The 57,671-nt window shown below is 36.8% G+C and carries 50 protein-coding genes, 1 other RNA gene and 1 riboswitch (2 of these 52 cut by a window edge); of the genes, 6 read left to right on the top strand and 45 right to left on the bottom strand.

Translation table 11 applies throughout. The annotated features are described in order from the left end of the window. From ACF3N8_RS08420 to ACF3N8_RS08410, 3 genes are all read right to left on the bottom strand, one after another. Nucleotides 1–2,518, bottom strand: the 5' portion of a protein-coding gene (locus ACF3N8_RS08420; protein WP_392449824.1) for an Ig-like domain-containing protein. The gene continues 7,841 nt to the left of window position 1, outside the view; only the first 2,518 of its 10,359 coding nucleotides appear in the window; the start codon lies at nucleotides 2,516–2,518; its stop codon lies beyond the left edge, outside the window. Nucleotides 2,519–2,647: 129 nt separating this feature from the next. Further along, on the bottom strand, nucleotides 2,648–4,537 hold the full coding sequence (locus tag ACF3N8_RS08415) for a YSIRK-type signal peptide-containing protein (RefSeq protein ID WP_238101883.1): 1,890 nt from the start codon (nucleotides 4,535–4,537) through the stop codon (nucleotides 2,648–2,650). A 61-nt stretch (nucleotides 4,538–4,598) separates the two neighbouring features. Continuing rightward, nucleotides 4,599–6,536, bottom strand: a complete 1,938-nt coding sequence (locus ACF3N8_RS08410; protein WP_238101882.1) for a YSIRK-type signal peptide-containing protein — start codon at nucleotides 6,534–6,536, stop codon at nucleotides 4,599–4,601. 200 nt (nucleotides 6,537–6,736) lie between these two features. On the opposite strand from ACF3N8_RS08410, the gene ACF3N8_RS08405 reads away from it, so the two are divergent. Continuing rightward, nucleotides 6,737–7,126 carry a ribonuclease HI family protein gene (locus tag ACF3N8_RS08405; RefSeq protein ID WP_009383788.1) on the top strand — a complete coding sequence of 130 codons (390 nt, stop codon included), beginning with the start codon at nucleotides 6,737–6,739 and terminating at the stop codon, nucleotides 7,124–7,126. Nucleotides 7,127–7,205: 79 nt separating this feature from the next. Here the strand turns inward: ACF3N8_RS08405 and ACF3N8_RS08400 are convergent, their stop codons facing one another. The 8 genes from ACF3N8_RS08400 to ACF3N8_RS08365 all read right to left on the bottom strand — a co-directional run bounded on the left by ACF3N8_RS08400 (nucleotide 7,206) and on the right by ACF3N8_RS08365 (nucleotide 15,666). Continuing rightward, on the bottom strand, nucleotides 7,206–8,087 hold the full coding sequence (locus ACF3N8_RS08400) for a 5'-3' exonuclease (RefSeq protein ID WP_009383787.1): 882 nt from the start codon (nucleotides 8,085–8,087) through the stop codon (nucleotides 7,206–7,208). A 13-nt stretch (nucleotides 8,088–8,100) separates the two neighbouring features. Beyond that, on the bottom strand, nucleotides 8,101–11,550 hold the full coding sequence (locus ACF3N8_RS08395; protein ID WP_392449823.1) for a dynamin family protein: 3,450 nt from the start codon (nucleotides 11,548–11,550) through the stop codon (nucleotides 8,101–8,103). 196 nt (nucleotides 11,551–11,746) lie between these two features. Continuing rightward, the gene (rarD, locus tag ACF3N8_RS08390; RefSeq protein ID WP_392449822.1) at nucleotides 11,747–12,646 is read right to left on the bottom strand and encodes an EamA family transporter RarD; all 900 of its coding nucleotides are present in this window, start codon (nucleotides 12,644–12,646) and stop codon (nucleotides 11,747–11,749) included. A gap of 23 nt (nucleotides 12,647–12,669) precedes the next feature. Then, nucleotides 12,670–13,791 carry a class I SAM-dependent RNA methyltransferase gene (locus tag ACF3N8_RS08385; protein WP_009383784.1) on the bottom strand — a complete coding sequence of 374 codons (1,122 nt, stop codon included), beginning with the start codon at nucleotides 13,789–13,791 and terminating at the stop codon, nucleotides 12,670–12,672. Nucleotides 13,792–13,962: 171 nt separating this feature from the next. Next, an RNA gene (gene rnpB, locus ACF3N8_RS08380) (RNase P RNA component class B) lies at nucleotides 13,963–14,343 on the bottom strand. A gap of 82 nt (nucleotides 14,344–14,425) precedes the next feature. Further along, nucleotides 14,426–14,752 (bottom strand): cell division regulator GpsB, encoded by a 327-nt coding sequence (gpsB, locus tag ACF3N8_RS08375; protein ID WP_009383783.1) that lies wholly within the window; start codon nucleotides 14,750–14,752, stop codon nucleotides 14,426–14,428. Nucleotides 14,753–14,774: 22 nt separating this feature from the next. Beyond that, nucleotides 14,775–15,332 carry a DUF1273 domain-containing protein gene (locus ACF3N8_RS08370; protein WP_009383782.1) on the bottom strand — a complete coding sequence of 186 codons (558 nt, stop codon included), beginning with the start codon at nucleotides 15,330–15,332 and terminating at the stop codon, nucleotides 14,775–14,777. Continuing rightward, on the bottom strand, nucleotides 15,325–15,666 hold the full coding sequence (locus ACF3N8_RS08365) for a DUF1798 family protein (protein ID WP_009383781.1): 342 nt from the start codon (nucleotides 15,664–15,666) through the stop codon (nucleotides 15,325–15,327). The genes ACF3N8_RS08370 and ACF3N8_RS08365 overlap by 8 nt, the downstream gene beginning before the upstream one ends. A 258-nt stretch (nucleotides 15,667–15,924) precedes the next feature. On the opposite strand from ACF3N8_RS08365, the gene recU reads away from it, so the two are divergent. Both recU and ACF3N8_RS08355 read left to right on the top strand, forming a co-directional pair. Beyond that, nucleotides 15,925–16,551 carry a Holliday junction resolvase RecU gene (gene recU / locus ACF3N8_RS08360; protein WP_392449821.1) on the top strand — a complete coding sequence of 209 codons (627 nt, stop codon included), beginning with the start codon at nucleotides 15,925–15,927 and terminating at the stop codon, nucleotides 16,549–16,551. Then, on the top strand, nucleotides 16,548–18,971 hold the full coding sequence (locus ACF3N8_RS08355; protein WP_238101879.1) for a transglycosylase domain-containing protein: 2,424 nt from the start codon (nucleotides 16,548–16,550) through the stop codon (nucleotides 18,969–18,971). Before recU ends, ACF3N8_RS08355 begins: the two co-directional genes overlap by 4 nt. Nucleotides 18,972–19,032: 61 nt before the next feature. On the opposite strand, the gene ACF3N8_RS08350 is transcribed toward ACF3N8_RS08355, so the two are convergent. The 25 genes from ACF3N8_RS08350 to cmk form a co-directional block, all read right to left on the bottom strand. Beyond that, a complete protein-coding gene (locus tag ACF3N8_RS08350; RefSeq protein ID WP_238101878.1) occupies nucleotides 19,033–19,356 on the bottom strand; it encodes a YpoC family protein in 324 nt (107 codons plus the stop codon). Further along, nucleotides 19,356–20,018: an endonuclease III gene (nth, locus tag ACF3N8_RS08345; protein WP_009383777.1), complete on the bottom strand. Its 663-nt coding sequence runs from the start codon at nucleotides 20,016–20,018 to the stop codon at nucleotides 19,356–19,358. The genes ACF3N8_RS08350 and nth overlap by 1 nt, the downstream gene beginning before the upstream one ends. After that, entirely contained in the window at nucleotides 20,008–20,694 is a 687-nt protein-coding gene (locus ACF3N8_RS08340; RefSeq protein WP_392449820.1) for a DnaD domain-containing protein, read from the bottom strand. The genes nth and ACF3N8_RS08340 overlap by 11 nt, the downstream gene beginning before the upstream one ends. A gap of 108 nt (nucleotides 20,695–20,802) precedes the next feature. Continuing rightward, entirely contained in the window at nucleotides 20,803–22,095 is a 1,293-nt protein-coding gene (asnS, locus tag ACF3N8_RS08335) for an asparagine--tRNA ligase (RefSeq protein ID WP_009383775.1), read from the bottom strand. A gap of 64 nt (nucleotides 22,096–22,159) precedes the next feature. Continuing rightward, a complete protein-coding gene (locus ACF3N8_RS08330) occupies nucleotides 22,160–24,862 on the bottom strand; it encodes a helicase C-terminal domain-containing protein (protein WP_392449819.1) in 2,703 nt (900 codons plus the stop codon). A gap of 15 nt (nucleotides 24,863–24,877) precedes the next feature. Beyond that, nucleotides 24,878–25,852, bottom strand: coding sequence for a biotin--[acetyl-CoA-carboxylase] ligase (locus tag ACF3N8_RS08325; RefSeq protein ID WP_009383773.1), 975 nt, complete (start codon nucleotides 25,850–25,852; stop codon nucleotides 24,878–24,880). Continuing rightward, a complete protein-coding gene (locus ACF3N8_RS08320) occupies nucleotides 25,839–27,038 on the bottom strand; it encodes a CCA tRNA nucleotidyltransferase (RefSeq protein ID WP_392450440.1) in 1,200 nt (399 codons plus the stop codon). The genes ACF3N8_RS08325 and ACF3N8_RS08320 overlap by 14 nt, the downstream gene beginning before the upstream one ends. After that, nucleotides 27,019–28,158, bottom strand: coding sequence for an N-acetyl-alpha-D-glucosaminyl L-malate synthase BshA (gene bshA, locus ACF3N8_RS08315; protein WP_238101875.1), 1,140 nt, complete (start codon nucleotides 28,156–28,158; stop codon nucleotides 27,019–27,021). Before bshA ends, ACF3N8_RS08320 begins: the two co-directional genes overlap by 20 nt. Before the next feature lie 15 nt (nucleotides 28,159–28,173). Further along, nucleotides 28,174–28,503, bottom strand: a complete 330-nt coding sequence (locus ACF3N8_RS08310) for a nucleotide pyrophosphohydrolase (protein ID WP_009383770.1) — start codon at nucleotides 28,501–28,503, stop codon at nucleotides 28,174–28,176. A 256-nt stretch (nucleotides 28,504–28,759) separates the two neighbouring features. Further along, a complete protein-coding gene (locus tag ACF3N8_RS08305; protein ID WP_009383769.1) occupies nucleotides 28,760–29,449 on the bottom strand; it encodes a zinc metallopeptidase in 690 nt (229 codons plus the stop codon). 36 nt (nucleotides 29,450–29,485) lie between these two features. Continuing rightward, complete coding sequence (locus tag ACF3N8_RS08300; RefSeq protein WP_009383768.1) at nucleotides 29,486–30,088, bottom strand: DUF1405 domain-containing protein; 603 nt, start codon at nucleotides 30,086–30,088, stop codon at nucleotides 29,486–29,488. A gap of 13 nt (nucleotides 30,089–30,101) precedes the next feature. Next, nucleotides 30,102–30,647 (bottom strand): YpiB family protein, encoded by a 546-nt coding sequence (locus ACF3N8_RS08295; RefSeq protein ID WP_238100758.1) that lies wholly within the window; start codon nucleotides 30,645–30,647, stop codon nucleotides 30,102–30,104. A gap of 8 nt (nucleotides 30,648–30,655) precedes the next feature. Next, a complete protein-coding gene (locus ACF3N8_RS08290) occupies nucleotides 30,656–31,900 on the bottom strand; it encodes a lipopolysaccharide assembly protein LapB (RefSeq protein WP_009383766.1) in 1,245 nt (414 codons plus the stop codon). Nucleotides 31,901–31,903: 3 nt separating this feature from the next. Further along, the gene (gene aroA / locus ACF3N8_RS08285) at nucleotides 31,904–33,193 is read right to left on the bottom strand and encodes a 3-phosphoshikimate 1-carboxyvinyltransferase (protein WP_238093457.1); all 1,290 of its coding nucleotides are present in this window, start codon (nucleotides 33,191–33,193) and stop codon (nucleotides 31,904–31,906) included. Between the two features lie 3 nt (nucleotides 33,194–33,196). Continuing rightward, complete coding sequence (gene aroB / locus ACF3N8_RS08280) at nucleotides 33,197–34,267, bottom strand: 3-dehydroquinate synthase (protein WP_238093456.1); 1,071 nt, start codon at nucleotides 34,265–34,267, stop codon at nucleotides 33,197–33,199. A gap of 12 nt (nucleotides 34,268–34,279) precedes the next feature. Continuing rightward, nucleotides 34,280–35,446 (bottom strand): chorismate synthase, encoded by a 1,167-nt coding sequence (gene aroC / locus ACF3N8_RS08275; RefSeq protein ID WP_238100762.1) that lies wholly within the window; start codon nucleotides 35,444–35,446, stop codon nucleotides 34,280–34,282. Nucleotides 35,447–35,920: 474 nt separating this feature from the next. Beyond that, complete coding sequence (ndk, locus tag ACF3N8_RS08270; RefSeq protein WP_009382427.1) at nucleotides 35,921–36,370, bottom strand: nucleoside-diphosphate kinase; 450 nt, start codon at nucleotides 36,368–36,370, stop codon at nucleotides 35,921–35,923. Nucleotides 36,371–36,630: 260 nt separating this feature from the next. Next, a complete protein-coding gene (locus ACF3N8_RS08265) occupies nucleotides 36,631–37,584 on the bottom strand; it encodes a polyprenyl synthetase family protein (protein ID WP_009382428.1) in 954 nt (317 codons plus the stop codon). A 1-nt stretch (nucleotide 37,585) separates the two neighbouring features. Then, on the bottom strand, nucleotides 37,586–38,311 hold the full coding sequence (locus tag ACF3N8_RS08260; protein WP_009382429.1) for a demethylmenaquinone methyltransferase: 726 nt from the start codon (nucleotides 38,309–38,311) through the stop codon (nucleotides 37,586–37,588). Then, complete coding sequence (locus ACF3N8_RS08255; RefSeq protein ID WP_392449818.1) at nucleotides 38,308–38,886, bottom strand: heptaprenyl diphosphate synthase component 1; 579 nt, start codon at nucleotides 38,884–38,886, stop codon at nucleotides 38,308–38,310. Before ACF3N8_RS08255 ends, ACF3N8_RS08260 begins: the two co-directional genes overlap by 4 nt. 390 nt (nucleotides 38,887–39,276) lie before the next feature. After that, nucleotides 39,277–39,549, bottom strand: coding sequence for an HU family DNA-binding protein (locus tag ACF3N8_RS08250; RefSeq protein WP_009382433.1), 273 nt, complete (start codon nucleotides 39,547–39,549; stop codon nucleotides 39,277–39,279). Between the two features lie 170 nt (nucleotides 39,550–39,719). Next, entirely contained in the window at nucleotides 39,720–40,718 is a 999-nt protein-coding gene (locus tag ACF3N8_RS08245) for an NAD(P)H-dependent glycerol-3-phosphate dehydrogenase (protein WP_009382437.1), read from the bottom strand. 14 nt (nucleotides 40,719–40,732) lie between these two features. After that, entirely contained in the window at nucleotides 40,733–42,043 is a 1,311-nt protein-coding gene (gene der, locus ACF3N8_RS08240; RefSeq protein WP_392449817.1) for a ribosome biogenesis GTPase Der, read from the bottom strand. A gap of 341 nt (nucleotides 42,044–42,384) precedes the next feature. Next, nucleotides 42,385–43,566 carry a 30S ribosomal protein S1 gene (rpsA, locus tag ACF3N8_RS08235; protein WP_009382440.1) on the bottom strand — a complete coding sequence of 394 codons (1,182 nt, stop codon included), beginning with the start codon at nucleotides 43,564–43,566 and terminating at the stop codon, nucleotides 42,385–42,387. 96 nt (nucleotides 43,567–43,662) lie between these two features. Next, the gene (gene cmk / locus ACF3N8_RS08230) at nucleotides 43,663–44,319 is read right to left on the bottom strand and encodes a (d)CMP kinase (protein WP_009382441.1); all 657 of its coding nucleotides are present in this window, start codon (nucleotides 44,317–44,319) and stop codon (nucleotides 43,663–43,665) included. A 75-nt stretch (nucleotides 44,320–44,394) separates the two neighbouring features. Between cmk and ACF3N8_RS08225 the strand changes: the two genes are divergently transcribed. Continuing rightward, nucleotides 44,395–45,363: an asparaginase gene (locus ACF3N8_RS08225; protein WP_392449816.1), complete on the top strand. Its 969-nt coding sequence runs from the start codon at nucleotides 44,395–44,397 to the stop codon at nucleotides 45,361–45,363. Nucleotides 45,364–45,496: 133 nt separating this feature from the next. On the opposite strand, the gene ypdA is transcribed toward ACF3N8_RS08225, so the two are convergent. After that, nucleotides 45,497–46,483 carry a bacillithiol disulfide reductase YpdA gene (gene ypdA, locus ACF3N8_RS08220; protein ID WP_238100766.1) on the bottom strand — a complete coding sequence of 329 codons (987 nt, stop codon included), beginning with the start codon at nucleotides 46,481–46,483 and terminating at the stop codon, nucleotides 45,497–45,499. Between the two features lie 236 nt (nucleotides 46,484–46,719). On the opposite strand from ypdA, the gene ACF3N8_RS08215 reads away from it, so the two are divergent. After that, entirely contained in the window at nucleotides 46,720–48,033 is a 1,314-nt protein-coding gene (locus ACF3N8_RS08215) for an ISL3 family transposase (protein WP_009385730.1), read from the top strand. Nucleotides 48,034–48,243: 210 nt separating this feature from the next. Here the strand turns inward: ACF3N8_RS08215 and ACF3N8_RS08210 are convergent, their stop codons facing one another. From ACF3N8_RS08210 to ACF3N8_RS08200, 3 genes are all read right to left on the bottom strand, one after another. Then, a complete protein-coding gene (locus tag ACF3N8_RS08210) occupies nucleotides 48,244–49,647 on the bottom strand; it encodes a LysM peptidoglycan-binding domain-containing protein (protein WP_392449815.1) in 1,404 nt (467 codons plus the stop codon). Nucleotides 49,648–49,776: 129 nt separating this feature from the next. After that, entirely contained in the window at nucleotides 49,777–51,159 is a 1,383-nt protein-coding gene (locus tag ACF3N8_RS08205) for an ATP-dependent DNA helicase RecQ (RefSeq protein ID WP_238102194.1), read from the bottom strand. Beyond that, nucleotides 51,143–52,108, bottom strand: a complete 966-nt coding sequence (locus ACF3N8_RS08200) for a helix-turn-helix domain-containing protein (RefSeq protein ID WP_238102195.1) — start codon at nucleotides 52,106–52,108, stop codon at nucleotides 51,143–51,145. The genes ACF3N8_RS08205 and ACF3N8_RS08200 overlap by 17 nt, the downstream gene beginning before the upstream one ends. Before the next feature lie 114 nt (nucleotides 52,109–52,222). On the opposite strand from ACF3N8_RS08200, the gene ACF3N8_RS08195 reads away from it, so the two are divergent. Further along, nucleotides 52,223–52,471 carry a ferredoxin gene (locus ACF3N8_RS08195; protein WP_009382450.1) on the top strand — a complete coding sequence of 83 codons (249 nt, stop codon included), beginning with the start codon at nucleotides 52,223–52,225 and terminating at the stop codon, nucleotides 52,469–52,471. Nucleotides 52,472–52,728: 257 nt separating this feature from the next. Here ACF3N8_RS08195 and ACF3N8_RS08190 read toward each other — a convergent pair whose 3' ends face one another. From ACF3N8_RS08190 to scpB, 5 genes are all read right to left on the bottom strand, one after another. After that, a complete protein-coding gene (locus ACF3N8_RS08190; RefSeq protein ID WP_009382451.1) occupies nucleotides 52,729–53,286 on the bottom strand; it encodes an ECF transporter S component in 558 nt (185 codons plus the stop codon). Between the two features lie 56 nt (nucleotides 53,287–53,342). Next, nucleotides 53,343–53,473: riboswitch (FMN riboswitch) on the bottom strand. A gap of 399 nt (nucleotides 53,474–53,872) precedes the next feature. Further along, nucleotides 53,873–55,642: an ATP-binding protein gene (locus ACF3N8_RS08185; protein WP_238102196.1), complete on the bottom strand. Its 1,770-nt coding sequence runs from the start codon at nucleotides 55,640–55,642 to the stop codon at nucleotides 53,873–53,875. Then, nucleotides 55,635–56,348, bottom strand: coding sequence for a response regulator (locus tag ACF3N8_RS08180; protein WP_238102197.1), 714 nt, complete (start codon nucleotides 56,346–56,348; stop codon nucleotides 55,635–55,637). The genes ACF3N8_RS08185 and ACF3N8_RS08180 overlap by 8 nt, the downstream gene beginning before the upstream one ends. A gap of 119 nt (nucleotides 56,349–56,467) precedes the next feature. Continuing rightward, nucleotides 56,468–57,211 carry a pseudouridine synthase gene (locus tag ACF3N8_RS08175; protein ID WP_009382455.1) on the bottom strand — a complete coding sequence of 248 codons (744 nt, stop codon included), beginning with the start codon at nucleotides 57,209–57,211 and terminating at the stop codon, nucleotides 56,468–56,470. Next, nucleotides 57,204–57,671 carry the 3' portion of an SMC-Scp complex subunit ScpB gene (gene scpB / locus ACF3N8_RS08170; protein WP_017176506.1) on the bottom strand. It continues 81 nt past the right edge of the window, so 468 of the gene's 549 nt are visible here — the last part of the coding sequence; the start codon falls outside the window, past its right edge — the gene reads right to left on this strand; its stop codon occupies nucleotides 57,204–57,206. The genes ACF3N8_RS08175 and scpB overlap by 8 nt, the downstream gene beginning before the upstream one ends.

The following is a 57,671-nucleotide window of genomic DNA, read 5'->3' as shown; positions in this document are numbered from 1 at the left end:
CTAATGGTTGATTATTGCTATCCGTGATAAAGTTTGGTCCGTTTTTTAATCGAACTGTTGAATTAGGTGTCGAAGTACCTGAAATTTCAGTTGTGTTTGTATTTATACTAGAACTAAATAATGGTGTTGCAGCATGAGGTTGCTCGCGTACTTCTAACGTAAACGATGCTAATCGTTCGTTATTAGCTTCATCAATAATTTTAAACTGAATTGGTTTTGGTGAAGTCACGGAAGTCGCCGTACCTGTAATATGTGTATTAGAAATAGAGATACCATGTGTCTCTTGATTAGGCACTAATACTACACGTAAATTTTGTTGTGAAGTAACATTATCTCTTAAGGTGATGGCTGTATTTACTCTATGGCCTCTTGTCACTGTAACTCTAATTGCTTTAGGTGTTGATGGTGGTGTTGCATCTTCAACGACGTCAACGCTTGAAGCATCAGATTCTCTAAAGTTTGTTTTTGTAGCAACAGCTATGACTTCACTACCTGCAGGTAGTTTACTTGCCAACGTGAATCTATAGCTACCATTTGCGCCAATTGTATAAGCAAGTTCTTTATTGCCACGATCTCTTAGAACTTCCGTACCATTATAAAGTTTTACTGTTGAACCTACCACACCTGTACCATGAACGATTGTAGTTTCTGAGTTAATATTTGTTGTAATAGTTGGCGCAGCTAGTTTTGGATAATCGTTAACAGTTAACGTTACAGTTCCCCATGCAAAGTTGCCGGCTTCATCTGTAACTTTCATGCGTATACGTTTTGTACCGTTCGTTAATTTTGTTACCGGACCATTAATCGTTTGACCACTAATAGTTAAACCATAAGTATCCTGACCTGCTTCAAATTCATATCTTAAGTTCTGAGGCGTTGTTACATTATCACGACCTACGATAGATATTTGAACAGGGTCATTAATTGTTTTAACGATTGGTGCAATGTAATCATAAGTAGGGAATGTCGCATCAGATACGGTTTTAACGTCCGAAATTTCAGAATCATTGTGACGCGCTTTAGTTGCTGTAACGGTAATTTGAGCGCCAGCCTGTAATCTGTTAGCTAAATTAAACACAAAGTTACCGTTGCTATCGGCTACAGTAGTAATTGGTTGTCTATTGCTGTTAACTACAGGAACATTATTATTACGTAAAGTCACTGTAGCTCCAGCGGTCGTAGCACCAGTTACCCGATTCATTTCACTAGTTAAGTCACCACTAATAGTAGGTTTTGCTACTTGAGGTTTCGCATTAACTTTTAAATTAAATGTTCGAGAGTTTTCATTTTTACCTTTATCAATTACTTTAACATGAATACTCACATTAGTTAGTAATGGATCTGAAGCGGTACCTACAATTCGGTTGCCTTCAATACGCATGCCATGCAAATTTTGACCCTCTTCAAATGCATATACTAACTCGTTTGCAGGTGTGTAGTTATCATTACCTGTAAGCGTAATATTATAAGCGTCACCTTCAAGAATCTCTTGATCAGGGATTACACTCATGTTCGGTCTTGTTTTGTCAGAAACTACAACCGGTGCTGAAGGCGGAGAACCATTATTTGGATATTGCGCTACTATAACGTCTCCAGCTTGAAACTTACGGTCTAATCGAGCTGACGCCCATCCTCCTGACATTGATGATACAAATGCGTAAGAAGGTGCTCCATTAGACTCAGTATATAATACACCATTTCGATACAAATCAATTCTACCGAATTTATTACCATGCACTCTCAAGAACTGAGTTTCAGAGTTAGCACTTGCAGGGTCTATGATAGGCGCATTAGCCTGAGGTCGAGCACTTACTAGCATTGTAAAAGTCTCAAGTCTTGTATTACCTACTTCATCCGATATTATGACTTGTATAGGTTGGTTATGCATTTGTAAATTCGCGGTACCTCTTAAACGATTATGATCGATAACTAATCCATAAGTATTAGTTCCTGGTGGAAAACTATAAGTTATACGATGTGGTTCAGTAACATCATCTACAGCTTGTAAATCAATACTAATTGGATCTTGATCTGTATACGAATTCGTCGTAGGTGTTGTTAAACGAGGTGGATTACCTCGAGAAACAGTTACTGGCGCTGAATCATTAGAATCTTGATAGCCTGCTTTTGTCGTGTATGCTCTAATAATTTGTCCAGCTGGGACACGGTTATTTAATCTAAAACTATAAAAACCTCTATCATCTGTATCAACTAATTTTGGTTGACCATTGAGCGTTAAAGGTGTGCCATTAACTTTGACACCTACTCGAGTACCTGGTATAGCTTTACCTGTAACAACCCACTCTTCGTTATTAACCGGGTTTAAAGTCGGTGCTTCTAAACGCGCTTTTTGAACAGTGATATTAAAAGTTCTCGACGTCTCATGATTCCGGTTATCGTATGCACGAACAGTTACCGTTTTAGTACCCAATTCTGTAGGGAAACCGTGAATTTCATTATTTGCTGAATCGAATAATAAACCTTGTGGTAAGTTTGTAACAGTTATTCTTGAAACCACTTTGTCGTCATGAGCTCTGACACGAATTGGTTCAATACCTGCATCTTTTAGTACTGTCTTGTTCGCTATTGGATCAATTGTAGGCGGTGTATCTTTATTTAAATTTCTAAAGTCAAAGAAGTTAGCTGATTAACTACCCTTCATGATTTTTTCAGGGCTACCACGGTCTATTACAGGCCAATGCGTCTGTAGTTTTGTGTTTGCCTGGTCTAATTCAAACCATGAATCTAAATGTAATAATTTAAAGCCTAAAGACTGTTTTAATGCTTTTTCCATAGAGTCGAAAGTCACATTGTCTTTTAAATAGTAACGTGTCGCGAACGAAACAGGAGAATTATCGTTCTTAGTTAATACTTCACGCCAATTGTTTTCAGCTGTTCTAAAGTTATCAAGAGTCTCAGCATTAGGGTTAATGATAGACCATTTCGAACCTTGGCTTGTATCAAGCAAACCATTACTATCAAGTGTAAATCTGTGAGCCTTCTTACCAGTAGCTTGTTCTTGACCTTCGATATCGTTGTTATTCGTTTGGAATAATTCTACAAGTTCAGGACGTACGAAAGGTAATAATTCTCTAGGTAATTGCTCTTTAAAATATAACAATGAATAACGTAGTTGTTCATTCGTTGTCGCATTACCCCTAGGCTGGAAGTTGTGTTTCACCATAAATGTTTTATCTTTACGGTTTACGACGATGTTACTATTCATAGGTCTAATAAAGAAGCCTGATGGATTATTCAAGCTATCAATAATTGGAAAGCCTTGTTGTTCACGACCGCCGTATTGTTTTAACGTAATTAACGTATTTTGTACCGAGTTCGCGATAATACCGTTTCTTGTATCTTCAAGAGAAGATGTCACATAAACTGGAATGTCATCCGTGAAACCAAGTGATCTTAATGTCTGACCATTTTTCAACTTGATTTTAAGTCTTACTTCTTTCGTTCTTGCATTTCTTAAAAGACTCGTAAATTGACGTACTTCAGTATCCCAGTTAGAACCATCGTAGTTACGTGTGAAACCTACTGTGTTGTTGCCATCTTCGATAACGATTGCTTCAATATTTTTGTAGAATTTCGGTTGACGGAAAGATAAATGTAGTCGTTCTTCATTAGTAGAATAGTTGTTATTACCAGGGAATGTAACATATCTCAACAAGATTTCGCTTGTGTTAGATACAAATTCCTGATGTAAACCTGCACCTTTTAAACCATAAGGGTCACCGTTTTGGTTTCTCACACGACGACGGTTTTCATTATAGTTTAACCAGTTGAAATCAAGATGCAAGTCCATACCATCTGTAAAATTTAATGGGTGGTCGTAATCATTTAACATAAGCGTTCTAGGATCGTTTGGATCCCCATAGATAAAGCTATGTCGGTTACTTCGATCTTGCGTAGGCGTTGGATCGTTAGTAGCACGCTTTGAACGCTTTCTTATAGGATTATTCTCTGGTGGTGTAGCTTCACGGAGCGAGTTAGCTTCTAATGAACGCTTGCCTCGACGACGTGGTTTACTATCTTCAGTCGCTTCACGTGATTCAGCTTTAGCCTTCTCAGTTTTAGGCGTATCTTCTTTCTGAGATTCCTCTGACTTAGAAGCTTCGTCTTCCTTATCAGATTTAGCTTCCTTCTCAGATTTTTCTTCTTGAGTCTCTTCGTCTTTTTTATCTTTTTCTTCGACTTTGTCTTTAGCGTCGTCTTCTGACGCTTCACTCTCAGTTTCAGTTTTACTCTCATAATCTAATACTTCGTCTTTTACATTTAATGTATTCGTATCATCAGATGTCTCAGATTCTAGTGGCGTAATTGCTTCCTCTGGCTTCGGTGTGTCCGCTTCTTCTTTATCTGATTCTGACTCATGAATAGTAGTAGCAATTACATTTGATTCACGATGTGTCGTTTCATCTGCAAATGCGGTTGATTGACTACCTAGAAAAAGTAAGGTACCTATTACGGTAGAAAATAAACCGACATTATATTTTCTTATACCGAATCTTTGTATCTTTTGATGTCTCATATTCAGTCCTCATTTCGTGGTGTTAGTTTCGGTTACTTCGTTCTATCTCAGTATCCTAATGTTAGTTATGCTTTCTACTGCGGTAACTTAATAAGATACTTCCTCCAACTAAAAGTGAAATCATACCAATGTTAATTAATTTTTGATGATCGAATTCACCTGTTTGTGGCAACATCTTCTGAGTTTGTTGCGCTTTAGCTGATTTGGCTTTTGAAGGCGTTGAATCCTCGCTTCCATGACTCGTATTGACCGAAGTTGGTAAAGGTGTCACGACTGTATCAGCATTGTCTTTTTTCTTAACCTCTGGCATGAATTGCAACGGATTAGCAGGATCTTTAGGATAGTGATTTGCTTTTAAGTATTGGTTGATTGATTCAGCATAGTTAGCTTCAAGCTTAAGCAATGCTTCATAGAAATCATCATTAAACACAGAACTATCCGCTTTAACCTTTTCTTGTTCGACAAGCGCTTTAAACTTTGCAAATTTTTCTTTTAGCAACGTCAATTGTTTCAATGCCTCTTCTTTATTTAAACCATCAAGGTTCATTTCTAACTCTTTTAAAAGCCCTTTCCAGTCAATTTCTTTATCTTCTACAGGTGGTTTATCACCCGCTTTTGCTTCACGTGCCTCAACCTCTGTCATTAATTTTACGAGCTGGTCGTGTAACTTAAGCAGTTTATCTATTGTTTCCTTGTTATTGACGATTGTCGTACCATTTTTTAAATCTTCTTCAGCTAACTTTTTCAATAACTCAAGTTGTTTATTAACTTCAACCAAGTACGCTTTTAACTCGTCTTTCGACATTTTAGAAAGATCCTTAGGCTCAGGTTTCGTATTTTCCTGATTAGCTTCCGACTCTTGTTTATCAACGTGCGCTTTTAACTCTAATAACTTATCTCGCAATTTAACGAGCTTCTCTATTGTTTCTTTGTTGTTCACAATAGTAGTTCCATTTTTCAAATCTTCTGCAGCCAGTGACTTAAGCAATTCAAACTGCTTATTAACTTCAACTAAGTACCCTTTCAATTCATCTTTTGTCATTTTTGAAAAGTCGATTGGTTGAGACGTCTCTTCAGCTTCTTTTTTATCGACTGCTGCTTTTAACTCTTGAGCATTTTTAAACAAGGTTTGTAGCTTTTTAAGCGTGTCATCCGAAATAGCACTACTATTTGGATTATTTTTCTCAGCTTCTACGATTGTTTTAAGCGCACTAAACTGATCGTTAATTTCCTTCAAATACGCTTTTAAACCTTCCTTATCGAGTTGATTGATTTTACGTTTAAATTCGTTATATACAACTACGATGTTAGAAGGTTCAGAATATTTATAGCCTGTTTTAGACGCTACCGCATAAAACGACGCATCTTCCATATTTGAAAAGTCATAATCTACGTTAAAAGTACCGTCAGAATTCGTTACCGTTGACAAAGGACTTTGATTGGCATCCAACAAAGGACGCGTATGCTTCGTCACTTGATTTCCCTTTTCATTATAGAAAAAGTTGACTGTTGTATCGGGTTCAGATGTGCCGCGAATGAAAGTAGATTGAGTAGTGATATCATTGGTAATTATAGGTTCAAATAATTTTAAGGCCTCGTTAACACGAACATAATATTCAAGAAATTCTTCTTGGTTATCCTTCTTAGTCGCGCGAATGGTTAAGGGTTTCAAATCAGTTGGCGTCGTTAAGGTACCCTCGATATAGGTTTTGTTAATATTTAAACCATGTGTGTCTTGTCCCTCTTTGAAAGAAAATGTGGCTTCATTGTCGCCAGCGTAGTTTGGTGCTTCGATAATAGGCTGATTAACGACTTCACCTTCATGGCCTTTTATCGTGTGAGCGTGGACATACTCATTGTTTTGATCAGGGACTGTGGAGTTGGTAGTTTCTTCAGCTTCAGCTACATAATTACCACCCAAAAGGATAGTTGTACCAAGTAAAGCTGAGTAAATACCCTTCTTATACTTTCGTATACTAAATCTTTGATGTTGACTCATTGATGATACCTCTTTTCTTGATGTGCTTTTATATTGAGAAATAATAGTTTGCTTAAATTATTTATAATATATTGAAACATATAATGTCAATATAAAAGCGGGAATCATTAAATAAATATATCAATTTAATTGGCCGCGGGTGTAAAAGAAATTCATTTTGATATAATATTAAGTAAGAAATCGAAAAGGATGAGTAATAGATGGCTAAAATTGCGTTTGATGCTGCAACGAGAGGAAATCCTGGCGAGAGTGTTTGTGGCGTAGTTATTGCTTTAGAGAACGAGCGTATTAAAGAAACCAAATATTTAGGTATTACTGATAATCATTCTGCTGAATGGGAAGCGTTATTATATGCCTTACATTTAGCAATCCAACATGGCGTCAAAAATGCTTTCATTCAAACAGATTCCAAATTAGTGGAAGATTCTATTTTAGACGACCAAGTTAAAAGCGAAAAGTTCAAGCATTACTTTCAAACTTATAAATCACTTGAACACGAGTTTGATTTAGTTTTTGTTAAATGGGTACCCCGCGACCAGAATAAAGAAGCGAACCAGCTCGCGCAACAAGCGCTTAGAAAGATGAAATAATCCTTAGTACCTCAACATAAAAATTGAGCCCCCTCAATGACTGTTACATCATTGAGAGGGCTTTTTCTAGAGTGAAAATTTAAATAAAATTTGACGTAATATAGCGTTTGGAAACGCGTAATTCGTGCTCGTCACAAACGTTCAAAATGAGCGGTAAGTTAAGACGATATCGCATGTTTTCAATTAAAGACTCATGGTCTAAAGGCACGTCTGTATGAATTTGAGCTAACGATTTAGATAACTTTAAAGCGTCAACATTCGTATTGATCTTCGTTTGTTGGCCTTTCGTTAGTTGATCGATATTGTCTAGCACACCTTCTACAGAATGATGATTTTGAATCAGTTTCACTGCCGTTTTCTCACCGATACCTTTAACGCCGGGATATCCATCTGCCGTATCACCCATAAACGCCTTTACATCTACGAGTTGATGTGGTTGTAGGTCATATTCCGTATTAAAACGTGACATATCGTAACGGTTATATATCTTAAAGCCTTTTTTAATGAGCCATATTTCAACATGTTCATCAATACATTGTAATAAATCTCGGTCGCCAGTCACGATAAACACTCGGTTCTCTTTAGCATAATGTTTCGCAATCGTTCCCATTACATCGTCCGCTTCATAATTCACAACGCCGATATTATGGAAACCTAGAGCTCCAGAGAGTTCTTTGACGTGATCAAATTGTGGTATGAGTTCTTCTGGTGGCGCCTTGCGATTTGATTTATAGGCTTCGAACATATCATTTCTAAAGGTCTTTTGACCCATATCCCAACACACCGCTACGTGAGTTGGTTTAATGTCATGCACAGCTTGTATGACATGTCGAATAAATCCTTGAGTACCGTTTGTAGGCACCCCTTCACTATTTCTCATAAACTGCTTGTGAATGCTTGTCGCATAGAAATGGCGGAATAAGAGCGCCATACCATCTATGAGTAAAATGCGTTTCTCCATAAGTGACCTTCCTTTATGCTTTCAAATCTAAACGGTCGAGTTCAGCAATCGCTTCTTGTAATTGACCAAGCAATGCCTCATCCATGCTAAAGTTTAAAATACCGTCGATTTGAGAATTTGCTTCCGTTTCAAATGCTTCGACTTGATTATCGAGTGCTTTAAGTTGTTGATTTTTAAGCGTCATGAGACTATTTCTTAATTTTGAAAAGCCATCTCCCAATAATGTGACTGAAAGATTCAATATCGTTTCTTGAATTTGTTTTTGTTTCTCATGGTTTAAAATATTTTTCTTCGTTAACTGCTTAGGTAAGCCTTCGACAAACTGATCTAAATCAATATTTAAATAGGATTCATTAATTTCATCGACATCTACTTTAAAAGTAGGATGAATTAAAACATGTCGTTGTTGTAACTCTTTAATTGTTGGTGCAATTTCATTTTCATAAGTTGAAATTATAAAGCGTTTTAATCTTTCAATCATTAAAGTTTGTTCAAGATATAAACGTTGTTGAATTTGATCTAAATACACCTTCGACGCTAAACGTTTTTCTTGATTAAAGTTAGACGTGTTTGTCATTTGACCATTAAATACCGATTTCACTTCATCTAAAAATTGAATTTTCAAGCGTTCTGATAAGTGATAAATTTGATCTTCAATTTCATTTTCAGATTTAATATTTGTCGTATCTAAGAACTTATCTTTAAAGACTTTAGGTGATTTAATTTGTTTTAAGTCTTGTTTATTTTTCTCAAGTTCGGATTTATTATTTTGATGTTCATCAATCATTGATTTAAATGAAACGTTCATTTGTGTAAGTTGTTGACACATTGCATGTTCTAAAACATGTTTAGATTCGACTTTTGCAAAATGCGTAATACTATCATGAAGTTGATTTATACCGTCATCACCTGACTGTAATGCATTACGACTTGAAACACCAAAGATTTCTGGATGCATATCAACTTGTTGCAATGCATCATCTACATATTGAATAACATCTTCTTCATCTTGCTTAGTTTCAGCTAAATCTACTGCATTTACAACCATCTTGAATGCTTGGTTCTCGATAAGTTGGTTCATATCTTTCATGTGTTTAATGAACGCTTTGTCATTATCTGTAAACGAATGATTAAAATAACTCACGTATAATATTAAATCAGAAGAAGTTAAGATTTTTTCCGTCTCATTTGTATGACGTTGGTTATTAGAGTGTAAACCAAGTGAATCAACAATAATCTTATCTTGTAACCAAGGATGTTCTAATTGAATATGTACGGTTTTAACAAACGTCGCGTATTCATCTTCAGCACTCCACTTTTTAATTTCATCTTGTGGAATTTCTTGATACGCACCCTTTTCAAGCATTGATAGGTACATATCATGATGTTGTTCAATAGCCTTTAAAAAGGCAAGCTGATTCTTCTCTATAGCTTGATAAAGTTTCTTATGGTTCTTGCTAGTAAATGACTCAACTGAATCATAAACCTCGCCCACAATTTCAGTTACATTATTAATTTCTTCAAGTAACTCATCTTGTGTCTTTAATGTAATCGCACTATTGTTACCGTAACTAATCTCAGTTGTAGCTGCAGTCGTTGGGTTTGGCGAGCTTACAAGGTAATGATCACCGAGTAAAGCATTAATTAAGCTACTTTTACCCGCACTAAATGTTCCGAAGACACCAATTTTAATAAGCTGATTATCGAGTCGATCTAACGTATTTTGAATGTCGTTCTTATTTGACTCAAATAGCGGGATATCTTTTACGACTTGTAGACCACTTTCTACCGTTTCGCGGTAACGTTTACCGTCCGTTTCGGTCTCTTTCGATTTTGTTTCGCGTGCTTCAGTTTGTTTTTCTGTCTCTTTAGGTTCATATTGAATTTCGGTACGATCAATGAGTTTATCTAAAGAATCATCCATATGAATATAATAATGTTTGTAATTTTGAGTTTCTAACGATTGTTTCAAATTTCTTAAATTCATATAAATTTGGTAATCATCATTTTCATCTTGTTGTTGATCATCAACTTCTTCAACTTCAACATTTTGAATTATGTCATTTACTAGAGGCTCTGATTGCTTTAAGATTTGTTGTTTTAGCTTTTTCATTAAATCATCGCAATACGTTAATACATAATTATTACTTATTGAAATTTGAGGTTGATATAAATCTTCTAATGTTGCAGGTTCAATCGTATAACTTTGATTTAAGATACGCTCGTTAATGTCTTTTGACGTGGTAAAGCGTGTTAAGAATGACATGTCTTCGCGCATAACTTTGGTTATCTCGTTATCTACCTTTTGTTGCAGATGTTCTACCGCAGCATCCAAGCGTTTCTGGCGTTCTTCTTCAGTCTTTTTCTTCTTATTGAAAAAGCCACCTACTTTAAAATCCTTCGTCATGCTTTCTAAATAATGCTTAATCGTTTCACGCATATCATGCGTCATAACATAAGAGTTATCAATAATGTTGCGGCGTTTATCATATAAATAGTTATATAATGCTTCAGAATCATTTAACAAACGCGACTCTTCGCTAACAGATTGATGTTGCTGATGACGGATATAAGCCTCATCAAATTCCGTTGCTGAAACTTCAAGCGCTTCAAGAATGCTCTCCATATGATTGTTAATATATGACAGTTGATGTTCCGTAATAAAATCAACCATACGATTAACATAAACATCCATCGGTTCACGGTCATGGTCTTTTTGAACGAGATATTCCGATAAATCTTGAAGTTGATTATGTGGTGTTTCAAATTTTGACACGTAAAACACATCTTCTAGTTTAATATCCCATTCTTCGACCGACTTCATCACGCGAGACTTAAATGTATCAAACGAAATTTCATCTTCGTTATGTTTATCAATTTGGTTGATAACGAATACAAGCGGAATGCCAGCTTGATTAAGTTCTTTCATGAAGCGGAAGTTCATCGCAGATTGTACGTGGTTATAATCTACTGTATAGAAGATAATATTACTTGTGTATAAGAAGCTCTCAGCACTTGAACGGTGTGTTTGAACATTAGAATCTACACCTGGTGTATCTTGAAGTGTGAAGCCATTACTAAACTTATCTGTTTCATAATTAATTTCAATCGATTCTATATCTACATTTTCACGGTTTAAAGATTTAACTTCGTCATAATTACTTAATTTGGTATAACGTTGACCTTCAATGTTCGCGATAATATTAGCCTCTTCTGAAGCTGTAACAATCGCAGTGTTACTTGTAGTAGGTACGGGAGAACTTGGCAGAATTTCTTGTTCAATAATGTTATTGATGAGTGTTGATTTTCCTGCTGAAAAGTGACCTACGAAAGTCGCTGTGTATTGCTCTAAATAAACCTTTTTAATAATTTGATTAATCGTATGAATAAACGATTGATGATCAGATTTTTCAATCTCTTTTTTCAATTTATATAAAATGTCTAATTGTTCATCTTTAGTCATTAAATTGGCTCCCCTTGTATAAATACTCTTGATACATATTGTATATCATTTATTGATGAGTCAAAAGAGAATTTAATTGATTATCGCCATAATTTTGTAACTTTTATGAATTTATGCATAGTGTGTCTATAAAGTGCTTTTAAAAAAGAAAATGATATAAAAAAGAACGAAACCGAAGTTCCGTTCTTAAATAAAATTATACTGGATTTTTAGATTTACGAATTGTTAAGTATTTTGAAATACTATATAAAATAATACCAATCCATATAAATATGAATGTTATTAATTGGTTAATGTCAAACTTTTCATGGAAGACAAATATACCAAGAATGAAGATTAATGTTGGACCAACATATTGAATGAAGCCAACTAATGATAACGGTATACGTTTAGCGCCTGCAGAGAATAGTATGAGCGGTATCGCGGTGATGGCACCTGAGAACAATAACCAGAATGTTGACATGTTCCAACCTGATGAAACTTGGCTTGTTTGGAATAAGTACCAAATGTAGATGATACCAGCAGGAGCTGTTACGATACATTCAATTGTAATACTACTTAACGCGTCAATGTTAATAGACTTCTTAATGAGGCCATAAAAACCAAAGCTAAATGCGAGTAGTAGTGAAATATATGGAAATTCACCTATTTTTAGCGTCATAAAGATAACACCTATCGTTGCTAAAGCAATGGCGATCCATTCAAGTTTGGTAAAGCGTTCCTTTAAAAAGATGAGAGCGAGCACAATACTTACTAAAGGATTGATATAATAACCTAAACTTGCTTGAAGTACGTGGCCATGATCAACGGCGTAGATGAATGTACCCCAGTTAATTGTGATAATGTAACCAGCCACGACGATTGCAACAAATTTAGTCGGAAATTGTTTTAAGTAATGTAAATCTTTCTTAAGTGCGCCCGTCTTATTAATAATTGGTAGCAAAATGACCATGAAAATGAGAGAAAGAATTATCCTAAACGCGAGTGTTTCAAACGAGCCGATACCTTTAACGAGTGACCAATATATGGGTAAGATGCCCCATAGTATGTATGCACCTAGCGATAAAAAGATGCCTCGTTTAAATTCTTGATGCATATAATTCCTCCTTTAAACCTAAATTATCGTTTACCCCAATATTGATAATAGGTACATTCAATATAACCATTGAAGAGTTTACGACGTTTAGTAGCTTTTTGATTAACTAAGAATTCGAATTCTTTATTGCTTGTAAGTATATAAGTTGATAGAGATGGGTTTTTCTTCATGAGTTTACCAATGTAGCGGTACATTTCTTCAACTTCTTCACGGTCACCGATACGTTCACCATATGGTGGGTTTCCGATTAACGACACAGGTCCGTCATGTTGAATTGACAATGTATTAACATCCTGTACTTTAAATTGAATGATGTCACCTAGACCTACTTCATCGGCGTTTTGTTTCGCATTCTCAATCATTTCAGGATCGATATCTGAAGCGATGACTTCAACTTCTTTTTCATAATCTGCACTTTCATCTGCTTTAGCACGTAAATCTTCGTAAAGATTTGCTGGCATCATATCCCACTTTTCAGAAACAAACTCACGATTAAATCCTGGTGCAATATTTTGAGCAATTAAGCATGCTTCTATCGCAATTGTACCTGAACCACAAAATGGATCGATTAAAGGCGTATTGCCATCCCAGTTCGCAAGGCGAATTAAACTTGCTGCAAGCGTTTCTTTAATCGGCGCTTCCCCTTGCGCGATACGGTAGCCACGCTTGTTAAGACCTGAACCTGCAGTATCAATCGTGAGTAAGACATTATCTTTAAGTATTGAAACCTCAACAGGATACATAGCACCTGTTTCATCTAACCAACCGCGTTCGTTATAAGCGTGCTTAAGTCTTTCGACGATCGCTTTCTTTGTAATCGCCTGACAGTCTGGCACACTGTATAATTTAGATTTTACACTACGTCCTTGGACTGGAAATTTTCCATCTTCAGATATAAACGTTTCCCATGGTAAATCTTTTGTCTTCTCAAATAATTCATCAAACGTAAACGCTTTAAATTGTCCAACGACAATTTTAATTCGATCGGCGGTACGTAACCATAAGTTGCATGTCGCGATTGCTTCCTCATCACCTTCGAAATAAATTCGGCCATTTTCTACCGTCGTTTCATAACCTAAGCTTTGGATTTCTTTTGAAACAACTGCTTCAAGACCCATTGGGCATACTGCTAGTAATTGAAACATCTTAAAACAATCCCTTTTCTAAGTATTATGTAATTCTATGTTAACAGAGTTCTTAAAACTTTTGTTATATATTAAATTCAAATAAACAAATATATATCTATAATATAAGTTGTCATACCCATTAAAAAAAGCTCTCCGTCTATTGGAGAGCATAGTGTCTAGTAGTGATATTTTTGTAAGCCATGTTCTGTACCTTTGTACTACTAACGTGCACTAGTCACACTCGTACGCCGGCAGTAATCATCTGTCTGAATTTATATATTACGAATATAAATACCTCGTCTATATGTTGACTTCCATTAGACAAGTGCTCCTACCAAATTTGGATTGCTCACTCGAGGGGTTTACCGCGTTCCACCTTTTATATTTCTATAAAAGCTACGTCACTGTGGCACTTTCAGGCTATTGTAACCATATCAAAGACTTAGGTTAGGTCACCGCCGTCAACTTAATGCCTTGACTTATTGTTTCGTCAAGCACGAACACTACAATCATCTCAGATTGTGTGAGCATGGACTTTCCTCTATATTACTATAGCGATTACTCAAAATATCACTGAAAAATTATATCATGCATATACAAAAATATAAAGACTAAAAGTCCTATGTACTGTATCGCATCTAAAGAAAGTGTATTACTTACCGAATACAGCTTTTTCTAAATTAGAAATGCGTTTTAAGAGGTCAACGTTGCCAGAGTTGTTACCTGAGAATGCTTTATTATCTTGAGGTCTGCTTGAAGCAACACGTAATCTTAAATCTTCAATCTCTTTTTTTAGTTTATTGTTTTCTTCTGATAACTTAATTACTTCGTTGTTAAGATCAGACATTTTTTGGTAATCTGCAATAATATCATCTAAAAAGGCATCAACCTCTTCTGGACGATATCCTCTTACCATTGTCTTTTCAAAATCTTTTTCATAAATATCTTTAGCAGTTAACTTTAATGAAACTTCTGACATAATTTCTCCACCTCATTCAAAACTATTGTTCATTTGACCATTGCAAATCGTTGATGAAATCAGTGATTTCATCAAATGTGACAATATCATAAGTATAATTTGTTTTTTCAACAAAATCAACTAAGAGTCTTTTGAAGTATTTAGGGCTTCCTTCCATTTCATCGTCATATATCATAATAGTTAGGTCTGTGTGATCAAGCATAAACTGATCGCAAGCTTTAAATTGGTGCGGACCTTGGTATGGTGCGTGATAAATACTGTTCACGTAATCAGCCTTTGAAGCGACTTGTTCAAACTTAAGGGTGTTCTCTTCATTCCACTTTGCCGTTACCTCTTCGAATGGTGTGATGATACCAAGTTTAATTTGCGGATATTCCTCTTTAAGTTCAATAACGGTCTGAGCGACCCACATTTCGATACCAAGCTGCCCTTGCGTTAGCACCCATTCCAGACCTTCTTCAATATAAGTGATTAATTTGTTTCTGATAAACTTTTTTAAATATTTAACTTCATCACAATTATCATTAAATATATTAAGCTCAAATGGTTTATATCCCGTAAAGTAAGCGGTCTTATACATCGATATCACCTAAATGTTGTTGAATATAGTTTAAATCATAAGTCACAGCTTTGTGCTTTTCAATAAATAGCTTTCGACTCTTATCGAAATGACATTCGACGGTCAATTCTTTAAAATGCTCGATAAAGTTATCGAATTTCATCGGATTCATGTAAGGTAATTCGACGATGTTTTGTTTTTCTTCTATTAAAAGGTCTAATTTAGCATCAACCTCTTTTGTGTAAGGTACCACTTCTTTGTAAAAGTCGTACGCGTGCCCTTCTTTTGATGAGGTGAAGCGTTGAAAGATTTCATCGAGAATGACTTGTAGTTCTTTAAGCACGTGCCTATCCATCTTTCACCCTCCTTTTAACAATAATTTATCATATATCAGTGTCTATAACCTAGTTGTATCAAATGCTTCGTTAAAAATTGTGTAAGTAGATATGTATTCTCTATTAAAAATGCTATAATAAATTTGCCGATTCGTATTATTATGTTCAAATACATATGCGTTTACATAGAAATATAAAGAACGATAAATATATAAATAAAATATGTATTTGAATATACGTGTGATCGGATGAACCATTAATAATGCGTGGTGAAACAAATGAATTATCCTAATGGGAAGCCATTTTTAAGAAATCGGACTCAGGACGTAATGAAAAAGCAGTCCCAGTCACGTAACATTAAATATGGTGGTAGAGGTATGTCTTTAGAATCGGATATCGAGAAATCGAATAAATATTACCGAGAGACTAACCGAGCAGTCATACATAAAAAACCGACTCCGGTTCAAATTGTTAATGTCGACTATCCGATGCGTAGTAAAGCTGTCATAAGAGAAGCATACTTCAGGACCCCTTCTACAACCGACTATAATGGTATTTATAATGGATATTACATTGACTTCGAAGCTAAGGAAACAAAGAACAAAACCTCCTTCCCTTTGAATAATATTCACGACCATCAAGTGTCGCATATGGAAGCGGTTTATCAGCAAAAAGCGATTGTCTTTTTAATGATACGTTTCAAAAGCTTAAATGAAGTTTATTTAATATCTTATAGGAAGTTTTTACCATTTTGGCAACGTTTTTTAAACGATGTCAAGAAGTCTATTTCGGTTGAAGAAATCAGAGAAAATGGTTACCATATTCCTTATCAGTATCAACCACGATTAAACTATCTTAATGCAGTTGATAAGTTGATATTAGATGAAAGTGAGGACCGCTTATGAGCCAAAAGAATAGGACTTCGCGTTCAAATAAGTCGAAGTCCGGTAAAAAACAGAATAAAAACATTAAGAGGACGATAATTAAGATTCTAGGATTCTTGTTCTTAGCCTTCTTAGTCTTAATGTTGTTAGGTATATTACTTTTTGCTTATTATGCTTGGAAAGCTCCAGCTTTTAGTGATTCTAAGTTACAAGATAAAATACCGGCAAAAATTTATGACAGGAACGGAGAACTGGTTAAGACCATGGACGACGGTCAGCGTCGTGCACGTGTTGATATCGATGAAGTACCACAGCAAATGAAAGATGCTGTATTAGCAACTGAGGATAATCGCTTCTATGACCATGGTGCATTAGACTATAAACGTTTATTCGGCGCAGTTCTTAAGAACGTTACAGGTGGATTCGGTTCTCAAGGTGCTTCAACGCTTACACAACAAGTTGTTAAACGTTCGTTCCTAACGAATGAAAAGTCTATCGGACGTAAAGCACAAGAAGCTTATCTATCTTACCGTTTAGAGCAAGAATATAGTAAAGATGAAGTTTTCGAAATGTACTTAAACAAGATTTACTACAACGATGGTGTACATGGTGTTAAAGCCGCTGCTAAGTACTATTTTGATAAAGATTTAAAAGACTTAAATCTTGCTGAATCTGCATACTTAGCTGGTTTACCTCAAGTACCTTCTTACAACAACGTTTATGACCATCCAGATCGTGCTGAAAAGCGTAAAGACACAGTATTACATCTGATGGAAATGCACGGACGTATTTCTAAGAAGCAAATGAAGGAAGCACAAGAAACACCTATCGACAAAAACCTTGTAGAACGTACAGCTAAAGATCGTCAAATTCAACCTGAAGATGAAGATTCTAAGCAATATGCATCATATATTAACTTTGTGAAACAAGAGTTAATGTCTAACGAAGAATACAAAGGTAAAAATCTTCAAGACGTTATGAACAGTGGTATTAAGATCTACACGAACATGGACAAAAATGTTCAAAACTCTTTACAAGACAAAGTTAATAACGGTTCTTATTATAAGAACGATGACCAAAAAGTTGGTGCCACTATTGTTGATAGTGAAACTGGTGGATTAGTCGCGATTTCAGGTGGCCGTGATTATAAAGACGTTGTAGAACGTAACATGGCTACAGATGTTCACCCTACTGGTTCTTCATTAAAACCATTCTTAGCTTATGGACCAGCCATTGAAAACATGAACTGGGCAACAAACCATAAGATCCAGGACGAAGACCAAATTAACATTAACGGAGGCATCTTCAAAAACTACGACCAAAAAGGTCACGGTGAAGTTTCTGCCTTTGACGCGTTAAGACAAAGTTTCAACGTTCCTGCACTCAAGACATGGCAAGAAGTTAAGGACCATGCAGGTAATGGCGCACCAGTTAAATTTGCTGAAAAAGTTGGACTTGAATATCAATCTAAAGATATCGGCCCTTCTGATGTACTTGGTGGTTCATCATCTGAATTCTCACCTACTGAACTTGCTTCTGCCTACGCGGCAATCGCTAACGGCGGTGAGTACAACAAAGCGCACTCAATTCAAAAAGTTGTGGACGCTGACGGTGATACAATCGAATTTGAACACTCAAGTAATAAGGCAATGAAAGATTCAACAGCCTTCATGTTAGCTGAAATGCTTAAAGGTACATTCGAACCATACGGCTCTGCGTTTGGTAAAGGCGTACCAGGCATTAACTTAGCAGCTAAGACAGGTACTGGTACTTATGCGCAACAAATTTATGACCAATATAACTTACCAGATTCTGCCGCAAAAGACGTTTGGATAAACGGTTTCACACCGAAATATTCAATGTCAGTGTGGATGGGCTTTGATAAAGTTAAACCATACGGTGAAAACTCATTTGTTGGTCATGATGAACAAGTCTTACCACAAGGATTACTTCAAGATGTTATGAGTGAAGTTAACCCTAAAGATGGTCAAGATTACAAGAAACCAGCTTCAGTTGAAGGTAGCTACCCTAACTACAATATTGCTGGTAACAAAGATAGTTCAACTACAGACAATAAAACAAAATCATCACCTAACTCAAACTTTGGTAACAGTACTAGCTCAGTTCCATCATCTGACGAATCAAGTGAAGAATCTGATTCATCTGAAAGCGACAGCAGCTCAGAGTCATCAAATAGTTCTAATGGATCAAGTGCTACTACTCAGAACCAACAGCAACAAGGTACGACTCAGTCACAACAACAAGGTCAATCTCAAAGACAATCTCAGAACCAAAAGCCAGCTGGGGCTACACAACAAGGTAACCAAAGTCAGCAACAAAATGGTAGCAACCAAGGTAATCAAAATTCTCAAAATCAACAGTCGACAACACCGCAAACATCCACCCGACCTCAAAACGGTCAGTCACAGCAAGCGGGTTAACGACATAATTAAAGACCAGGCATTGAGCCTGGTCTTTTTCATATACGCTTATTCTTCTCTATCACTGACGCTTTTTACGAATTTGATACGACGCATTCATCTTAATCAATTCCTGTTTCATCGTCTTCATTTGTTGATAACCCATAAAGTGATGCTTACGCAATTCGATATATGATAATCGTTCTTCAAAGTTCATTGGCACTACAGGCAACGCATTTATACGCGCCGCATCATAATCCTCAATTTCATTAATATCCTTAAAGTACGCCATTAATAAGTCGAAGTATTGATCGAGTAATGCTTTACCTGATTCAGTCTTCAATTGACGCAACTTACTCATTTCATCTAATTCACTTTCTAATTGACTAAACTTTTCCTTAAACATTAAGATGACTCCCTTAAACTTGCACGATAACGCTTTTGCCCTTCTCTACAATCTTGTAGCAATGGACACTCACTACATTTCGGTTTTTTAGCTAGGCAATGATACCTACCGAAGAAGATAAGCTGATGATGACTCTTCGTCCATTGTTCGCGCGGTATAATCGATGTAAGTTTACGTTCCACTTCACGCACATTATCTTTATAGCGACAAATACCTAAACGCTTTGAAACACGTTCTACATGCGTATCTACCGCTAAAGAAGGTTCTCCAAATGCGACACTCATCACAACATTTGCTGTCTTACGACCAACACCTGCTAAGCTTTCTAACTCAGCATGGGTTTCAGGAACTTTACCGTCGAACTTTTCAAGAAGTGACGCACACAACTTTCGAATATTCTTAGACTTGTTACGATAGAGGCCAATTGAACGAATGTCATCCTGCAATTCCTCAAGTTCAACCGCTAAATAATCCTCGGGTGTCTTGTACTTTTCAAAGAGCGACGCCGTTACCTTGTTCACAAGTTTGTCCGTACACTGAGCTGATAAGAGTACAGCAATCGTTAATTCGAACGGATTCTCATGCCTCAATTCACATTCAGCATCCGGAAACATGTCATCGATGACATCTAACATTTCTAACGCTTTTTTCTTACTTATCATACGGATTCTCCCCATTCAGCCAATCAAATTTCGGTATTTTCTTAACTTTATGCTGCATTTCAGGTTGATTAAACGCACGACTCACCTGCTTCGATTGCTCAATCGTCTCAACATTATTCTTCTTCCAGTTCAGCAGTATCCGATCAATATACTTCATACTCAGCTTTTGGTTAGATTCAGCTTCATTCAAAGCTTGTAGAATCAATTCATTACCATGTTGATCGACATCAATCCATTGATTCAACGTTTCAATTTCTATAGGAGATAGCGGTCTTGAAAACGATTGTTCGAATTGTTGGAAGAGTGTTTTAAAGTCGATCTCTTTCTTCTTATGGTGATCTTCAGAAATATCCTTCTTCATGATTTCCGATAGCTTCTCGTAAAAGCCCTCTAAGCTCATGTACTCAGAGAATTTACCTTCATCATCTTTATGAACACTCAGATCAAGAAGATCACGTTGGATGAGCTTTTGAATAGTAGCGGTGATTTCACGCTCTTCAAGCGTCGTACCTTGTTGAAGCGTAAGTATAGACGGCTGTTTATTCGTCACGTCGTAAGCATATATCAATTTGAGTAATATCACGAAGTCTTGTTCGTTGATGCCTAGCTCGTTGTAATGATTTAAAAGCATATGATGTATCACGAGCGGACGTTCTTTTAAAAATTTAGTATGCATAAGCTCACCTCAATATTCATTAGGATTAGGTACGTGCGCCCTATATAATAAGCCAGGGAAACGTACTAAGTCCCTGGCTCTTTAACACTATTTTTATGTCGACATTGATTATGGATATAAACGGTTTAATAAGCGTGGGAATGGTGATGTTTCACGAACGTGTTCAACGCCTGAAATCCAAGCAACTGTGCGTTCTAAACCTAAACCAAAGCCACTGTGTGGTACGCTTCCGTATTTACGTAAATCTAAATAATAGTTATAGCTTTCTTTATCTAAACCGTGTTCATCGATACGTTGATCAAGTAATTCAGCATCATTAATACGTTCTGAACCACCAATGATTTCACCATAACCTTCAGGTGCTATTAAGTCAGCACATAGTACTGTGTCTTCGTTCTCAGGGTTTGGTTGCATGTAGAATGGCTTAATCTTAGTTGGGTAGTTCACGATGAATACTGGTAAGTCATAATGGTTAGCGATAGCCGTTTCATGTGGTGCACCGAAATCTTCGCCCCATTCGATATCGTCAAAGCCTTCTTCTTTTAAGAATTCAATCGCATCATCATACGTAATGCGTGGGAATGGTGCTTTGATTTTCTCAAGTTTTGAAGTGTCACGATCTAAAATATTAAGTTCAATTTTACAATTCTTAAGTACAGATTGAACAACGTGCGCAACGTATTCTTCTTGTACTTTTAAGCTTTCATCATGGTTCGTAAACGCCATTTCAGGTTCGATCATCCAGAACTCAATTAAGTGACGTCTTGTTTTAGACTTTTCAGCACGGAACGTTGGCCCGAATGAGAATACTTTACCGAATGCCATTGCTGCAGCTTCAAGGTATAGCTGACCACTTTGTGAAAGGTATGCATCTTCATCAAAGTATTTAGTATGGAATAATTCACTTGTACCTTCTGGCGCACTTGCTGTTAAAATTGGTGGGTCAATTTTAGTGAATCCATTTTCATTAAAGAATTCGTATGTTGCACGAATGATTTCATTACGGATTGTCATAACCGCATGTTGTCTCTTAGAACGTAACCATAAGTGTCTGTGGTCCATTAAGAACTCAGTACCATGGTTTTTAGGTGTGATCGGATAATCACTTGCTTCGTGAATAATTTCAATTGATTTCACTTGCATTTCATAACCTAGATCAGAACGGTTATCTTCTGTAATCGTACCTGTGATGTACATTGAAGATTCTTGCGTGATGTCTTTCGCAGTTTGGAATACGTCCTCTGAAACTTCAGATTTCACTACAACACCTTGCATGAAACCTGTACCATCACGTAATTGTAAGAATGCAATTTTACCGCTTGAACGTTTATTTGTAAGCCAAGCACCAATTGTTACTTCTTGGTCGATATATTTTTTAGCTTCTCTAATTGTCGTTTTCATAACCAGTCTCCTATTTATAAAATACTCTTCTTTAGTTTAACAAAATCACTGCGTAACTTCTAGATTAAGAATTGTTTCTATCGTCTTGGATTAAATCTTTTAGGACTTTTCGGAAAATATTGATGTCTTTATTAATCACGTCGAATGATGCTGTCGTCGATTCGAAATATTGTTGATACTGACTATGTATCAAGCGATTATCAAACGACACGACGATGCCATTATCATCCTCATTTCGAATTAAGCGCCCTAGCCCCTGTCTAAAGCGCGTTACCGCATCAGGCAGCACATAATCTTTAAAGATGTGAATAAATTCGTCATGCATGAGCCAATATTTCGTATGTTTCTGATTCATAAATGGCAATTTCGCAATCATCACGCATTTAATGCCCTTGCTTTGGAAATCAAATCCTTCAAAGAACGTATTCGTGCCGAGCAGGATTGATTTATCAAATTTATTAAATTGATTTACGATTTTATTATTCTGACTTTGTTGTTGATGCAATATCACATAATCCGATAGTTCAGGCATTTCATTGAGATACTCATTGACCATGTACAACATTTTATAACTTGTGAAAAGCACTAAGCATTTATCCTGCGTCGTGTTCACATACTCTACGATATAGTTCACGATAGACATCACATACCCGTCGATATTTGAATAATCGTAACTTTCGATATCACTTGGTATGAAAAGTTTAGGTTCATGCTTTCGTTTCATCTTCGTATTAATAATGTATGCATTAAAGGTGTGCTCATTATGGAACCACTTTTTAAAATGCTCGAAAGATTCATTGAACGTGAGCGTACCTGAAATCAATGTTAAAGCGTTAAACTTATCGATGATGCGTTCGGATAAGATATCTTTAACTGAATGATCTTTAATCATAAGTTCAATCGTTGATTTCTGTTCTACATTTTTAATTGCGATAAACGACGTATGGTTGGCTTTGAGACTTTTTAAAACTTGTTTAAATTGATCGTTAATATAAAGCAATTGTTTACGCGTCGTTTTGATTGTTTTATGACTCATTCCGTTAAAGTATTCTAAAATGTGATTAATTTTATGAGTAATGAGTGTCAGTTTTTGAATTAATGGTGATGGATTAAATTCGAACGCATAATGAAACCTATTACTTTCATCATCATAAATATGTGATGTATGAATAATGTCTAACATATGATCGAATAAGTCTTCTGTTAATTCATGTAGTTCATTAATGTCAATTTTAAGTCCAAAGACATCAATTGGTGGAATATCAATACGTTCAAAGATACGCTTTTGTTCAAGCTCGTCTATCTTCTGAAGTAGTTTCTCATTTTCGTTTTTACCAATTAATCCGAGTTGATATTTGATGTCACTATAGGTCAGTTTCGATAAAACTTGATTAAGTGCATAGTCTGGTAAACGGTGCGCTTCATCAATGATACAGTCATCAAATAAGTGATAAATCGAATTCTCATTAGACTGATGAAGTAAGTGCGCGTGATTCGTTACACCAATTTGAATGTGCTTAGCGTTACGTTTAATGTAATTATAATAATGAATATCGCCAGGCACAGGCACGTAAGTCTCAACCTTTTGTTCGAAGTAGACTTTTTGTCCACCTTTAAGATTTAATTCGTGAATATCGCCTGTTTCGGTCTCGGTTATCCAAATTAGTAATTGGGCTTTTAATAAACTGACCTCGTAGTTATGCGTTTCATCTTTCAAAATTTGGCTGATTAAACCGAGTGAAATATAATCATTCTTACTCTTAATGAGCGCAGCATTGACGTTGATACCAAGTGCCTCGTTTAATAATGGTATATCTTTATGCAACAACTGATTTTGAAGTAGTTTCGTATTCGTCGATATCATTACATGACGATCAGTTTCATGATTATATAATAAGGCAGCTAATAAATAAGCAAGAGATTTACCGCTACCTAACTCAGCTTCGATTAAGGCCTTTTCATTATGTAAAAGTTGCTCAAAAATGGTTTCTGCTAAGTAAAGTTGTTCGCTTCGGTAATTAAGATTTAAACGTTCCACTACTAATGCATAAATATCTTTTAACGTATGAGGTAATTTAAATTTCGGTAGTTTTAAATCAACTTGCTTTTTGTAAATGAGTTGTTCGAACTGACCATAATCTTTTGAAATGTCAATCTCTTTAGAATGACGGATTAATTCAAAGAAATAATCTTTTAAATCATATTTAAGTGCTTTACTTAAATAATAAAGTTGTTTCTTAGAATCTAAAGGTAAGTTTTTGAATTTATCAAAGCTTTTCAACATGATTAAAGCGGTTGTCTTCGCATCTTCATCAGCTTGATGTGCATGATCTAACGGGATATCAAGCGCACTTGCAAGCTCACCTAACTGATAGCTTTTCGCAGTAGGGAACGCAATCTTAAAGAGTTCCATCGTATCAATGACCTTATACGGTTCAAATGACATATTACATGCTTCAAAAGAGGCCTTTAAAAACTTCAGGTCGAAATCCGCGTTATGTGCGACAAAGATACAACCTTGAAGTTGCTTTAAAATTTGCTCTTTAATTTCATGGAAATAAGGCGCGTTAGCTAAACTTTCGTTATCAATCGATGTCAGCGCTGAGATAAATGGCGGAATCGTGATATCCGTCTTAATTAAAGATTGATACGTACCTGTGATGACATCGCCTTTCACGAATGTTATACCTATTTGAATGATTTCATCGGTTTGTATTTGATTGCCCGTAGTCTCTAAATCTACAACGGCATAACACGGCTGAGCCATAATTGTTCTCCTCTCTTAAGATTCTATATCAGCACTCATTAAACGATGCATATCACCGTTTCCATCTTTAACGTGAAGGAACCCTTGATCATCGATTGAAACAGGTTCGCCTTTAAAACGCTTGCTGCCTTCAGTAAACGTAAGCGTACGGTCCCAGATATTAGAATGTTTCATATATTGATCCTTAATATCTTTAAATGGCGTACTTAAAAATTGTAGGTAGCGGTGTTCGATGTTCTTGAGTAACACGTCTAAGAAATCATATCGATCGATTAATACATCATTGTTGTGTTGACGAATGGACGTCGCTTTATCTTTAATAACTTCATCGAAATGGTCACCAAGTTGATTCATATTGATTCCAATGCCACAAATAACCGCTTCAATACCATCATGATTTGCGACCATCTCCGTTAAAAAGCCACACACCTTCTTATCACCAATATAAATGTCATTCGGCCATTTCACAAATACATCTGTTTCCACAAAGGATTGAATCGCATCACGAATTGCTAGCGACATAAATAAGTTGAATGTCGTAATCATTGAAAATTGCACATTTGGACGTAATACAAGAGACGTCCATAAACCGAGACCTCTTTCTGAAGCCCATGGTCGGTTAAAACGTCCCTTCCCTTTAACTTGTTCATCTGCGATAACCATAAATGTATCTTGATTTCCAACTAATGCTTGTTTAGCGAGTATTTGTGTTGAATCAACCGTTTCATGCGTTACGGCATAGTCGATGAGTGATGATTTTTGGATAAGTCGATCAACAAGCGTCTCATACCATTTATCTGGAAGATTTACCAAATGGTGTCCCTTGTTATGAATCGATTCAATTTCACATCCATCATTTTTCAAACGGTCAATAACCTTTTTAACTGAGGTTCTTGATATTTTAAGTTGCTCAGCAATAAATTGGCCTGAAACGAATTCAGGTTGGTGCTGATACAATACATTTAATACATCATTTTCATACTTCGACATGTTGTGTCACCCATTTCAATATTTCGTCTTTATCGTTTATTATGTCTCGTTTTAGAATGGCGTCTACTATTTGATTAAGTGTTGCTTTGATCCAAGGGCCACCTCTTTGATTCAAGTGTGTCATAAGATCATGCCCATTTACAGCTAAATCGTTAAACGATGTTATCGGTAACTGAGCGTAACGCGTTTCAACGACTTGCTTGTTAAAAATGAACGGCGAGACGTGTAAAACATCATTCTCTTTAAGTATATCAGTTTTTGAAATGATACTATAAATACATTGAATATCTATTTGAAATAGTAATTTGTCGATATCGAATTTACTTTGAATCGCGTTTATTTGAGCAATGGCTTTTTCATAAGTTTGAATCGTTTGAAGTTCTTGATTACTAATTTTAAGTGGCTTTAACTGAACTGACCCTTGTTGAAGCTTAAGTATAGCGAGTACAAAGTCCATTGATAGCGGTGTACTTAGCTTAAGTCTTTTCATATCAAAGGATTTAAACACTGGAATATCATTAAAGGCACCTAAATGGTTCATAGACTTAAGGGTCTTTTCAACGGCGACACCATGAAACAATTTCTTCAGTTCTACAACGATACGTTCAATGGATAAATACTTGATGTCATGAATTTGAGCGGCCATACCGCGAAATGTATGGGTCTCGATTTCAAAGTCAAGTTGAGACTGAAAGCGTACGCCGCGTAGAATGCGTAGTGCATCTTCAGTAAAACGTTCTGCTGGCTCACCTACCGCACGAATCTGGCGTAAGCGCATGTCCTTCTTACCTTCAAAGTAATCGACAACTTGAAAGTCCTTATCCATCGCAAGCGCATTTATTGTGAAGTCACGACGCTTCAAATCCTCTTTCAGTTCTCGCACGAACGCTACATGATCTGGCCTACGATGGTCGACATAATCGCTTTCAGTACGGTACGTCGTCACCTCGTATTGATCGTCATCATATAACACATTAATCGTGCCGTGTTCTTTACCAATCGGAATTGTACGCTCAAATATCGTTTCGATTTCATCAGGCGTCGCACTCGTCGTAATATCAACATCATTAATTGGGCGCTCGAGGATGAAATCTCGGACCGCACCACCAACAAAATATGCCTCATAGCCATGTTGTTCGATGGTATCAAGTATCGGTCTAGCGTCATTAAAGGCTTTCTTCATGATTGTCACCTAACATCTTCCTATAATAATATTCATACTCATCCGCGATCTTCCCTGAGTAGAAACGTTCCTCGATATCTTTCAACATTGTTTGTTTCATCGATTGATAACGCTCAGGATCATTTAAGATATCAAGCGCATATTCACTCGCTTTCTTACTATCGCCTACATCTACTAAGAAGCCTGTTTCGTTATGTTTGATGACTTCTTTAATACCGCCAGCGTGCGTACCAATCGGAAGCACGCCTGTCTTCATCGCTTCAAGCAATGATAAACCGAAGCTTTCTTTGTTACTGAGTAATAGCACTAAATCAGACATTTGGTAAAATTCGCTCACGTAGTCTTGTTTACCTAAGAATAAAATATCGTCAAAGCAACCCAGTTGTCTGGCATACGCTTTCATATCAATCAGTTCAGGTCCATCTCCAAGTAAAATTAACTTCGCTTTCATTTCTTTTCGAATATAATAGAACGTTTCAATAATCGTATCAATACGTTTAACACGTCTAAAGTTCGACACGTGAATGATGACCTTCTCATCATCTTCAATACCATACGTTTCCTTAAGCTTAGGATTGTAGCATGTTGGGAATTCGTTCTCCCTAACGAAATTATAAATAGGCGTAATCGTTTTATTCGGCTTAATGATATCCATCGTTTCGTCTTTTAAAGCATGACTTACACTCGTCACCATGTCACTACGTTCAATGCCGAATCGAATCGCGCCTTTTAACGCATGGTCATAACCAAGCACCGTTATATCCGTACCATGTAAAGTCGTCATAATCTTCACATCTCGACCTGCCATTTCGCGTGCTAGAATGCCACAAATTGCGTGAGGAATCGCATAGTGCATATGCAAGATGTCGAGGTCATATTCCTTAATGACATCCGCAATTTTAGTACTAAGCGTGATATCATACGGCGCATATTGAAATACCGCATATTGATTCACTTCAACTTGGTGAAATGTAATATTTGGGATAGGCTTACGCATTCTAAATGGAATATTAGACGTTATAAAATGGACATCATGTCCTTTTTCAGCCATTAAAATACCAAGTTCAGTCGCAATGATGCCAGATCCACCCATAGATGGATAACATGTAATACCAATCTTCATACAACGGCACCTCCTTTATGAGTCAGACTTTCGTTCAAAGCGATCTTTATCGCGCGTGTTGAATTTCGCCATTGTCTCATCGAAACTCTCAGTCATATCAATGTCTAAAGAATTCGCGAGACATAATAATACAAACAGATTGTCACCAAGTTCAGCTTTAATCGTGTTCTCAGCTTCACTCGCCTTCTTTTTCTTCTCTCCGTGCGTATGGTTAATTTCTCTTGCGAGTTCGCCAACTTCTTCTGTTAAGCGTGCAAGATTTGCGAGCGGCGAGAAGTAGCCCGTCTTAAATTGGCTTATGTATTGGTCAACTTCCTTCTGCATATCATTCATAGATTTCGTCATAACGTCGTCCTCCCTTATCACATATAGTATTATAGAGTACGTCGAATTTCAATTTCGTGATACACACGGCAAATTTCGAGCACATTTGTTTAAGTAATTTAGGTCAAATACGTTCCTTTCATAGACGCTTGCCCTCTTTGAAAAGCCCTCTAAGCTACTGGAAGCTGAAATGCCTATTTTCTTTTTCGTAATACGCCTCTTGTATCCATAACTAAAAAAAACTGAGACATTTAAAATGTCCCAGTTTCGATATCTATTAATCTTGTGATTGCGTAAAATGAATTAAACGAACTAATTCGGCAACTGCTACTGCTGTAGAAGCAACGTAAGTCATTGCTGCAGCTTGTAACACTTTCTGCGCATGTTTATATTCTTTTTGATTAACTAAGTTTAAAGATTGAATTTGATTCATTGCACGTTTACTTGCATCAAACTCAACAGGTAATGTGATGATTGAGAATAATACAGATAAAGCCATTAGGAAAATACCAATCCATAAAGCTGTTGAACCGAATGCGAATTGCATCATCGTACATACAAAACCAATCATAATAAAGATGTAAGATAATGAGCCACCAAGGTTCGCAAGTGGTACGAGCGCTGTTCTAAATTTTAAGAAGAAATAACCTTGATGATGTTGAATCGCGTGTCCAACTTCGTGAGCAGCGATTGCAGCACCGGCAACACTTGGACGATTGAAGTTTGCTGGTGATAATACAAGTACTCGATTTCTAGGGTCATAATGGTCCGTTAAGAAGCCATGTCCCTGTTTAACCTCTACGTCATAGATCCCATTCGCATGTAAAATTTCTAAAGCAACATCTCGACCTGTTTTCCCACTAGTTGAACGCACTTGAGAGTATTTCTCATAGTTCTTTTTAACTTTATGTTGTGCGTACATTGGGAGAATCATTACGATAAACAGAAATAATAGGTATGATAACATTCACTTCACTCCTCATATTATATTTTAATTAGTACGTTAAGATTGGTCAAACATTTTATTTTCGGTTAAGGGCTTTTTCAAAGAGATGCATAAAAAGCTGATAACGGTTAACCAAAATGCGACATAGGCAATTATTGGTTCGAAAGGATCAAGTGATCCGTATTTCGGATACTGATGAAATACATAATCAATGACATCATTATGAAATACCCAAATAAGTGCTATGATAATACTTTTAATATCAAACTTAAATAATGGCATAAACAAGAATGCTTGTATTGCCATGATACCGTGTGACATGATAAGCATCACGCCCATGGGATAAATCGTTTGATCCACATAAAACATAAAGATATTCATAAATACAGCCCAAACACCGTACTTAATTAACGTCACAAATGCGAGTGTATCGATGATTGTGCTTTTCCGATTGAAAAGTAACAAAATTAACGAAATCGTTAGAAAAAGTGTAGCAGTCGGGCTATCTGGCACGAAGATATAAAAATACCAAGGTGTTTCAGCAAGCTGCGAGCCATACCAAATATAGCCATAAATGGTTCCTAGTAAGTTACATAAAATTATAAAATATAAGAAAAACTTATTTGTAATCAGCATGCGCCAATTTTGCATCAAATTCATAAACATGTATCCTTTATTTAAAATTTCGAAACTGTATCGAATTTAAGATATGACTATACTGTTTAAAGCGGTCTTCTTGCTTAAGTTGAAGACTTAGATCGATTGAAGCTTTTAATTCATGAATTAAATGTTCTTGATCGGGCTGTGACAAATGAATATCGTATAAGTCTTGTAAATACGCTTCATACGAAGGTGAAGCCAAGAGTTGATTGAATAGTAACGTATCATATCTATCATTACGCTTACCCTTTTCAAAATGAATCTTGAGGTCAAAGGGTTCATGTGTCGTTGCGATTAACTTAAATATCATGTTGTTATTATAATAAGTTTCACCATCACGTGTTAACTTCACACCAATGTGATAAGCGTGATTAACACTTAATTCTAGCGTTTGATGCGAAGGTACAATAGTATCGACGAAGTGCATGCGTTCGAGCGTCTCTAAATCAGCTTTAATGTAGTTTAATATCCAGACACTAATGCGTGATTTAAATTCATAATGGAACAATAGATATTCTATGAAATTTTGTTTATCCCACGTAATAGACGTTGTTGACATACGATCACCTATTGTAATCTGTCTTCTTCTTCAAACCAAGTTTCGTTTGTCGCGTCAATTTCCTTAAGCTTTTGTAAGATTGGCTTTGCTTCTTCGATGTGACCGATTTCTATGAGATAGAAATAGTAATCGCTTAAGAATGGTGCTTGGTCATTGAGTGTTTGATAAGCAAGTTGATAGAAATGCATGGCTTCTTTATCACGTTCTTCTTCACCGTATGCATAGGCTAAATGCCACATAAATACAGGGTCCATGTCCTCTTCATCTACATACTTAATTAACCCAATTAATGCTTCGTGGTCATCTTGTTCTCGGTAAAATTCACTTAAGATAAGGACTGGTTCATGATAGCTTGGATCTACTTCTAAACTTTCAAGTAAATGATCGACACCATCATTTTGATCGCCGTGTTCGATTTCTAAGCTACCAGTCTGACACATTAACTCTTTATAGAATTGGTTAAGTTTAAGACCTTCATTACCAATTTCTATCGCGCTTGGATAGTCCTTTTCAAGCTCATAAAGTTGCTGTAAGTAGAAATAACCTTGAATAAAGTCTGGGTCCTTCGTCAATAGGTCTTTCATAATGCTGATGGCTTCTTTAGTACGCTCATTCTTCTCATATGAAATGGCCTTCTTAAAATAATCTTCAGACGTCATTTCAGAATCACTAATTTCATCGTAGTTTTGAATCGCGTCTGCATAGTTACCACTTTGAAGACTACAATCCGCGATACGTGAGAACAAGTTCACACCATTAATCATGTAGTCACCTGTCTCAAGAACAGTGTCGTATTCTGTAACAGCACGTAACCACTGGCCATCATAGTAGAAGAGTTCAGCTAACGCGAAATTGATAATCGGATCTTCTGGTTGAATCATTTTGGCTTGGTTGAGCTTTTCAATGGCGACCTCAAGCATATTCAGTTGTTGATATAAATCTGCTTCTAACATGAGCTTCTCAGGCGTATCTTCAACTTCAGTGAGATACTCTAAGGCTTCGTCTGTTTCACCTTCCGCAATTAATCCTTCTACAAAGTAAATTAAGAGTTCAGGTTCGTTCGGAAATTTATGGTAAAGGAATCGAAACACTTCTAAACCTTGTGGTATTAAGCCATATTGGTAGAGTGTTTCACCAAGTATGAATAACGCACCTTCATCTTGTTCTTCAGTGAGCGCATTTTCAACGCGTGAATCGATGCCCTTTAAATTTTGAAGGTTGATATCATCTATAATCTTATGGATGTCCTCCATACATTATCCCTCATTTTCTAATTGTTTTAGTTTAGATAAGAATCCTGGAAATGACACATTAACGCTATCGAATCGGTCAATATGAATCGTTGATGGTGTTAAAAGTGACGCAATGGCTAACATCATACCAATACGATGGTCGGTATGACTATCAACGTTTGCAACTTGAGTAATCGTAGACGGCATAATTATCATACCGTCGTCAGTCGACGTTAAATCAAACCCGAGTTTATTGAGTTCATTAACCGTCGTATCAATGCGATTTGTTTCTTTAACTTTCAATTCACCTGCATCCTTTATCATACTCTTTCCAGTAGCTTGGGTACAGAGTAACGCTATAATCGGAATTTCATCGATGCATCTCGGTATAATGTTGCCTTCAATCGAAACTGGTTTCAAGTTCTCTGTATATTGAACGCGAATTGAAGCGGTCGGCTCAGCACCTTCCGACACGTTAAAGATATCGATACGACCGCCCATTTGTTTCACGATATCAATAATGCCTGTTCGCGTATGGTTCATCCCAACATTGTGAAGCGTGATATCGCTACCTTGTGTAATAAGTGCAGCGACAATAAAGAACGCAGCTGATGAAATATCACCTGGCACATAGAAGTCCCTTTGCTGAATGTGATCGATTCCGCGTGAGACAGTTTGAATCTCATTGCCGTCAATATTTAATGGAATATTATAATGACGGAACATCGTCTCTGTATGATTACGCGTCAATGCTAACTCGTGAATAGTCGTCTCGTCTTCACTAAAGAGACTCGCTAAGAGAATCGCACTTTTAACTTGAGCGCTTGCGACAGGCATCCTATAATCAATACCTTTAATGTCGCTTGTGTCAATAATCAGTGGTGTATAATTATCATCTACGCCTCTAATGCGTGCGCCCATTTGTAGAAGCGGCTTCATAATACGGTCCATAGGTCTTTTGCCGATGGAAGCGTCTCCTGATAAGACAGCTTGAATGCCGAGTCCTGCGAAGAGTCCCGCAAGTAAGCGTGTTGTCGTTCCAGAGTTACCAGTATATAAAACTTGGTGCGGCGTTGTAAATGATGTATAGCCTTTCGAATCGATGAACATCTTGTCAGATTCGATCGAAATATCGACGCCAAGTAATTCAAAGATAGCTTTTGTGCGTAAACAATCTTCGCCGAGAAGCGGTTTATAAATCGTAGCTTGTCCTTTAGCAAGTGCACTTAAGATAATTGCGCGATGCGTAATCGACTTATCGCCCGGCACCTCGATGTCGCCCTTTAACGGCCCTTTAATTTGAATTGCTTCCATTTGTTACACTTCCTTTATCAGCGACTGTAGCTTAAGAAACGCAGATTTAAGCGCTAACTTTTCAACAGTCATCGTAATCGGTTCGCCATAGTCCTTAAGTAAGACCATTTGAACGCCGGCTTGCGTGTTTTTCTTATCCTTTAACATCAGTTTATAGATGGATTCAAAGTTCACTTGCTCCATTTCTTGAAAAGGCACGTCAAGCCTACGCAAGTATTGGTAGTATTTCTGAATATCAAAGTTCGCTTGTAGGTGCTCGTTAGACAGTATCATTTGGTATAGAATGCCGACTAGAATAGCCTGACCGTGCGGAATGTGGTATAAATATTCAAACGCGTGACCAAAGGTATGACCGAGATTTAAATGTTTTCGTAAACCTGATTCCTTTTCATCAGCTACCACAATCTTTAATTTCGTTACGATACCAAGCACTAAGTATTTCTCCATGTCATGAAGCGCTTTAAGTTGCGCTTGATTTGGATAAGCTTTCATTAAAGCGTTAACTTGATCAACGTTATTTAATAACGCGTGCTTAAACACTTCCCCATAGCCACTTAAAATTTCGCTATAAGGTAGTGTAGTAAGAAAGTCTAAATCGTACAACACGGCTTCCGGTCGATGAAAGGCGCCGATTAAGTTCTTCCCAGCTTTCGTATTAATGCCGACCTTGCCGCCAACGCTCGAATCGTGCGCGAGTATCGTCGTAGGTACTTGAATAAAGTCGACGCCACGTAAGAGCGTCGCCGCAACAAATCCTACAAAGTCACCTGTAGCGCCACCACCGATAGCCACTAAACAAGTGTTTCTTGTAACGCCCTCTTTTAAAAGCCCTTCCACAAAGGTTTCGTAATGTTTGAGATATTTCAACGATTCTCCACTATGCAGTACTTTTAACCGAGCACCCGTTTCTTCGGCGATAGATGTTATTTTGTCAGACCATGAGGCTTGTACAGTATCATCCACACACAAAATAACGGTATGATACGATTCTACATATGATTTAAGGTGGTTAAGCGCCCCATTTTCAACGATAATCGGATAATTATCTCTCTCATAAGTTGTATCTAAACGCATTGCGTTCACTCCCTAGAACGTTTGATTCGTCGCACGTCGATTCTCAATCTGTGCTTTTAGTTGCATCATCGTATTCGATTCAAATTCTTCAATAAGTGCCTTCGCAACTTCAAAAGCCACCACGTGTTCACATACCACACTCGCTGCAGGTACCGCACAACTGTCAGAACGTTCAATAGTTGCTTTAAACGGTTCTTTCGTTTCGATATCGATGGAATTTAACGGTTTATATAATGTAGGAATCGGTTTCATAACACCATTTACAATTAACGGCATCCCGTTCGACATACCGCCTTCAAGACCACCTAAGTGATTAGATAGACGCATATAACCTTTTGTTTCATCATATGCGATTTGATCTTGAACTTCACTGCCAGGCTTTCCTGCAACGCTAAAACCATCACCAAAGCTAACACCTTTAAACGCATTAATACTTACAACACCTTGCGCAATACGCCCATCAAGCTTTCTATCGTAATGCACATAACTACCTATTCCGACAGGCATCTTATCTACAATAACTTGAACGACGCCACCAATAGAATCGCCGTCTTTTTTCGCTTGATCGATTTTATCACGAATTGATTGCGCAATCGTGTCATCGATAACGCGAACATCATTTTGGTCACATTTAGATTTAATTAAGTCTAGGTCGAATTCACTTGTATCTTTAATACCACCAATTTCAACGACACGACTAAAGATATCGATACCAAGTTGCTTAAGTAAAATTTTAGACAACGCACCTACCGCTACACGCGCTGCAGTTTCACGTGCAGATGAACGTTCAAGTACATTACGTAAGTCGCGATGTTGATACTTCATACCGCCAACTAAATCAGCATGACCTGGTCTAGGTTTAGTGATTACGCGTTTCATGTTTGCCTGAGCTTCTTCACTAATTGGATGTACACCCATAATGTTTCGCCAATGCGTGAAATCATCATTTGTAATCACTAACGTAATTGGGCTACCTAGTGTGTAACCATTTCGTACACCTGAAACAATTTCTACCGCATCCTTCTCAATTTGCATACGGCGTCCACGTCCGTATCCACCTTGACGTTTAAACATTTCTTTATTAATATCCTCAACATTAACTTCTAAGTGTGCAGGTACACCTTCAACGATAACTGTTAATTGAGGTCCATGGGATTCACCAGATGTTAAAAAACGCATCCTCATCACTCCGTTCTATAAATATTTAATAAGATATTTCTAAATTCTACCACAGAGTTTGAATTTAATTAACTGAAAAATTAGAAAAAACATATGTAATGTGGTAACGACACGAATAATCACGAGTATTATATCATACAGGAGGAATGACACTTCAATCCAAACGTTTAAAGGTTAGGTAGAAGCTCGAGGAAAACAACGCACTTAACGTTGAACGCACCGCTAAATCTTAACCTATCACGTTTAAGCGAATTACTAAGTATAGAGCTGGGGGTTGAGCATGGTACAAAGTAGCATAGCTACTTTGTAAGTCCAACTAACAAACTGAAGTTTGAGTTGGACTATACAGGAAAGCTTGCTTTTTGATAGAATTGTTTTATTTAGCATACTAAAATGAAAACATGCTGTTAAGAAATTTTATGAATTATAAAAAAGCTAAGACTCATCGTCTTAGCTTCCAAACTTAATTGCGTATTATTCGTAAATCCATGGTTCTTGGATAGATTTGTAATCCGTTAATTCATCTTCGTTGAACCATAAGTTAATTTCACGTTCAGCTGATTCATTTGAGTCAGAACCGTGAATCACGTTACGGCCTACAGTTAAACCGTAGTCAGCACGAATTGTACCAGGTGTTGCTTCTGTTGGATTTGTACTACCGATAATTGTACGTGTTACGTTAACAACATCTTCCCCTTCAACAACCATCGCAAATACAGGTGCTGATGTAATAAATGAAATTAATCCATCATAGAATGGTTTGTCAGAAAGCTCTTTGTAGTGCTCTTCAGCTAAAGACTTAGGTACAGTCATTAATTTAGCGCCTACTAATTTTAAGCCTTTCTTTTCTAAGCGTGATACAACTTCTCCGATTAAATTACGTTGAACTGCATCTGGTTTAAGCATAAGAAACGTACGTTCCATGGATAAATCCCCCTATTTCAATTATGTATTTCTCATTAATAGTATCATTATTTAATTATTCATTCAATTCTAAATATCAAGTCATCTCAACGCTACGCTTAGAGGGCTTTTCAAGGATGAGAAGTGGAATCTTTATACCCTTCAATCTTCATTAGCAAAAGCCCTTTCAAAACACGCACGCATTTAAAGAAAAATACTCAAACAAAAACCAGCGGACGTTACGACACCTACTGGCACATCAATTTATCTTTGATCGTACATTAAGCTGTACGTTTACCCATACGGTGTATCAATTTCTCGATTAAAACTTTAGCGTGATTATCTTCAAGCTCATTCAATAATTGAATCGCTTTGTCTAAATAACGCTGACTAATGGCCTTAGACTCATCAATCGACGCTGATTGTCTAACACGCTTAATAATCGCATCGAACTCTTTAGGTTCTGATTCCGCATGAAGCGCCTCAATACGTGCTTTAAAGTTTGCATCCTTGCGCATTTCTAACAGTACTGGTAACGTGATATGACCATTCATGAGGTCGCTACCTACAGGCTTCCCTAATGCCTTCTCGGTACTTGTGAAATCGAGAATATCATCGACAATTTGGAAACTCATTCCGATATAGTGACCAATCATCTTCAAACGATATACGGTCTCATCCGTTGAATGTGATGACATAGCGCCAAGTTCTGTAGCAAGTTGAATCAGTAACGCTGTCTTACGATTTATGCGTCTGAGGTAATTCGTAATCGTTTGTTTACCATTAAATTGATCTTCAAATTGAAACAACTCACCGCGACATACTTCTACAATCGCTTTAGACAATGTCGTATGAATCGCTTGGTTATCAATCGAAGAGATGTATTCTAGAGCACGTGCGAGCAGAAAATTTCCCGTAAGTATTGCAGTTGGTTGATCCCATTTCTTAACGATCGTCGGGCGACCACGACGTTTATCGCTTTTATCAATAACGTCATCATGAACTAAAGTCGCCATATGAATCAGTTCAAGCGCGACTGCAACACGATAACTTTCGTCATTAACCTTCGTTCCAAACTGGCTACTTAGAATGACGAACAGTGGGCGTACACGTTTACCGCCAGAATCAAGTAGGTGATGACTTGTGTCATTAAGTGTGTGATCAGCACTACTCACTTCTTTTTTTAGTTGTTTCTCAATCTTCTTAATTTCACTGTTCATGTTAATCTTTGACACATTAATCACCTTTTGAAGTACTGTTTTCTTTATAACCTAAATGCATCGCAGCAACGCCACCTGTAAAGCTACGCACTTTAACATCCTTAAAGTTAACTTCTTCAAACATACGCTTTAAGGTCTTTTTGTCAGGAAAATCGAACGTTGATTGCTGCAACCATTCATACTCAGCTTGAGATTTAGCGAATATCTTACCAAATATCGGCATTACAAATTTAAAGTATAATCGATACAGTTGCTTAAATACAGGCATCGTTGGTTGACTCGTTTCAAGACATACGACCATGCCGCCTGGTTTTAAGACGCGGTACATCTCCGCTAAAGCAGCCTTATAGTCCGGCACATTACGTAATCCGAAACCAATCGTAACGTAATCAAATTCGTTATCATCAAATGGTAATGACATCGCGTCGCCTTGGATAAGCTTAATATTCGCCATATCAACCGTTTTCTCTTTGCCGACTTCAAGCATATTCTCACTAAAGTCTAGCCCAATAACCTCGCCGTCTGGACCAACGTCTTTACTTAACGCAATCGTCCAATCAGCCGTACCACAACATACATCTAATGCAGTAGAACCTGATTGAACCTTCATTTCTTTCATAATCTTTTTACGCCAGATCTTATGTTGCTCGAAGCTGATAATGTTATTTAAAGTATCGTACTTCGTTGAAATATTTTGGAATACGGTATGAACTTGTTCTTTATTCGCTTTATTTTTAGTCATGATTTATTACCCTCTACTTTTATATAATCGTTGGAAACTACGTCAATGAGTTCTTGGTAGGCTTCATCAGATAAGTGATTCAAATAATCTGGATGATAGTCTGTGAGTCGTTTATATGCAAGTTGTAAGAATACGTCTTGGCTATAGTCAACGTCGAACGTCTGGAACGCGGTTTGTGGAAAGATTGTCTCAATTTCGATAATTGTATTGATTAGTGTAGGTGTATCAAGTTTGTGATGGTGAATATATGATTTCAATTCGTTAGATTTAATGATGGCTTCGCTCATTCTCTTTTGAAAAGTCAAATCGTTAAACGTAGCTAAAATCGTATAATAATGCGCGCTCAATAAATCCCCAATTAATATCGAGTGCTTCGATGTATGATCAAATGAGATTGAATCTAACAAATTCATTGCAGTATCTATCATGAGACATGAAAGTTTAGCTTCAGTCGGAAGATGATATGTATCTAGTACCTCACTCAACGGCTCGTTTACAATAATTGGTTCATTGTAATTAATATCACTTAAAACGTCTTTAATTTGTTTGTTAAATAATGTCATTATAGAATCCATGTCCCACACCTCAAGTTATAATCACTATCCATAATAACATTATCGTTACGAAATTAAAAATCGTAATTATTCATAAAACGTTTAAATATCTGGATTAAGATGACATTCCTTATTTTAAATTAAGTTTATTAATATTTAAGATTGTTGTTTGACATAGGTAGGACATTTAGAACAATTCCTTATACAGCATGCTTTCCTGTAAAGTACAACTCGTACTTACAGTACGTTAGTTGGACTTACAAAGTAGCACAACTACTTTGTTCATTAACTGTACCGTGGGCTCCACCCCTAGGAGTCAGCTGTTAAGAAAACTAAATTAAACCTTAAACAACCGTAATTGATTTAGAACCAATAAAAAAAGCCCTTATAAAAGGGCCATTTTATGCGTTATTATTTTACAGCGTCTTTAAGAGCTTTACCTGCTTTGAAAGCTGGAACTTTGCTTGCAGGAATGTCAATTTCTTTACCAGTTTGAGGGTTACGTCCTTTACGTGCAGCACGCTCACGTACCTCAAAGTTACCGAAACCAATTAATTGTACTTTCTCACCTTTTGATAGTGATGTTTGAATTGATTCGAAAACGGCATCAACTGCTTGACCAGCTTCTTTTTTAGTTAAGTCCGCTTGATCAGCAACAGCGTTGATTAAGTCAGTTTTGTTCATGTCAATTCACCTCCCGGAAGGTTATGTAATGATATAAGGTTATATCATTATGGTATGACTTTAACACAGTGTTATCAGTATCTGCAACGATTTATGTGCTTAAAAACGTTGATTTGAACACATTTTCAAGAAATTTGTTACCAAATTCAAGAAAATTGTAATATAACACATTATTCTGACTTCTTCGTTCTACCCATGAGTGCTTTGACACTGTCTTTAACAGGTGCATCCTCGAATAAAACACGGTATAAAGCTTCCGTAATTGGCATCTCTACGTCTTCTCTTAAAGCGAGATTATAAACTGAATTCGTTGTATATACACCTTCTACAACCATGTTCATTTCATTTAAAGCTTCTTCTAACGTTAAACCTTGTCCGAGCTTATATCCCAACGTGTAGTTACGTGAGTGCGTAGAGGTACACGTCACGATTAAGTCACCTATACCACCTAGACCTAAAAATGTCATAGGGTCGGCACCGAGCTTTTCACCGAGGCGACTAATTTCAGCCAAACCACGCGTCATTAAAGCAGCTTTGGCGTTATCGCCATAACCGATTCCGCTCACGATACCACTTGCTAAAGCAATGATATTCTTTAAGGCACCGCCAAGTTCAACACCGACTAAATCGTCATTTGTATATACGCGTAAATATTCATTCATAAATAAATCTTGAATTAATTGACTAATGCGGTGTTGTTTAGATGATGCTGCAACGGTTGTAGGTTGTTTAACAACAACCTCTTCAGCGTGACTCGGTCCAGATAAGACACCAACACCTTCAAAGTATTCAGGTGAAATCGTTTCTTCGATCATTTCAGACACACGTTTAAAGGTATCGTTCTCAATACCTTTAGCAACGTGTATAAATGTCTTCTTAGAATCAAGCTTGTCGTTCACATCGGTTAATACCTGTCTAATCGCTTTTGTAGGTAGCGCGACAACGTACACATCTGCATGACGAACAGCTTCATCTAAGTTAGACGTTGCTTTAATAGATGGCTCTAAATCGATATCTTTAAGATACTTCGTGTTACGGTGCTTAGTGTTTAAATCGTTGACGCTTTGTTCAGATTTCCCCCACATTAAAACATTACTACCATTTTCGGCAAGGACATTGGCTAATGCAGTACCAAAGCTGCCCATACCGAGTACAGTAATATTTGTCATAGAATCCCCTCCAATTAGTTTCTGCGTCTAGGAATTAGATGTACAGGTGTACCTTCGAAACCAAATGCTTGTCGGATCTGATTCTCAAGGTAACGTTTATATGAAAAGTGCATTAATTCGACATCATTTACGAATATAACAAACGTTGGTGGTTCTATCGCAACTTGAGTCGCATAGAAGATGTTAAGTCTACGACCCTTATCAGTAGGTGTTGGGTTCATAGATACGGCATCTGTTACCACTTCGTTTAAAGTAGAACTTTTAACACGTTTCTTATGATTTTCGCTCGCTTCTTTAATATAAGGGAAAATTGTACGTAAACGTTGCTTTTCTTTTGCTGAAACGAAGGCGATTTGCGCATAATCTAAGAATTGAAATTCGTTACGGACCTTATCCGCGAATTTCTTCATCGTGTTGTTCTCTTTTTCTACAGTATCCCATTTATTGACAACAATCACAATTGCTTTACCTTGTTCATGGGCATAACCTGCAACACGCTTATCTTGTTCGATAATACCTTGTTCCGCATCAATCACGACAAGAACAACGTTTGAACGTTCGATGGCCTTTAAAGCACGAAGTACAGAATACTTCTCTGTAGACTCATATACTTTACCTTTCTTACGCATCCCCGCTGTATCGATTAATACGTAGTCTTGATCGTCGAACGTATATTCCGTATCAATCGCGTCACGCGTTGTTCCCGCGACATTCGATACGATAACACGTTCTTCACCGAGAATCGCATTAACTAAGCTTGATTTACCAACGTTCGGACGGCCAATGATTGATAACTTAATTGTATCTTCATCATATGGGTCCTCTTCCTCACGTTTGAAATGATTTTTAACTTCATCTAATAAGTCACCTAAACCAAGTCCATGAGAACCTGAAATTGGGAACGGTTCGCCGAATCCTAAAGCGTAGAAGTCATAAATTTCTGCACGCATTTTAGGATTATCTACTTTATTTACCGCGAGTACGACAGGTTTATTTGAACGGTAAAGCATTTGCGCGATCATTTCATCATCTTGTGTTAAACCTTCACGAATATTAACCATGAAGATAATAACGTCTGCTTCATCTATGGCGATTTCAGCTTGCGCACGAATTTGCGTTTGGAAAGGTGCGTCACTGATTTCAATACCGCCTGTATCTATAATATTAAATTCATCTGTAAGCCATTCACCGCTTGAATAAATACGGTCACGCGTCACACCAGGTGAATCCTCAACGATAGAGACACGTTCACCAACAATACGGTTGAAAATTGTGGATTTACCTACGTTAGGTCTACCAACAATTGCTACGATTGGTTTTGTCATAACCATTCTCCCTCTCTTAAAATATCTCTATTATTCTACCATACGGGATATGAATAAAAAAGAAAATATAAGGTTCAGTACATTACTCAGTTTCGTTTCTTCTTTTTGAAAAGCCCTTTAGAACAGGTACTTTCTTGAATGCAGCCCTATTCTAACGTTCGCTCACAAGTTTGACTGGTGAACTTGTCATTTTTTGAAAAAGGATAGCGTATTGAAAGGACTTTTACTAGTAGAGAAACAAAGATTGAACCAATAAAAAACGTCTATACAATACTTATTGATGACGCATAACATGTCGTAATCATCAAATTGCATAGACGTTATCATTTATTTTATGAAACTTATAAGTTTAAATCTTTAAGTTTGTCGCCGAACATATCCCCGATAGTTGGGTTATCCTCGTTTGAATCTTGGCTAGTCGTATAAGATTGAGTTGTTTCTTCATCACTTTCGTTTGATTCTTCTTTTTCTTCAGTTGCTTTGATTGAAAGTGAAATACGTTCTTCCTCTTGGTCAATACCTAAGATTTTAACGTTTACAGTATCACCTGGTTCTAAGACTTCGTTAGGTGTACCGATGTGTTTATGGCTAATTTCAGAGATGTGTACTAAACCTTGAAGGCCAGCACCAATTTCAACGAACGCACCAAAGTTAGCTAAACGCATAACTTTACCTTCAACAACATCGCCTTCGTTGAATTTCTCTTTAATTGTTTCAAAAGGACTTGGTAAAGTGTCTTTGATTGATAATGAGATGCGTTCTGAGTCTTTTTCTACTGAACGAACTTTCACGTTAACTGTTTGACCAATTTCTACAACTTCGTCTGGAGTTTTAACGTGTTCATGAGAAAGTTCTGATACGTGAACAAGACCGTCAACGCCACCTAAATCAATAAATGCACCAAAGTTAGTTAAACGTGCAACTTTACCTTCAAGCACATCCCCAGCTTGGATTGAATCAAGTAACTGTTCTTTTTTCTTCTCATTCTCGATGGCTTCAACAGCTTTACGGCTTAGGATGACACGATTATTTTCAGGATCAAGTTCCTCTACTTTAAGTTCAAGAACTTTCCCATCATAATCAGAGAAGTCTTCAATGTAATCAGTAGAGATGAGGGATGCAGGAATGAAACCTCTTTGGCCAACATCAACAACTAATCCACCTTTAACAACTTCTGTAACTTTTGCTTCGATTGTTTCGTCGTTATCTTGTTTTTCTTTAAGAAATTCATATGATTTTTCTTCTTCAAGTTGACGTTTAGAAAGTATGTAACTACCACTTTCGTTTTCCTCATCAACTTCGATTTTTGTAACATAAGCACCGATTTCGTCTCCAACTTTCACTACATCACTCGCATTTTCGATGTGGTGCGTTGATAGCTGGCTAATTGGGATAATACCATTGTATTTACCACCATTAACAGATACAACAACATGTTTGTCTTCGAGTTGTTGTACTTCACCGGTTACCTTATCTCCTTCTTTAATTTCTTTAATCATTGATTCATTGAATTCTTCAGTCATCTTGAATGCCTCCTTATACGTCTACATACTTATAACATCTTATAAAGCAGACTAATTGTCAAGAAATTAAAATCGAATTTTTATAACATTCAAATTTTACACAACATATCCTAAGATTTTTTGTGTGACTTCTTCGATACTTAAACCAGTCGTATCAATCGTTATGGCATCTTCCGCTTTTTTAAGCGGTGAAATGTCACGATTCATATCAAATTCATCACGCGCTTTAATTTCATCTTTTAAAGTTTCAATGTTAGATTCAATTCCGCGAGCTTCATTATCAATTTGACGACGTTTAGCGCGTTCTTCTACCGAAGCAATCATGTAAAATTTAAAGTCTGCATCAGGCAGTACTGTTGTACCAATGTCTCGCCCATCCATTACAATACCCTTTTCTTTAGCCATTAATTGTTGTCTTTCGACTAAGAACGTACGAACAGGCTCTTGAGACGCGACAAATGAGACATGATTTGTAACATCATTTTCACGAAGATAATCTGTCACATCTTGATCATTTAGTATAACCCTTTGCCCTTTTTCTTTATCATATTTTAAATGAATTGAAACACGATTTACTAAATCGTAAAAATTTGTTTCTGTTGAACCATTTTCTTGTAAATAATAATATGTAATCGCACGATACATTGCACCTGTATCTACATATATCATAGATAATTTTGACGCAAGTAACTTCGCAATCGTACTCTTACCTGCAGCAGCTGGTCCATCTAATGCGATATTTATTTTGCTCATTTAATAAACCTACCTTGTTGTTTTAATACGATTATTTTATCATAAAAAAGAATGCGATTAATAGGAGGAAGTTTCATGAAGAGACTATTAGTATTACATACTGGTGGCACGATTAGTATGTCTGAAGATGAATCGAAGAAAGTAGTTACAAACGAACACAACCCAATCACAACTCACAAAGTTATCATTCAATCGTATGCAGAGATTGTTGAAGAAACACCTTTCAATGTTCCTTCTCCACATATGACGACTGAACATGTCGAAATTTTACAACGCATTATTCTAACTGCTGACGAAAGCAATGACTACGATGGTTACGTGATAACGCATGGTACAGATACGCTTGAAGAAACAGCTTTCTTACTTGATTTAACTGTAGGTATTAAGCGTCCTATCGTGATAACAGGTGCAATGCGTTCATCAAATGAAATTGGTTCAGATGGTTTATACAATTTTATATCTGCTATTAGAGTAGCGACTGCTGAAGATTCATACGATAAAGGTGTAATGGTAGTCTTTAACGATGAAATTCATACAGCACGTAACGTTACTAAAACGCACACATCTAATACAAATACGTTCCAAAGTCCAAACCATGGACCACTTGGTGTAGTGACGAAAAGTGGTGTTTTATTCCACCATAGACCATATCCACATACCATTTTAGATCATATCAATTCAAATTTGAACGTACCTTTAATAAAGGCGTATATGGGCATTAATAAGGATATCTTTGATTTCTATGCAGAACAAGAAGTTGACGGTATTGTCGTTGAAGCACTAGGTCAAGGTAACCTACCACCAAGTTGTATCAAAGGTCTCGATCATTGTCGTGATAAAGGAATACCAATTGTGCTTGTTTCACGTTCATTTAATGGAATCGTAGGTGCGATATATGCGTATGATGGCGGTGGCTATCAACTTCAACAAAAAGGTGTTATCTTCTCGAACGGTTTAAACGGTGCCAAAGCACGCTTGAAACTTCTAGTAGGTTTAAGTAATGATTATACGCATGATCAACTAAACACTTACTTTGATGAGTAATTCTAAATGGGAATATCTTAAATAGATTAAAGGCTTGAGATACATCGTGATGTCACGGTGCATCCCAAGCCTTTTTGCGTGCTTGAAAATATATTGTATCGATTATGTTCGGCCAAATCGAGGTAGTTATCAATTAAGTTTCAAGTGGTGTTTGACGCTTTGTCAAAATTGACTGCGTAATGACACCACCGTGGAAGCGACCATTTTCAATAAAGATGGTATTCGCATCATTACCTGCCGCTATGACACCCGCAATATAGCAATTAGGTACGTTCGTTTCGTAAGTCTCTCGATTATAAACCGGAGCCGTACCAAATTCGTTTGTATTAATATCAATACCAATTTGTTTTAAGAAATCATAATCAGGATGATAACCAATCATCGCAAATACGGTATCATTAGGAATTGTGTGTGTCTCACCATTTTCCTCATACTCAACTGTATCTTCTGTAATTTTAGTCACAACACTATTAAACTTCATCGTAATTTTGTCGTGTTTAACGAGTGAATCAAAGTTAGGTAAAATCCAAGGTTTTACTGATTTAGAATACGTTGCACCACGATATAGTACCGTTACATGGGCACCTGCTTTTTCAAGTTCTAATGCAGCATCAACTGCAGAGTTTTTACCACCAATAATGACTACATTTTGGTCAAAGAATGGATGTGCTTCTTTAAAGTAATGATGTACTTTAGGTAAGTTCGCACCTTCTACTTCTAAAGAATTGTGTTGACCATAATAACCTGTAGCAACGATTAAGAAACGACATTGATAAACGTCTTTCGTTGTCGTTAAAGTGAATTTATCATTCATCTTCTTAACGGTTAATACCTCTTCATATGGGTTTACATCTAACTGATGATGTTTTACAACTGCACGGTAATAAACAAGTGCTTGATTACGTTTAGGTTTGCTATCTTCAACGATAAACGGTATATCACCAATGCTTAATTTTTCGCTTGATGAAAAGAAGGTTTGATGTGTCGGATAGTTATAAATTGCATCTACTACATTCCCTTTTTCGATAACTAATGTTTCGATACCCTTTTTCTTTTGCTCGATAGCTGCGCTTAAGCCACACGGACCTGCGCCAATAATAATACTTTCAACGGTTTTCATAAAATATCCTCCTTTTTACCACAACTAATATTATAACAGTACCCGTTTAAAATCAAAAAAGACTGGCTTAATTGAATATAATTTAAATTAGTATATCAAAACATTTATGGCTCTATAATAAATTCGGTTGGTGACCTCATTCGAGGTCATTAGCCGAATTATTTTTTGTACTAAAAGAGCGCATTTATCTCTATAATTGTAAGTGACCAAACTAACAAAAAGGAGATAATGCGCCTGTGAATAATTTTATAACAGAACTCTTAAGATTGAAAGAACCAAATTTAGTCATCGAGGAAAAGACTGATGAAAAAGAAATAAAAGGAAGAATCTATATAATGCTTTATGGGGTTCTCTCTTCCAAAGCTGATAAGTGTCAACACTGTGGTATCACTAATCATCAACGCACTATTATAAAGCATGGATTTCGAGTAATTAATGTTAAATTACCACGCCTAAGTGGGTTTCCATGTCTACTAGAATTAAAGAAGCAACGCTATTTGTGTCACAATTGTAATCGAACTTTTGTAGCTGAAACATCTATAGTAGATAAGTATTGTTGCTTATCTAACAACTTGAAAATGTTTATAGCTGACAAAGTTAGAGAAGTACGTTCCATTAAATCTGTTGCCGAATCTTGTTGTGTATCATCACCTACGGTGGTTCGAATCATTAAACAAACCGTTGATGAAATTAGACATAAAGTAGGTTCGCATTTGCCTGAGCACATTATGATGGATGAGTTCAAAAGCGTTAAAAATGTTGATGCTTCAATGAGTTTCATCTATTGTGACAGTACTTCTCATCAAATTATTGACATTGTCAGTGATAGAAGAAAGTTTAACCTCAAAAACTACTTCATGAAGTTTGATCTTTACGCAAGAAAGCGCGTTAAGACAGTATGTATAGATATGTATGAACCATACATGGATCTAATATCAGATGTTTTCCCTAATGCTTTAGTTATTATTGATAGATTTCATATCGTTCAGGCAATTAATCGTGAGATTAACCGTACCCGAGTTAAAGTCATGAATCAAGCTAGACGTAATAGGCGCCCACTTTACAATAAATATAAACGGTATTGGAAACTACTTTTAAAACCTAAGTTAAATCTTAACGCTATAAACTATAAATATCATCGATTATTCAAAACTTTAATTACTGAAAAAGACATCGTTTCGTACTTATTATCTAACGATAATACGCTCAATAACACTTACGAGATAGGACAAGAATTAATACTGGCATTGAAGCATAATGATATTGATTTATTTCGATCAGTACTGTATAAATCTCGTCAAAACCACATTTCAGAAGGTTTAATGAGAGTACTGCGATCATTTATGAAGTATTTACCCTTCATATGTAATACTTTAAATCACCCTATGATAACTAACGGTCCGATTGAAGGCATAAATAATAAAATAAAATTACTTAAAAGAAATGCTTATGGTTATAGAAATTACGCAAACTTTAGAGACAGAATATTACTCATGTCACGCTTATATAAACTTAGACAAAGAAAAACACCTATGCATGAAGTAGCATAGGTGTAGAATGATTGCTTGAAGACTCCCGTGGCTCTGTGAGTAAGGGAGATCCAAGCGAAGCTTTAGCTCCCAACGAGCGCCACAGGAAAGCGAAAAGCAAATCATTCGTCTACGGTTTTACCAACCGAATTTGACGTAGAGCCACATTTATTTGCGCATATAAAAAAAGAGCTAAGGCAATTGATATGCCCTAGCTCAATAAAACATTTATTATTCAGGAATAACTAAACGTTGACCGTTGCTTAAGTTATTACCTTGAATGTTGTTAGCGCGACGGATTTTGTCAACATTTTCAGGTGTACCTTCACCGTAGTAACGGATAGCGATACGATATAAGTTTTGGTTACCTGAAACTGTGTGAACACGTTGACCAGATTGACCTTGGTTACCTTGCTGACCTTGTTGGCCTTGACCAGCTTGTTGACCTTGGTTACCTTGTTGGCCTTGTTGAGCTTGGCCAGCTTGTTGACCTTGGTTACCTTGCTGACCTTGTTGGCCTTGACCAGCTTGTTGGCCTTGGTTACCTTGGCTTGCATTAGCTTGATCAGATTGACCAGCATTAGCAGCACCTGCACCTGCTGCACCAGCGCCAGCAGCTGTTCCAGCTTGTTGACCTACGTTAGATCCTTCTTCATCTGATGAATCTTCTTCAGATGATTTGTCTTTAGATGATTCTTCAGAAGACTTATCTTCGTTAGATTTTTGCTCATCTGATTTTTCTTCGTCAGATTTTTCTTCAGAAGATTTGTCTTTATCTTTTTCTTCGTCAGATTTTTTATCAGTTTGTTCAGTTTTGTTATCTTCTTTCTTCTTGTCGTCGCCATCAAATAATTGCGTAGCACCCCAAATAGCTAGTGCTGCAAGTAATAATAATGCTAATAATAAAGGTAATAATTTTTTAAGGCAACCGCCGCCTTTATCTCTATCGTCATCATCATAATCGTCATAGTCACGATCATCATGCTCATCACGGCGATCATAGTCATCGTGACGGTCATGGTCGTCATGACGGTTTTTGTTTGCTGCAAATCCAGCTCCAGCAGCGCCCGCTCCAGCGGCACCTGCACCGGCAGCAGCTTTTTTCTTATTACTATGTTTTTTATCATCGTCATGTTTGATGTCTTCATCTTTGTCAGGACGAACAGCTTTATCATTATGTTCTGTTGGATGATCGTGTTCTAAGTCATCTTTATGTTTTTTGTTCGCTGCAGCGCCTGCTCCAACAGCACCAGCTCCACCAAATAATCCTGCTTTTTTACCTTTAGATTGTTTATCATCATGATGATCTTCCACATGACGGTCATCATCGAAACGTTCATTGTCACGATTGTCGCGATCTAAGTGTTTATCTTCGACACGACGGTCATCGTGATGTTCGTTTCTGCCATCTTCGAATTCTTGTTTGTCGTTTTGATTGTTTCGTGTTGCAGTATCTCTTCTGCGTTGTCTTCTTTGTGCACCTCGTGGTGGGTAAGGTTGTTCATTGTTATTAAATGAGTCATTAAATCCTTTGTCTTCACCGCGATCTAAGTCGTGGTTAGTGTCTTCTGGATTAATTGCTTGACGATTGCGTTCGAAATCGTCCTTGAAATTATCTCTAGACAATAGTTTCACCCTTTCATATGTATTTGTAGTCTTTTACCCTAAAGAATGGTTGTTCAATTAGAAATAATAAAAAAATTTGAAAAAACTAAAGATGATACCTGTATTATATCCACTTTGAATTGTTATTAAAAGCAAAAGCTATTTAAGAAATAGACTTTTTAATTTGTCACTATATTTATACTGCATGAGAACCTTTTTGCGATTGAATGCTTGTATCGGAATGATGTTATCACAGTTTTCACAACAGTACTCAGCTTGCTCACATTGATCATTAAAGTAAGAAAGTAAATACGTTCTTCGACAAGAATTAAGACGTGTATATTCCATCATTTTCATCAAAGCTTCTTCTTTTCTTAAATTAGTCGTCTCAAAGATATGTTTTAATTCCCTAATTGAAAAGTTCTCGCTTAATAATGAAAGTTGATCGTGCTTAGGTTCAGGTAACTGTGTACCTAACTCAAATTGCTCGATATCGGCTGACGTAATCATATCGCTAAAGATTAACGTTTCAAGTAAATAGTAATCGTCCGGTTGATATAAACTGATTGCTTGGCTTAAACCGCCATCACGACCTGCACGACCGATTTCTTGTAAGTAGTTCGCAGGGTTAGCTGGTAAGTGAAAGTGAATAATTGTTCGAATGTCTTTCTTATTAATTCCCATACCGAACGCACTTGTCGCAACTATAATTGAAATATCGTTAGCTAAAAACTGTTGTTGCACAGTAAAACGTTCCTCATAGGATAAGTCAGCATGGTAAATACCCGTTAAGTAACCAGCTTCATAAATACGTTTCGCAATTTCATGACACATTTTCTTCGACGAGACATAAACTATTGTTGGTCCTGATTCCGAAAGTTGCTTTGTTAACCATTCCATCTTTTCCTCTTGGTCACAACAATTACGGTGGCTTAACATGATATTGTCGCGGTTCATCGTCGTCATAATTTCATTGAGTTCAAGACCAAGTACGCGCTCTAAATCTTGAGCTAAATAAGGTGGCTTTGTCGCAGTTAGCGCTAAAATCGTCGCATTTTTAAAGCGTTTGATCGCCTTCTGTATTAATACATAGTGCGGTCGAAAGTCATAGCCCCACTCTGAAATACAGTGCGCCTCATCAAGCACGATTAAGCCAAAGTCAATATTTTCAATACGTCTTAAATTATGAGGTTGCAACAAGAATTCAGGACTCATGTAGATAAATCGACTCGAATGTAGTCGCTTTAAATGCTGGTAACGCTCACTTTCTGATAAACCTGAATGAATTTGAATAACGCGTTCTTCACCGTTCATCTTCATCTGCGCAACTTGGTCATCCATGAGTGAAATTAATGGCGATATAATGAGCGTTGGTTTTTGTTTGATGTACGTCGGCAACTGATAACATAAACTCTTACCACTACCAGTTGGTAGTACACCTAGCGTATGCGTATCCTTTATCACATTTTCAATAATCGCTTCTTGACCTGGCTTAAAATGTTCAAAGCCAAAGTAACGACGTAATTCATTTTCGAGATGCATCATATACCTCCTTTCTCACTTTCACAAATGCCATTTTAATTTGAAAGTACGACCAGTCTGGGAATGCTTCCTTAAAATATTTAAGTCGTTGGTTTGGGGCTTTTAAAAAAGCGGCCTTTAAATTAGCATAACCTTCACTCGGTACATAGGGTCTAAAGTCATGGAGATAACCTTTAATAAAGAGTTCGAGGATGTGATCTTCAATTGTGTTTGGTTTAACGTTTTTACGCGCCGCCATGTCCTCAATCTTCACATCAGGTTCTTTCAATAGCTGCTGATACGTCGTAAAGGTTTGATGCAAGAGCGTCGGCTTCTCGACACAACGACTCAATAAAGGATACGTATCCTGGTTTGAAATGGCCTTAACTAAATGATGAAGTGCTATGAGTTCATGAAACCACACTTCTTTAAGTGACAAGGACGTGATTAAACTCACCTGCTGCCTCGTGTACGCATGCTCATCATACCCGTCTAAATAATAATGCAAGAGCGGTACCTCAAGCTCAGATTCTAAAACTTCAAATAAGGTCATCAACTCGTCTTCAAGTTGTGATATCGTCTCCTCTTCTTTCATCTCCTTGAAAAGCCCTTTGACCTTCTGTTGGATATTAAGATTAGACGTAATGGGTAAGTACTTCGCATTATCGCTAATATATTGCGATACAACTTGAACAAGTAATTGAATGGTTGTAAACGTATCGCGCATACTCATATACGTGTGACCAAACAATTTCGGTAGCGAGTCAGACGTATTGTCAGAACTTTGTAACAATTGTAGAAACGTTTGGCTATTGAGATTCGGCATACTTTGATATAAAGGAAGTGTATCTTGTATACACGCATCGAAAAACGTTTGATGAGATTTTTTACCTGTGATAATATTAAAGATACTTTTTTCAGTCTTATAATTAAATGTACGTTGTTTTAAAATTTGGACGGCTCTTTCCATGATATAACTCCTTATTCTGTTGAAACGAAAGTATTGAAAATTATAAGTACAATGACTAAAATATTATATGTATTATAAGTTAGTTTAGCATTTTTTTAAAAGGAGGCGAAAATAATGGCTAAATATACTATAGTTGACATGGATACATGTATCGCATGCGGCGCTTGTGGTGCTGCTGCGCCTGATATATATGATTACGATGACGAGGGTATCGCATACGTAACACTAGACGATAACCAAGGTACGGCTGAAATTCCTGAAGAATTATACGAAGATATGGATGATGCATTCGAAGGTTGTCCAACAGATTCAATCAAAGTTGAAGATAAACCATTCGATGGTGACGCATTAAAATATGAATAAGGTTGATTGGTCGGTACGACATTAACCTAATTAAAAGAGCTAGAACGCTTTAGAGGAAGAGATTCTCTATGTGCGTCCTAGCTCTTTTGTTATATGTTACATAGTTTATAGATTATAAGTTAAATAATTATTTAGGTTTAGGTAAAATTTCTCAACCAGCTGACTTCTAGGGGAGAAGCGTGCGTTCTGAGACTACAAGCTCAGGCCACGCCCCAGGAAAGCATGCTGTTTGAGAAATTTTTATTATAATCTAGCCACTATGATTCGTATTTTTTAAGGAATGGTTTCAAACGTTTGAATAGAAGTAAGAAAACGAGTGAAACGAGTATACCTTTAATTAAATTAAATGGAATAATTCCAGCTGCGATAATTACTTTTAAATTCTTTACAACGTCGCCTAAGTTCATGATGTAACCGTATAATGGCAACAATACAAAGTAATTTAAGATACTTAATACAAGTGTCATCATAACCGTACCAACGATTAAGCCTGATACTAATGACTTCATAGAGCGTTTCTTTTTATATATGAGATACGCGACTAGGATTAACGTACTGCCTGCCAAGAAGTTTGCGACGGGACCAACTGGGTCACCCATATTAATTAAAAAGTTTAATACGTTTTTGATAAATTCCACTAATATGCCAGCAAGCGGACCAAAAGTGAATGTCGCGATGAGTGCTGGTACATCACTAAAGTCAATTGTTAAATAAGGCGGTAAGAACGGTAGCGGGAATTTAATAAACATGAGTACAAACGCTATCGCACTTAACATGCCAATCATAATAAGTTTACGTGTTTGGTTCTTTTCCATAATTAGCCTCCCATTCATCTCGTAAGAATAGGAGGTTAAAATGCATGCGAAATAACCTCCATCTTCTCCCATCCAGACTTTACTGTCGGCTCTAGAATTTCACTAGATCAGCCACATAATTAGATTATGCAGGTCGCAGGCTTAATTTACTGCCGGTTGGGAATTGCACCCGACCCCGAAGATGAATTTATTATTTGATTTGGTTGTAAGTTATAAAATTCTTAATAATTTCCTTAAACAGCATGCTTTCCTGGGGCGTGGCCTGAGCCTGTAGTCTCTAAAGTCCAACTCAAACTTCCAGTTTGCTAGTTGGACTTACAAAGTAGCATTGCTACTTTGTACCACGCTTAAGCCCCGGCTTGTATAGCTTGATAATTTGCTTACGCAAATTTCTTTGCCGGGGACCCCACCCCTAGGAGTCAGCTGTTAGGAAATTATTTACGAAATAAGATTAAGTTAGGTAATAACACAAATTAACAAGTATTATCCCTAGACAAACGTTATTATCTTTAAACTAGTTACATTCGAAATAAAGCATTTATTATTTTATATATTAAATCAATCTTTAGTTAAAGACAATATGATTTTATGATTGATTATTTTGTATTGATTTAGGTTGTTTAGGCAAGATGATTTTAAATGTTGTACCTTGGCCATACTTACTGTCAGCCGTAATTTGACCACCATGTTCTTCAATAATCATTCTACAAATAAAGAGTCCTAGCCCTGTACCTTGTTTACCACGTTTACGTGAAGCGTCAACCTTGTAGAAACGATCGAACACTAACGGTAAATGTTCAGGTGAAATACCTGCACCTGTGTCGGCAATTGAAAGTACATAATTTGATGAATCTTCAAAGGCTGTAATCGTTATCGTATCACCAGGCTCTGTATAACGTGTCGCGTTATCTAATAGGTTCGTCACGACTTGATCCATGCGATCAATATCGTAATACCAATCGTCCATGTTCGCTTCGATATCGATGTTCATCTTAAGACCAAGTTGATCAATTTGTTGTTGATACTTCATGTCGATTTTATCTGCAAGCACATCTATTGGTTGTTTCGTGATATCCATAGATAACCCTTCAGCGTCCATTTTCGCCACATTTAAGAGCTCATTCACTAAGCGATTCAGTCGTTTAGACTCATCTAACACAACAGATAACGAATCACGTATTTCATTTGGTTCGCTTACAATACCGTCGACGATGGCCTCAGTATAACCTTGTAGCAATGAAATTGGGGTACGCAGCTCATGTGAGACATTAGCTATAAAGTCCTTTTTCAATTGGTCAAGATTATGCTCATTCGTCATATCACGAATAATAACTACGATGCCGCACTCATTGCTGTGATCGATGTTCTCGATGAAGCTCATAATGACAACATAATAACGTTGGAACATTTCATATTCTTTAAACGTCACTTCTTCAGACTCAAATGTGTCATCGATTTGCGCATTAAATCGACGTTCATCGTCTTCAGTCATTTGAAGTAAGATGGAATGTGCGAGTTTATTCGATAAAATGATATCTTTCTTCGCATTAATGCCAAGCACACCTTCAATCATAGATTCGATTAACGTGTCTCTAACGTGCTTAGCAGACGTAATCGTGCTAATGTGTGAACGTATTTCAGAACTCATCTTGTTGAATGTAAGTGCTAGCTCGCCTATTTCGTCCTTCGTATTCACATGAATCTTCTCATGGTATTCACCCTTCGCAAGCTTATTTGCCTGAGAACGCATCTGACGTAAAGGCTTCGTAATACGCGTTGATAGGAAAAAGGCGAATATTGTTGTTAAGAACAATGATAATAACGCGGTAATGAGAATAATGATTGTTATCACATTTGTGGTATCCTCTATACTCTTTAAATCTTGATAAATAAAGACGGCACTCTTCTTATTCTGAGCGTCTTGGGATGGATACCCTACCAACACATACGTACGTTCTTTGCCTTTATAGTTAATCGACACGTGTTGAATGTGCGTTTCATCATGATCAATGACACGTTTATACGCATCATTAGCTTCGATTTCGTTTAACATGCGTCGCTTAAGTTCTGTCTTATCGTCCGAACGCGACGTATCTTTATAAGGAAATATAATTAACCCTTCAGGACCTTCGATTAAAGCATGACTTTGCTTGATAACAGCTTCTTTATCGTCTGATGATTCCATTAACTCACTGACACGTTTCGCATCGACGAAAAGACTCTGTTCTGTTTCCTTGGTATAATAATAAGAAATAAATGTGATTAAAGCGGCACTTAATAAAATTAAAACTGTCGTTACTATTAACATAATAGTTAACCACAGTTTTACAACGACGCTATTCAGCCGTTTAATCATTTTCGTCTACCTCGAACTTATAACCTACGCCCCATACTGTTTGAATCATTGTTGCAGCATCATGTGAGACGCGATTAAGTTTTTCACGTAAACGTTTAACATGCGTATCTACAGTTCGAAGGTCACCGTAGAATTCATAGTGCCAAACTTCTTTGAGTAATTGTTCACGATCGAAAACTTTGTTTGGTGTCTTAGCTAAGAAGATGAGTAATTCATATTCTTTAGGTGTTAGATTAACAGGCTTGTCATCTGCAAGTACACGGTGTGCATCATTATCAATCACAAGGTGCTTAAATTCGATTAAATCTCTCGTTGTAGGCTCTTCTTGTTCTGTTGTCACATCTTCAGTACGTCTTAATAATGCTTTAATACGTAACACGACTTCACGTGGTGAGAAAGGCTTCACGATATAATCATCCGCACCTGATTCGAACCCTTCTACACGGTTATTCTCCTCGCCTTTAGCCGTCAACATGACGATAGGTACATCTTTTTCTACGCGAAGTTTTTTCGCCACATCGATACCATCCATCTTAGGCAACATTAAATCTAAAATAATGCAAGCGTAGTTATGCTTAAGCGCCATATTGTATGCTTCCTCACCATCACTTGCTTCGTGAATGACGTAAGATTCTCTCTCTAAATACATCTTCAATAATTTTCTAATTCTTTCTTCATCATCTACGACTAGAAGTTCTTTAGTCATAATTTCATCCTCCTATAACGCTGCCTAATCATATATTACAATTATATTATATCATATTATAACGTTAATAAATGGAAATTAGGACAAGTTTGTGAAAAATTTATCAAACTTTGTAAGCGCTATTTTAAACTACCATTTTCGGCTAATTGACGTAATGTTTTAACTTCGTGAGGTGATAATACGCGTCCTTCACCGGCATTGAGTCCTTTTAAATCGAGGGGACCAAATTGAATACGTGTTAACTTAGACACTTTATGACCAAAGTATTCAAACATGCGTCGAACTTGGCGATTCCGCCCTTCTGAAATCGTAATCTCAACATGTGTGGTATCCTTCTCTTTATCTTGACGCTTGATCTTCACTGCTGCAGGCTGTGTAATGCCGTCATCGAGTTTAATCCCCTTTTCAAGCTGGGCAACTTCTTCACGCATTAAATAACCTTTAAGCTTCGCAACATATTTCTTCTTAATCTTATAACGTGGGTGCGTCATTAAGTTTGTGAATGTCCCATCATTCGTTAAAAGCAACACGCCACCTGTATCGTAATCCAGGCGACCTACAGGATAAATGCGTGTTTCTAAATCATCAAAGTAGTCTGTCACAACCGTACGACCACGGTCATCAGATACACTAGTAATTACTTGCGTTGGTTTATTAAAGAGGATATATATTTTATCTTCAAGCTCTAAAGGCACGCCCTCAACGCTAACCTCATCGCTTTCTTTTACTTTTGTACCAAGTTCTGTGACCGTTTCACCGTTCACCTGTACCTTTCCTTCGACAATAAGCGTTTCTGCCTTACGTCGTGACGTATAACCACTGTTAGCGATACGTTTTTGTAATCTTTCAAGTTCGTTACTCATTATGTTCTCCTTTCTGATTTACGAGATTGTTGAAAAATGATTCAATTTCTTCTTCATCTTCATCCGTCGTTGGCAACTCATCTATATGTTCTATACCAAATACATTTAAAAATAAATCCGTTGTATATAATTGTTGGCTTCGGGACTGTTCTTCTGATTTAGCTTCAATCAAGCCTTTAGCAATCAACGTTTTAGCGGCACCATCTGAATTCGTACCACGAATCATTTCAATATCACTTCGTGTAACAGGTTGATTATACGCAATGATCGATAACGTTTCCATAGCAGCTTGTGACAATTTCATCTTTGAAGAACGCTCAATGAGCTTTTCAATGTAGGGTTTCGCAGCCTCACACGTTGTTAAGACAAGCTTCGACCCATATCTCTGTATCAAAAGCCCTTCACGGCTATAATCTTCGACTAATTGAAGTAATGTTTGCTCATCTATTTCAAGTATCTC

Origin of the sequence: Staphylococcus massiliensis (assembly GCF_043186315.1) — a bacterium.
In the GTDB taxonomy this organism is placed as follows: domain Bacteria; phylum Bacillota; class Bacilli; order Staphylococcales; family Staphylococcaceae; genus Staphylococcus; species Staphylococcus massiliensis.
The sequence above is the reverse complement of the archived record's forward strand: the minus strand, read 5'-3'. Positions and strand labels throughout refer to the sequence as shown.

Bases quoted from the DNA above. Each gene is read 5' to 3' on its own strand.
- ACF3N8_RS08415 (WP_238101883.1), bottom strand. From the start codon at position 4,537: ATGAGACATCAAAAGATACAAAGATTCGGTATAAGAAAATATAATGTC.
- ACF3N8_RS08410 (WP_238101882.1), bottom strand. From the start codon at position 6,536: ATGAGTCAACATCAAAGATTTAGTATACGAAAGTATAAGAAGGGTATT.
- ACF3N8_RS08405 (WP_009383788.1), top strand. From the start codon at position 6,737: ATGGCTAAAATTGCGTTTGATGCTGCAACGAGAGGAAATCCTGGCGAG.
- ACF3N8_RS08400 (WP_009383787.1), bottom strand. From the start codon at position 8,087: ATGGAGAAACGCATTTTACTCATAGATGGTATGGCGCTCTTATTCCGC.
- ACF3N8_RS08395 (WP_392449823.1), bottom strand. From the start codon at position 11,550: ATGACTAAAGATGAACAATTAGACATTTTATATAAATTGAAAAAAGAG.
- rarD (WP_392449822.1), bottom strand. From the start codon at position 12,646: ATGCATCAAGAATTTAAACGAGGCATCTTTTTATCGCTAGGTGCATAC.
- ACF3N8_RS08385 (WP_009383784.1), bottom strand. From the start codon at position 13,791: ATGTTTCAATTACTAGCAGTATGCCCAATGGGTCTTGAAGCAGTTGTT.
- gpsB (WP_009383783.1), bottom strand. From the start codon at position 14,752: ATGTCAGAAGTTTCATTAAAGTTAACTGCTAAAGATATTTATGAAAAA.
- ACF3N8_RS08370 (WP_009383782.1), bottom strand. From the start codon at position 15,332: ATGTATAAGACCGCTTACTTTACGGGATATAAACCATTTGAGCTTAAT.
- ACF3N8_RS08365 (WP_009383781.1), bottom strand. From the start codon at position 15,666: ATGGATAGGCACGTGCTTAAAGAACTACAAGTCATTCTCGATGAAATC.
- recU (WP_392449821.1), top strand. From the start codon at position 15,925: ATGAATTATCCTAATGGGAAGCCATTTTTAAGAAATCGGACTCAGGAC.
- ACF3N8_RS08355 (WP_238101879.1), top strand. From the start codon at position 16,548: ATGAGCCAAAAGAATAGGACTTCGCGTTCAAATAAGTCGAAGTCCGGT.
- ACF3N8_RS08350 (WP_238101878.1), bottom strand. From the start codon at position 19,356: ATGTTTAAGGAAAAGTTTAGTCAATTAGAAAGTGAATTAGATGAAATG.
- nth (WP_009383777.1), bottom strand. From the start codon at position 20,018: ATGATAAGTAAGAAAAAAGCGTTAGAAATGTTAGATGTCATCGATGAC.
- ACF3N8_RS08340 (WP_392449820.1), bottom strand. From the start codon at position 20,694: ATGCATACTAAATTTTTAAAAGAACGTCCGCTCGTGATACATCATATG.
- asnS (WP_009383775.1), bottom strand. From the start codon at position 22,095: ATGAAAACGACAATTAGAGAAGCTAAAAAATATATCGACCAAGAAGTA.
- ACF3N8_RS08330 (WP_392449819.1), bottom strand. From the start codon at position 24,862: ATGGCTCAGCCGTGTTATGCCGTTGTAGATTTAGAGACTACGGGCAAT.
- ACF3N8_RS08325 (WP_009383773.1), bottom strand. From the start codon at position 25,852: ATGTCGAAGTATGAAAATGATGTATTAAATGTATTGTATCAGCACCAA.
- bshA (WP_238101875.1), bottom strand. From the start codon at position 28,158: ATGAAGATTGGTATTACATGTTATCCATCTATGGGTGGATCTGGCATC.
- ACF3N8_RS08310 (WP_009383770.1), bottom strand. From the start codon at position 28,503: ATGACGAAATCTATGAATGATATGCAGAAGGAAGTTGACCAATACATA.
- ACF3N8_RS08305 (WP_009383769.1), bottom strand. From the start codon at position 29,449: ATGTTATCATACCTATTATTTCTGTTTATCGTAATGATTCTCCCAATG.
- ACF3N8_RS08300 (WP_009383768.1), bottom strand. From the start codon at position 30,088: ATGAATTTGATGCAAAATTGGCGCATGCTGATTACAAATAAGTTTTTC.
- ACF3N8_RS08295 (WP_238100758.1), bottom strand. From the start codon at position 30,647: ATGTCAACAACGTCTATTACGTGGGATAAACAAAATTTCATAGAATAT.
- ACF3N8_RS08290 (WP_009383766.1), bottom strand. From the start codon at position 31,900: ATGGAGGACATCCATAAGATTATAGATGATATCAACCTTCAAAATTTA.
- aroA (WP_238093457.1), bottom strand. From the start codon at position 33,193: ATGGAAGCAATTCAAATTAAAGGGCCGTTAAAGGGCGACATCGAGGTG.
- aroB (WP_238093456.1), bottom strand. From the start codon at position 34,267: ATGCGTTTAGATACAACTTATGAGAGAGATAATTATCCGATTATCGTT.
- aroC (WP_238100762.1), bottom strand. From the start codon at position 35,446: ATGCGTTTTTTAACATCTGGTGAATCCCATGGACCTCAATTAACAGTT.
- ndk (WP_009382427.1), bottom strand. From the start codon at position 36,370: ATGGAACGTACGTTTCTTATGCTTAAACCAGATGCAGTTCAACGTAAT.
- ACF3N8_RS08260 (WP_009382429.1), bottom strand. From the start codon at position 38,311: ATGACTAAAAATAAAGCGAATAAAGAACAAGTTCATACCGTATTCCAA.
- ACF3N8_RS08255 (WP_392449818.1), bottom strand. From the start codon at position 38,886: ATGGATTCTATAATGACATTATTTAACAAACAAATTAAAGACGTTTTA.
- ACF3N8_RS08250 (WP_009382433.1), bottom strand. From the start codon at position 39,549: ATGAACAAAACTGACTTAATCAACGCTGTTGCTGATCAAGCGGACTTA.
- ACF3N8_RS08245 (WP_009382437.1), bottom strand. From the start codon at position 40,718: ATGACAAATATTACTGTACTCGGTATGGGCAGCTTTGGTACTGCATTA.
- der (WP_392449817.1), bottom strand. From the start codon at position 42,043: ATGACAAAACCAATCGTAGCAATTGTTGGTAGACCTAACGTAGGTAAA.
- rpsA (WP_009382440.1), bottom strand. From the start codon at position 43,566: ATGACTGAAGAATTCAATGAATCAATGATTAAAGAAATTAAAGAAGGA.
- cmk (WP_009382441.1), bottom strand. From the start codon at position 44,319: ATGAGCAAAATAAATATCGCATTAGATGGACCAGCTGCTGCAGGTAAG.
- ACF3N8_RS08225 (WP_392449816.1), top strand. From the start codon at position 44,395: ATGAAGAGACTATTAGTATTACATACTGGTGGCACGATTAGTATGTCT.
- ypdA (WP_238100766.1), bottom strand. From the start codon at position 46,483: ATGAAAACCGTTGAAAGTATTATTATTGGCGCAGGTCCGTGTGGCTTA.
- ACF3N8_RS08205 (WP_238102194.1), bottom strand. From the start codon at position 51,159: ATGCATCTCGAAAATGAATTACGTCGTTACTTTGGCTTTGAACATTTT.
- ACF3N8_RS08200 (WP_238102195.1), bottom strand. From the start codon at position 52,108: ATGGAAAGAGCCGTCCAAATTTTAAAACAACGTACATTTAATTATAAG.
- ACF3N8_RS08195 (WP_009382450.1), top strand. From the start codon at position 52,223: ATGGCTAAATATACTATAGTTGACATGGATACATGTATCGCATGCGGC.
- ACF3N8_RS08190 (WP_009382451.1), bottom strand. From the start codon at position 53,286: ATGGAAAAGAACCAAACACGTAAACTTATTATGATTGGCATGTTAAGT.
- ACF3N8_RS08185 (WP_238102196.1), bottom strand. From the start codon at position 55,642: ATGATTAAACGGCTGAATAGCGTCGTTGTAAAACTGTGGTTAACTATT.
- ACF3N8_RS08180 (WP_238102197.1), bottom strand. From the start codon at position 56,348: ATGACTAAAGAACTTCTAGTCGTAGATGATGAAGAAAGAATTAGAAAA.
- ACF3N8_RS08175 (WP_009382455.1), bottom strand. From the start codon at position 57,211: ATGAGTAACGAACTTGAAAGATTACAAAAACGTATCGCTAACAGTGGT.